The following is a 57,671-nucleotide window of genomic DNA, read 5'->3' on the forward strand; positions in this document are numbered from 1 at the left end:
AGCTATTTCGGAGAGAACCAGCTATCTCCAAGTTCGTTTGGAATTTCTCCGCTACCCACACCTCATCCCCGCACTTTTCAACGTACGTGGGTTCGGTCCTCCAGTGCGTTTTACCGCACCTTCAACCTGGACATGGGTAGATCACATGGTTTCGGGTCTACGACAACATACTCATTCGCCCTATTCAGACTCGCTTTCGCTGCGGCTCCGTCTCTTCAACTTAACCTCGCATGCTATCGTAACTCGCCGGTTCATTCTACAAAAGGCACGCTATCACCCATTAACGGGCTCTAACTTGTTGTAGGCACACGGTTTCAGGATCTATTTCACTCCCCTTCCGGGGTGCTTTTCACCTTTCCCTCACGGTACTGGTTCACTATCGGTCACTAGGGAGTATTTAGCCTTGGGAGATGGTCCTCCCGGATTCCGACGGAATTCCTCGTGTTCCGCCGTACTCAGGATCCTCCTAGGTGTTATCCAAATTTCGCCTACGGGGTTTTTACCCTCTTTGACATACTTTTCCAAGTATTTCGACTATCTGAATAGACTACCATATCGGAGTCCTACAACCCCAACAAGCAAGCTTGTTGGTTTGGGCTTTTCCCGTTTCGCTCGCCGCTACTCAGGGAATCGAATTTTCTTTCTCTTCCTGCAGGTACTTAGATGTTTCAGTTCTCTGCGTCTACCTCGACTGCGCTATGTATTCACGCAGACGTAACATCCTATAAAAGATGCTGGGTTCCCCCATTCGGAAATCTCTGGATCATAGCTTACTTACAGCTCCCCAAAGCATATCGGTGTTAGTCCCGTCCTTCATCGGCTCCTAGTGCCAAGGCATCCACCGTGCGCCCTTATTCACTTAACCTTTGACCTTACGGTCGGTTTTGAGTACTTCTTCTAGCGATAGAAGGTTGCTCAAGAAAATAAGCGTTGAACTTATTAAAAAACTCTTTTAACATTTCAACTCGGTGTGTGTTACTTGTTTTGATTATTTCTTCGATATCCAGTTTTCAATGAACAAATTTTGTTTGAGAGTAAACCTCTCAAAACTGAACAAAGGCAAACGATGTGTAGTCTTCCGAAATATTCCTTAGAAAGGAGGTGATCCAGCCGCACCTTCCGATACGGCTACCTTGTTACGACTTCACCCCAATCATCTATCCCACCTTAGGCGGCTGGCTCCAAAAGGTTACCTCACCGACTTCGGGTGTTACAAACTCTCGTGGTGTGACGGGCGGTGTGTACAAGGCCCGGGAACGTATTCACCGCGGCGTGCTGATCCGCGATTACTAGCGATTCCGGCTTCATGTAGGCGAGTTGCAGCCTACAATCCGAACTGAGAGAAGCTTTAAGAGATTAGCTTAGCCTCGCGACTTCGCAACTCGTTGTACTTCCCATTGTAGCACGTGTGTAGCCCAGGTCATAAGGGGCATGATGATTTGACGTCATCCCCACCTTCCTCCGGTTTGTCACCGGCAGTCTCGCTAGAGTGCCCAACTAAATGATGGCAACTAACAATAAGGGTTGCGCTCGTTGCGGGACTTAACCCAACATCTCACGACACGAGCTGACGACAACCATGCACCACCTGTCACTTTGCCCCCGAAGGGGAAGCTCTATCTCTAGAGTGGTCAAAGGATGTCAAGACCTGGTAAGGTTCTTCGCGTTGCTTCGAATTAAACCACATGCTCCACCGCTTGTGCGGGCCCCCGTCAATTCCTTTGAGTTTCAACCTTGCGGTCGTACTCCCCAGGCGGAGTGCTTAATGCGTTTGCTGCAGCACTGAAGGGCGGAAACCCTCCAACACTTAGCACTCATCGTTTACGGCGTGGACTACCAGGGTATCTAATCCTGTTCGCTCCCCACGCTTTCGAGCCTCAGCGTCAGTTACAGACCAGAGAGCCGCCTTCGCCACTGGTGTTCCTCCATATATCTACGCATTTCACCGCTACACATGGAATTCCACTCTCCTCTTCTGCACTCAAGTCTCCCAGTTTCCAATGACCCTCCCCGGTTGAGCCGGGGGCTTTCACATCAGACTTAAGAAACCGCCTGCGCTCGCTTTACGCCCAATAAATCCGGACAACGCTTGCCACCTACGTATTACCGCGGCTGCTGGCACGTAGTTAGCCGTGGCTTTCTGGTTAGATACCGTCAAGGGATGAACATTTTACTCTCATCCTTGTTCTTCTCTAACAACAGAGTTTTACGATCCGAAAACCTTCTTCACTCACGCGGCGTTGCTCGGTCAGACTTTCGTCCATTGCCGAAGATTCCCTACTGCTGCCTCCCGTAGGAGTCTGGGCCGTGTCTCAGTCCCAGTGTGGCCGATCACCCTCTCAGGTCGGCTATGCATCGTTGCCTTGGTGAGCCGTTACCTCACCAACTAGCTAATGCACCGCGGGTCCATCCATCAGTGACGCAAAAGCGCCTTTCAACTTTCTTCCATGCGGAAAATAGTGTTATACGGTATTAGCACCTGTTTCCAAGTGTTATCCCCTTCTGATGGGCAGGTTACCCACGTGTTACTCACCCGTTCGCCACTCTTTTTCTTTCGGTGGAGCAAGCTCCGGTGAAAGAAAAAGCGTTCGACTTGCATGTATTAGGCACGCCGCCAGCGTTCGTCCTGAGCCAGGATCAAACTCTCATAATGATTTGTTTGAATGACCATACGGTCATTAAGCTCATAAAAATTAACTTTGCTAGCTATTGCTTGCATGTATTTGTTTCAATAAATTGAAACGTCCTACACATTGGTTCGTTTGCTTGCTTTGTTCAGTTTTCAAAGGTCTATCGTGCTGCGTTAGCAACTTTTATATCGTATCAGAGCGACATTTGATTGTCAACTCTTTTTTTAAAAGTTTTTTTCGCTCGTTGTTTTTCAACTTCGTAGCGGCTGCCTCAGCGACTTAATTAGAATAACAAATAATTTGTTATTTGTCAACAACTTTTTCCAATTAATTTTGTTGATGTATCAACATTGATTAACTGTTTTATTATTGCTACTTCGTTATAATATCATCTGTTTTATTTTTGGTCAAGTCTTTTTTGAAGATTTTTCAACTGTTGTTTTGACCCGCTGGCTCAATTGCCAACGTTGAATACTTTATCATTCTATGAATGAAAGAGCAAGCTTTTTTTCTGAAATTTTTCCAATTAACAAAAACAAAGAAAAAAACTACCCAAAAGGTAGTTTAATCAATATCGATCGTACGGAAACGGATTTGATTTTGATCGTCTCGTTTTAAGGTTGTTTCTTCTTTCAAATAAGAGAACTTCTTCTCATCGATCGCTGGATTTTCAAGCATTTCTTCATAACCTGCAAAAATATCATGGATGTATTTTTTATAAGCTTTTTTCTTTTTGATTCTTTTCTTCATTTGGCACCGTCCTTTACGTGCTTATCTTAGCAAGCCGAAAGGATTCTGACAACCATTATCCACATTTTCATACCAAAAATTCACTTTGACACACCTTTTCCATTCTTTCAGCCAAGTGACAAGAATGGAAAAAGAATGTTTAGTTTGTGATCAAACGTTTTTGAAAAGCCAATCGCTCTCCATTCGGAAAAGGAAATGTTACCTCTCCTTTATATTGATAGCCAGCTGCTTGAATATTCTTTTGCATCCCAATATTGGCTTTATACGTATCGATACGCAAATCAACGATTCCTTGCTCTAATGCAACCACTTCAAGAGCTTGCAGCAATTTGGCACTTAACTTTTGCCCTTTAAAATGAGAACTGACAACGACGCGATGAATGGACAGATACGGACCGTTTCCATCCCACCCTGCGCCGGTAATTGCGTTGTAGACAGGATCATCACCAGAAACCAGTGCCGCAGACGCTGCGATTTTCCCATCTTTCACTAACACATAGCTTTCACCTTTTGCAATATCTTCTTTGATTTGAGTTTCTTTTGGGCCATAGCCATTTTGCCATTGTGGTGATCCTTGAGCTTTTAAAAAAGCAATTCCTTCCTCAATCAGCGCCATTAACTCCGTTAAATCGCCCTCAGTTGTTTTACGAAATTTCTCCATTTAACCCCACCTTTCTTCTATGACTTTCTTCTATAAAAAGAAACAGACGATGATAGAAAGTCGTTTTAATCAATCGTTTTTAGTTTGCCTTGAAATTCACTGATTGATTGATATCCTTTTTCTTTCATGATCGTTTCTAATTCTTTCGTCAATCGTTCAAAGATCGCCGGCCCTTCTTTTTGCAACTCTGTGCCGATCTGCAACATAGAGGCACCACACAACAAATGCTCATACGCATCTTGACCATTACGAATCCCACCTGTACCAATAATTTTGATTTCTGGCTTGAGACGTGTATAGAAAGCCCGCACATTGGCTAATGCCGTTGGTTTCACATATTCGCCTCCGAGACCACCAAAACCACCTTTTGGTTTGATGACTACCGAGTCAGTAGCAGGATCGATGAATAAAGCATTCCCAATACTATTGATTGAATTGATGTAGGTTAACGGATACTTGTTTAATATCTTAGCCATCTCATCAAAGTGAGCCAAATCAAAGTATGGCGGCAATTTGACACCTAAAGGTTTTGTGAAAAAACCAAAGACTGTTTCAAGAATTTGATCGGTCAAAGGAAAATCATAGGCAACTTGTGGTTTTCCTGGCACGTTTGGACAAGAAAGATTCAACTCAGTGATTCCTTCAAAATCACTTTCTTGGATCTTCTTCAATAACTCAATGTTTTCAGCCACACTCATACCAGCGACAGAGAAAAAGAAAGGCGCTTGCTGAGTCATTTCCTGCTGTTTTTTGATGGCATAATCTAAGTAGTAGTCCACCCCTAGATTTGGTAATCCCATCGAATTGATGCTTCCTAAGGGTAAATCGGTATAACGTGGTTCTGGATTTCCGGCACGTGCTTCTAGCGTTGCACTCTTTGTGACAAATGATCCAGCTGCTGATACCGCTAATTCATCTAATTCCTCGATCGTCATACAATGTACTCCTGAGGCGTTCATAAACGGATTTTCGTATGTAAATTTCCCAAAATTCGTAGCTATCATTGATTCATTCCTCCAATCTTTTCAACTAGTTTACCGTTTCATTTCTGAAAATGCAACGGTGTCTTTGATTGGGACAGGTTTTAGAAGGAGCAACCTATTTAATCACTGTAGCAAATCAAAAAACCATATCCATAGCAGCTTGTTAAAGCTTGCTGAATAAAAATGGTTTTTGAAAACAATCTGTTTGTGCTGTAATCAAATGTTTAGTTTTTAGAGCATGATCATGATTTTATTAAAGCTTTCACTTCTATTTACCGCTAAATCAAATGCTCTTTGAAGATATTCTAACGGAAAGCGATGGGAAATCATATGACTGGCACTTAAGCGTCCGCTTTCTAAAAAGGTGAGTGAATCAAACCATTCTTTGCCTGGGAAAGGCGCACAATAGCTATTCCAAAAACCCTTAATGGTTAATTCACTGCGAAAGTTTTTTCAAATGCCCGTTGCTTAATCAAAACATCAGAATAAGTGATCCCTTGAAATCCAATTTTCCCGTCTTTTTTGTCACTAAGAGACATTGTTCTTCGGTTATTTTAGTACCTGCACATTCCATTGCAATATCTACGCCTAAACCATCCGTTATCCGAGAAATCTCTTTTTCAAGGTCTTGAACACTAGGATCGATCGTATCGGTGACACCTAAATCTAATGCTTGTTCCAGTTTCTCTGATTGAATATCAATGCCAATGATCGTTTTCACACCCGCAATTTTTAACCATTGGATCGTCAGCAACCCAATCGTTCCTAACCCAAAAACGGCAACGACATCGCCCACTCTAGGTTCGATTCCATAAACACCATGCGCTGAGACAGCAAGAGGCTCAATCATGGACGCTTCTTCAAACGTCAACTTAGTTCCTATTTTCACGATATTCCTCGCTGGCACGGAGACGTATTCAGCAAATCCTCCAAACCGTTGCGAACCCATCATGATATAGTCCGTGCATAATTGATACTTCCCGATAGCACAATATGCACAGTTATGACAAGGAATAAATGGGACAACAGCAACTCGATCGTCTTTTTTTAAATGATGAACAGAACGACCAACTTTTACAATAGTCCCAGCCATCTCGTGCCCCATGATCATAGGTAACTGGTATTTCCAACCTTTACTCATTTTGTGGATATCTGACCCACAGATTCCTGAAGCTTCAACTTTTACAATCACTTCATTCTGATGGCATTGTGGAACATCCATTTCTCGAATCTCAAATTCATTCAGTCCAATTAAGAAACCAGCCCTCATCTACTCTCCTCCAATCTTCATTCATGGGATTCATAGGTAACGTTTGTTTTATCAGTATAATATTCATAGCCCTGCTGGAGAAGCGCTTGCGAATGTAAATGCACATAAGCATTTGTTTCTAGTCTTTCCAGATAATCATTTGCAAAAGCCAAATTAGTGGCTCCAACAATTACCCCATGTTCTCGCAGTAACATTCCATATGGTAGTCTTTCTTTATTTGTCGCTATGTTTTTAGAGTAGTCACCAACAAAGTGTGCTAACTTTTCAGTTGTTGCAGGTGCATAATCCAAACAACGGATCGCATCCGGTCCGAAACGAAGGTTTTCACAGACGATGGGCATATCAGTCCCTATACAACTGTAAACCATCAAATTTAATGGATGAGCATGAATCACTGCTTTTATCCGTGGATCTGAGTGATAAAAACTCATATGCATATTGATTTCCCTGGTCAAGCGACCAGTACCTTCGATGAGGGATAGTTTCTTATCTACCAAAAGAATTTGCGCTGCCTCTAATTCCCAAAGATACTGAACAGATGCCAAAGTAGGCGTCATCAAGAAATGATCTTCTGAAACTTTTATAGAGATATTGCCACCAGCAGCATCCGTTAGCTTCCTGTCAAATAAAGATTTGGCGATCTTACATATGAATTTCCGTTCTTCTAAATAATCCATCGGCTTCCTCCTGTCTAAAACGTAAATATTTTTCAATTAATCCATATTTCCCAAGAAACATTATATCTTCAACAATTTCTAAGTATTCTTCACTTCTTACAAGAGCGACGAAGAAAACATAAGTCACTTGAAAATAATCCTCAGATCCGTAAGAGATTTTTTGTTTATTCGTCAAAAGGCTAATCGTGCTACGGTGGACATTTCCCCGATTGTTCGCATGAGCTAAAGCAACACCTTCACTTATTACGATATAAGGTCCATTTTGTTTCACGTTTTCAACGACTTCTTCTACATAGCTCTGCTCGATACACTCATTTTGTGTCAATACTTCCCCTGCTAAGCGTAAAGAACGCTCCCAAGAACATTTTTGGTCGATTCTGATAACATGCGAATTTAACAAGTAATCATGCAATCTCCTTTGTGGTTGTTGGACAAATTGAACAAATTTTTCTTCAGTCTCTTCTTCATTAATCGTAAACAAACGGTCAACCATCTTTACTATTTTTTGGATATCTTCTTGGGTCACAAAAGGTGTTATTCTTAAAACATCCTCTTCCAAAAAAGGCAAAGAATCAGCAGTTAAGATTAAACGATTGGCTTTTTGACGGAAGCACATCTTACGATAAGTACCAAATGTTAGCACATTCATAATTTTGAACTGCTTGTATCGACTAATTTTCATAGCAATCATTTTCGCTATCGATAAATTTTCACACACGATCCAGATATCGATTTTGCTCATCTTATATTCTTGTCGGGTTAAGGCAGTTGCGATATAAATAGCGATTGTAGTAATAAATGATTCATTGAAGGATCGGGACAGGTAGTTTTCAATGACACCACTATTAGCCCTTACAGCTACGATAATATCCATAAACTGATGCCGCAAAAGACCGATATTTTCAATATCCAAAATAATGTTCTCTTCTTCAATAATTTGTAAGTGATTGTATAGATCAGAAATTAAGTCAAATTCGTACTTTAGAGTCGTCCCTAAATCTTCATCAATTTTATTCAGAAAATAGATGACCAAATTATACAATTCAGCATCCTTCGCATTTTTTCGCTTTTTCAAATGACAAAATTCTGCTATTGCCTGTTTGTCTTCGAAAGAGATCGTTCGATCAAATCTTTTTTCAATTTGATCGATGAGTATGCTCAGGTTTTCCGACATAACGACAAATTTGGGAGATTCACCTTGTTCTTTGCGAGGCATATTGATAACGATAAAAATATAGACGAAAAGATCAAACTGCTGATACTTTTCTGCATACTTTAACTCGTTAAAAATGAATCCCAAAAAGTCTAAATACTCCATTGACCCGTCAAATGCCCGAAGGATTTGCATTCCGACATAATTGATGTATCCTTTTGCGTCTATATTTTCTAAAAACAATGTAAACAAATACTCTCTTTTCTCCGATTGATTCATCTTAAGGATAACCCCTTCACCCCTAAGCGTTTCGATATATTTACTCATGATCACTTCTTGTTTTTTGAACGTATTGATATCGCGGATGATTGTTAATCGACTGACGTAAAACAAATCAGCAAAATGATCCATCGTAAGAACATCTTCTGTTATCAATAAATTGATCAGAAGTAATGTGCGTCTTTCATCAGGATTCAAGGAATAGTCGTAAGGGGACAATTCTAAAACAAGCCGATAAGCTTCTGACAAATCTAGTTCATCAGGAACCCGTAAGTATCCGCTTTCAATTTTCACTTGCGGCATATCGTGAGTATTTAGAAACGAGTTCATGACTTTGATTTCACTCGTGAATTTCTTTGGCGAGAGATTCAAGTTTTTATAAAGTTGCTCCAATCTAATTTTCGTTATTTTGTTATATAGTAGGAGATAGATGATTTCAGCAGTAATTTTCCTCACAGCACTCCTCCTTAATGAATAGACAAATTCTCTCTTAGAAAATCAACAAGGTTTTCAGGTTCACACTTGCTTAATTGAACAATAAAATTTTGAGACTGGATGCTTAAAATCAATTTTTGAAGAAAATCAATATAGGTATGCTCATCTTTTAGTGCCATGCAAAATACATGTTCGACTGCTAATTCGTCTACTTGAGTATCCATCTGTTTAAAAGTCACAGGCTTTTTTAGTCTTGCATAACAAACAGAAGATTCTTTCACAGAGGGATCAAAGGTATGTGGAATCGCAACTGGCGGGTCAACTGGCAAACCAGTAGGAAAATGATGTTCGCGTTCGATACAAGACTCAATAAAACTATTCCCGACGATCCCTTCGTTAAGCAGCTCAAGTCCGCATTGTTTAATCACTTCTATATTTGAGCGCTCATTCAATTCGATTGCTTTAAATTTCATACACTATTTCTCTCCCACTAAGCCATTTATTTTGTCAATAATTCGTTTATTCATTCGGTCAATTACCCAACGATTCGATGAAATAAGCTGATTATAATATTTGCTAAATTGTAGCCCCAGAAACTATCTGTCACAACACCTTCCACAGGCACACCGGTCGCATTCATCATTTCGGTTGCTTCAGGTGCAAAGGTGTTTGTTCCAATTAGAACGATGACTAAGAAGAAAAAGCCAGTGACGAGTGTTCGAAAAAGATTGCCATTTGATGCTAATGCTAGCAGTGGAATCATATATACGATTACTGTTAAAACACCTACTGGAAAATAATGCATACCAGGGATAATAAATGCTAAGAATATTGCTATCGGAATCAGAATCACTGTCGTTGTGATCGCTGTCGGATCTCCAAGACCAAGAGCAATGTCCATTCCAATATATAATTTTTTCCCTTCGCCAATATGTTTCTTCATAAATTCTTTGGCAGCTTCTCCGATCGCAGTCAAGCCTTCCATCATAACAGAGACCATTTTGGGTATCAGTACTAGCACCGCCGAAACTCCAACCCCCATAGAAATCGCTACCGTAAATTCTTGGCGTGTCAATACGCCTAGAAAAGTTCCCACCAACAAACCGATAACTGCTGGATCTCCAAAAAAACCAATTTTACTTTCCACTTTTTCCAAACTGATATCGATTTTGTTAAGAACAGGAATCAGATCGATCAGTTTATTTACTAATAGTCCAAAAGGATAAGCGAATGTAATAAATGAAAATGTCGTACAAGTCGTGCCTTCCAGTCCGTAATACGCCTCCCATCTAGGAGCAAACCACTGAGCCACGAATAAAGTGACAATTGATAAGCCAACCGTAACAGTCAAACCTAGCCAAAAACTATCAAACAAGGCATACGCTAATGCTCCAGGAATCAAAAAATGAATATAGTTCCAAATGTCGACATTCATGACCGTTGTCCATTTCAAAAGAATAAACAATACATTCAACCCCACGATCATCAAAATAGCAATCGCTGCAAAAGGTACTGACCACGAAGCCGCTCCAACAGCAGCCCAGCCAACATCCATCGTGGTATATCCTGATCCCATTTCCTGATAATAATCGATGGCTGGTTGCAAGGAAGTACCAAGGAGTCCTACAACAAGTCCCAACCCTTGAAAGCCGATGCCGACTAAAAGCCCTGTTTTTAGCGCTTTGCCAATTTTCATCCTAAAGACACAGCTCAAAATAAAAATGACAACGGGTAGCATAACCGATGCCCCCATATCCATGATGTTCTGAATAACTGATAATACAGCTTCCATTTTTATCCCCCTTTAATAATTCGATGGCACTCTTCAACGATTTTCTGCGCGGTCTGCTCTTCGTTGATTCCAGAGATCAAACTGAAAACAGGAAGAATCGGTACTTTTACTGGCTTGACATATCGAGTAGTCACCAAGATTAAATCCACCGTTTCTGCTTTTGAGGGAATTTGACTAATATTCCCTTTGGTGATGGAAGCCTGAATGTTGCTCTGAGCCAAGATTTGTTTGACTTTCTCTTGAACAACTGTGGAAGTGGCAATCCCACTACCACAGGCAATATAGATCTCAATTTTTTTATTCATTTTCTTTCTCCTCCTTTCCTTACTCTATTTTTGAGATTTCAATATAGAATGAATTTTATACTCTTCTTCTGGTAGTAAAACGACTTTTAACGCCTTCCCTTCTCTTGTCAATTCGATGGCCTGATTGATGTCAGTTAAAGGCAACACATGAGAAATAATTTTTTCAGCAGGAAACTGATCTGATAAGGATAAATGGAAAGCTTTTTCGACTTGAATACTATTTGCACCATAATGACCATAAATCCAGAGATTGTTATAATGAACTGCATTCGTATCTATAGGCGTTAGTTGATTCTTTGCTACACCACCAAAAAAGACGACAGTCCCACATTTTCTAGCCATAAAAATACTTTGTTGCTGTGCTTCTATTGATGGATTGGCTGAAATCACTTTATGTGCGCCATGTCCATTCGTATACTCTTTCACCTTTTCAACAGGATCTTCTTTTGAAGAATCGATCCTATGATCTACACCAAACGCTTCCATAAGAGCTAGTCTGTCAGCATTTTTATCAATCACGATCACCTTACTTGCTCCACGAATCCTTGCTAGAATCGCTAAAAAGACCCCAATTGGACCTGCACCAATAATGACGACCGAATCACCTAACGAAACCTGAATATTCTCCATGCATGCATAAGTGGAGGATAAGGGTTCAGCTAATGTTGCAGCGATAGGCTCTCGTCCTTCTGGCACTTCAAAAATTGCTCCTCGTTCTACTCTTGTAGCACTATATGCTATATACTCTGCAAAACCGCCTTGAAGATCGGTGTAACTTTCAGCTTCCGTACAACATTCGTGCTTCCCATTACGACAATTTTCGCAACGTAGGCAATGAGCCATAGGGTATACATAAACCATCTGCCCTCTTTGATACTTCGTCACATTTTCATCAATTTCGACGATTTCACCAACGATTTCGTGTCCATAAATATGAGGGTAGCGCCCCGCTTTTGAATCAGTCAGCAAATTGCGAATATCAGATCCGCACAGACCAACTGCCTTAACCTTCAATAGAAAACCTCCTTCTGGACAGCAGGGTCGCTCTACTTGTTCATAGCGAATATCTCCTGGTCCATACATCAACGCAGCCTTCATTTTTTTCACAAACGTTCAACTCCATTCATTCTTTCTTATTTTACATGTTCATTGTAAGGTGCGTCGGATGTACCTCACAAGTAACACTTTTAGCATTTCAAGTTCCATATTTGTTACTTGAAGGAGAAAATGTTTGTGAAAAACCAAGAACGATTTTTCCTTTTTGCAATTATTTCTGAAGTCACGTAAAAAACAAAAAACCTCGTAACAATGAGTCACGAGATTTTGGTGAAGCAATCTATTCTATTTATGAGTATTTAAAAACGATCCGTAGCTCATCACTTCCACCAATAAATCGAATGGGTGAACTAAATTAAGCCATTCCTCGCAGGAAATTTCCTTCGGTTTTGGTTTTATTTATGCGACCTCATAAGTAGAAATTCTCAAGTGTTACTCGATGATACTGGCGTTTTCCATCGAAAGCGTACAATTCAAATCATTTCAATTGATAAGACACTTGAATAGGAGTTTTTTAATTGACTGTTCAACTTTTTTTGAAATTGAAAACGAATAAACAAATACTATATACATACAAATTTTTTACCTATCAAGTGAATTAAACCTTTTTCTTTGATACCTCAACACTCCAGTATCTCCGATGACGTATAATTTGTATTTTCCATACCCTACTTTAAATTCTAATCTTTCGCCACTTGCGATTTCAAATAAAAGATAATAGGTAATGGATTGATTCGTAAAGCCGTTTGCAGCAATATTCGTGCTACTAGTCATTCGTTTGTCTACTAGCGTGGCAAGTACTGCCACTTCTGGCGTAGATTGATCCTTTAAGAATTCGACAATATGATATAAGATAACTGCGACGAAAATAAAAGCAAATAAAGTAAATAGAAAATCCACAAAACACACTCCTTTTTTGTTTTTATGATCAAGGGAATCAACCAAATCATTTTTACAACTTAACTATAATTATACATTAATTCAATTAATTAATCTCGAATCTCTAATAAAAATATGTAACTCGCTAAATGATTGACCGAAACTGTAGTTTGGCTATCGTTTTCCTATATGTATGGTTGCATAGAACACATTTGTATATTTGTTAACCAAGAGTCAGTTGATAGGATGAAATCACATGACCTTTGAAAAAACATTCCTAGAATCATCCTTCTTCATTCTACATTGACTCCTTAAGGAAAATTCATCGTATCCCAAAGTCTCTGACTAAATTCAGTAACTTTTCTTTAGACATGTTTTCTGGGATGCACCTTAAGGTTATCAATGTGGATGAATAAGAATTTATTCTGTGCTCTTTTTTTGTCAAAATGATCGAAGGTTTATAGAAAGTATTACTATTTCGGCAAAGTTAAATACTAACTCACTTTGAGTTGTCATATGAATGGAAAATACGTTGAGCTTTCAGGTTTAAAAATATATGATTTTCTTTAATGCTTTTAGTAAAAAAGCATAACTTTTTCACCAAGTAACTGTTTATTTAAGAAAGTATTCTATAAAAAAACTCTTCTACCAACTTTTTCAAAGTTAATAAAAGAGTTCTGTGTTTATATCCTCATTTTGCCAACTGTCCGACACCTAAGAAAACAGCTTGTTCCATCTAGTTAACAAATATGAAACAACTTTCTATGATTGAAAATCCTTAACGAATCCCCAAAGCAATCCGTGCGTAACGACTCATTTTATCGGTCGTCCAAGCGGGATACCAGACTAATTTTACCTCTGGATTTTTGACTTCTGGAATATCGCTTAGTGCTTCGTGTATCGATTCAGTCAATACGTCGGCTAAGGGACAGCCCATTGTTGTTAAGGTCATTTTGATTACGGTATTGCCTGTTTCTGCATCAAATTCGACTTCATAAACTAAGCCTAGATTCACTATATCAATCCCCAACTCAGGGTCAATCACGGTTTCCAAGGCAGCCAAGACACGCTCTTTGATTGCTTCTGCTTCTACTTCAGTATATGCCACGGTTGAAGACCTCCTTTAATTCTTGTTTCAAATAATACCTTCTTTTGCAAGATTTGTAAATGGACGATCCTTGATTATGGCCGGCTTTTCTTGTGTATTTTCAGTTCTGGGAAGACCCCTGTCGTTTTAAAGGTCCGTTGTTCATCATCTGTCGCAAAACGGCCTGTAATCGATTGGGTCGGCACAAAATTAATAAACGCATTGCCGTCAGCTTCTAAAACGGCTTGTTCTAAATCGTAGATCTCGTAGCGCGTCACGACCATCATGATCATATTGCCAGGTACGCCTGAATACCCTCCGACTGAGGGGAACAAAGTCATGCCGCGAAACACATGCTTAGAAATATTTTTCCCAACAGCTTCCGCATTGGTCGTAATAATCATTGCCGTTACCTTTTGATGACTTGTGTGCAGCATGTCCACAACGTAGCTCATCGCGAAAATCGAAATGATCGTGTACAAGGCACTTTCCCAAGAAAAGACGAAACCTGAGACCATGACAATGATGCCGTTTAAAATAAACATATATTTACCGACTGTTTTTCCAGTCGTTTTTGATAATATCAACGAAAGGATATCCATTCCGCCGGTGGTAAAACCCATTTTCAGTGAAAACGCAACGCCGACGCCCAACAGTACGCCACCTAGCAAAGCGTTAACCAAAATATTGTCAGTGATCGCTCCTTGCGGAAGGATCATCGTTAAGACGGAAACGACAACGACATTGATAAAGCTCAATAGTGTCGATGATTTCCCGAGTTTGATGAACCCGAGAACAAAGATAGGCAAGTTTAAGAGGAAAATAAACAGCCCTGTACTAAGGTGAACGCCAAAATGTTCCAAGGCAAGTGCCACGATCAATTGGGCGACCCCGTTCATCCCAGCAGAAAGAACGTTTGCGGGAATCAAAAAGAAATTTAAAGCAATGGCTGCAGTAATACCTGACAGCAAAATAACCCCTATTTTTTTCAATCGTTCTGATTGTTCGTGCTTCGTTAATAACTTACTCACAATGATCTAGCTCCTTCACTAAAAATCTCCTTCCAAAGAATAGCAGTTTGTGTGAAAAAATGAAACAATTATTTGCAAAAATTTACTTTTCATTCCCGCATCGTTCGCCTCCATGTTAAAATCATAGGTAAGAGATGAGAGGAGTGATTGATTTTGGCAAAAGAAGCAAGTTTTGATGTCGTATCTGAGATCAACACAGAAGAAGTGAAAAACGCCATTCAACAGGCGGAAAAAGAATTGAAAAACCGATTTGATTTTAAAGGCTCCACAGTAGAAATCAAGATGACTGAGGGCAAACTGACGATCGTTGGAGATGACGAATTTAAGTTGGAGCAAATCAAAGATGTGCTCTTTGCGAAGCTGATCAAACGGAATGTACCAACGAAAAATATTCAATTTGGCGAAACGGAGCATGCCTTGGGGGCAAAAGCTCGTCAAACGGCAGAATTGATCAATGGCATCGATAAAGAAAACGCCAAAAAAATAACGACAGCGATCAAAAACGCCAAGCTAAAAGTTAAAACCCAAATTCAAGACAATCAAATTCGGGTAACAGGCAAAAGTCGTGACGATCTGCAAGAGGTGATCCAATTGTTGCGTAAACTGCCCCTGACGATCGATTTACAATTTACAAATTATCGCTAATCAAAAAAACTAGAACAGAGTCTAACGTGATGGTTAGGCAAAATCAGCTTTATCTACTGATTTTGCGCAACCGCTCTTGAAAGCTCTGCTTCTAGTTTTTTTCTTGCCAAAAATGAGTCAATGCCTTTGATAACTCTTGCGGCCGACGAATCTGCAAGGCATGCTGCCAATGCAGTGGGAAAAGTTCTTGGTAACGCGGTGTCCGAAAGCGCTGATCCAGCAATAACACCACGCCACGATCGCTGACATCCCGAATCACTCGACCGGCTGCTTGCAGGACTTTATTCATCCCTGGCAGCTGATAGGCATACGCAAAGCCAGCTGCCTTTTTCTCATCGTAATATTCCCGAATCAATTCTTGCTCGTGATTGATTTGCGGCAGTCCGACTCCTACCACTGCTGCACCGATCAAGCGATCGCCTTTTAGGTCGATCCCTTCAGAAAAAATTCCTCCAAGGACACAAAATGCCACCAATATTTTTGGTTGACTCTTTGGTTCGTCTTGACTTTTATCCAGCAAGGATGATTGTTGCGAGTCAAAAGATTGAAACTGCGCAAGAAACGCCTCGCGCTCTGCTTCGTTCATAGCAGTCCCCTGAATCAAGACCTCCACCTCTGGCGCCTGTTGAGAAAATGCTGCCGCCACCTCATCCAAGTAACGATAAGATGGGAAAAAGACCATATAGTTTCCCGCTTTCGCTGCCGTCATTTGCTGGATCGCATCAACGATCGCAGGAATGCTGGCTTCACGTTGGCGATACGTCGTTTGAATATAGTCCGCAATAAAAATCCCCTGATTTTTCGGATCAAAAGGACTTGGCAAGCGATAGCGCAAAGCTTCATCGCCGCCACCTAATACTTCTTGATAATACGACAAAGGGGTAAAGCTCGCAGAAAACAACAGGCTGGCCTTGCCCTTATCTAACACGGATTCCAAAAACGGCGCTGGTTCGATGCAAAATTGCCGTAGTTTGATATCATAGCGGTCGATCTCCACCGTCGTTTCGTAGTGATCATCATAAAATTCACTAATCTTCAAATAATGGTTGGCTTCAAAATACACTTGCAGCACTTCTTCTTGCAATTCATGCTCAGGATTTGCCGGCAACCATTCCTTCATCAATTCAGCTAATTTGTATAGCTGATTGACCATTGTTTCATGGGGAGCTGCTTGATGGTGGTATGACCATCCTTCCTCTTTTGCTAATTGGGCTAAAGCCGCAAATTCTTTATCAACTCTGTTTAGTGCGCGTTTTAATTTCTGTTGATCCTTCGGCAGCTTCTTCTTTAATTCCTTAAATGGCTGTCGGGAGATCGTTGCAGAATACATTTCTTTCGAACGATTAACTAAGTTATGGGCTTCATCCACTAAAAAGAAATACTCTTCGTCTGGCTCTTCAAAAAATCTCCGTAAATAAACGGTTGGATCAAACAAATAATTATAATCACCAATAATGACATCGCAAAAGACACTGACATCCAGTGAAAGCTCAAAGGGACAAACCGTATGCTTCATTCCATAAGTCTCGATTACTTCTCGGGTTATTTGGTTTTCGTGATGCAACAGATCCCACAAAGCTTCGTTGATTCGATTGTAATAACCTTGTGCATAAGGACAATGCTCTGGCGTACAATTTCGTTCATCCAGAAAGCAAATTTTATCTTTGGCAGTGATCGTGACACTCTTGGTTTCACTACCGTTGTCTGCTAACTTGCTCAACGCATCTTCAGCCACTTGTCTGGTGATCGTCTTCGCCGTCAGATAAAAGACCCGATCTGCCCCTTCTTCCCCGAGAACTTTTAATGCGGGAAACAGCGTTGACATGGTTTTTCCAGTTCCCGTTGGCGCTTCCGCAAAAAGTCGCTTGCCATTTTTTAGTGTTTTATACGCCGCTGCTGCTAACTCTCGCTGCCCTTTGCGAAAGGTTTCAAAGGGAAAAGACAGCAGCTGCAAAGACGTATTGCGGACACGGCGCCAATTCTCTTGAAAAACTAACCATTTATGATATTCCTGAAGTAATTCTTCATAAAAAACAGCTAATTCTGAGAACTGAAATGTTCTTCTCGTACGGGTGGTCAGCTTTTCAGTGGTTTGATAATAAGTCAATTGTACGGCGATCCGATCGATGGGTCTCCTCGGATCATTTTCTCCATCAGCAGTAGCTTCTGCTTCTGCTTCTGGTTTCTCTTGTTTTTCACTGTCATTAAGCGCTGCTTGTTCATTTTCTTGTAGTAAAAACAAATAAGCATAAACCATTCCCTGGGCAAAAAACAAATCGATTTGATCTTCAGGGATATCTTCGAAAGCTGGTTCTGAAGTTTTGATCTCATCGATCACCCAAGAATTAACAGCTGCATCAAAAAAGAGACCATCGGCACGTCCTTCGACAGTGATCGAATCTTTCTCAATTTGGCTTTCTCGTTTGAAAAAGACTTCTTTTTGATACGCATCCCCAGCCTCTTTTTGTAGTTGGCGATGGATACGGGCGCCTTCTTGTGCGGTATGATTACTGACTTTGCGGCTATCAATATCGCCTCTGCGCAAAATAAATTCTACGATTTTTCTAACCGCAACTTTTCCTTTATACACGTGTTCACCTTCTCGTTTGCCATTATAGCGGATAGATCACTTTTGGAAAAGCGAACAGAAACAGCTTTTCATCCTCTGCGGAGAGTATCCTATCCAAACAGGTTTGATCTCTAAAAAAATCACTTGCGGCAAAATGCCTTCTCATCAGGTAATCAACACCATTTCCACTTCCAGAAAATGGGTTTGACGAAAGGTCACCAAAAAAACCTACTCTACTCACCTAAGCAAGTAAAGCAGGAATATTTTTTTAAGAAAATTTATTGATCGACCTGAATGTCATAGCTAACGCCATTTTGATCATAGGCCTTCTGATTATTGGGATCTAAGGTGAACTCAAAGGTTCGCCCATCTGCCATGATCGTCAAACGTTTTCCTTCGACGATGTATGAGGCATCTTGATAGGTGATCTCATAAATTTGATAAGGATCGTTGGACAACTGTACCTCTGAATGGGAAAAATGGCGCTGAAAATCACTTTCGATTTGTCCTTTATACAAGGCAACATCACTAGAGCTGGCTGAACTATCTTCTAAGTCTGCCATCGGCAAATACTGCTTAACGATCGTCAACTCATTCTCATGGAAATCATAAACCCCTTGGCTTTGCGGAAAGATGACACTCTCATCTTGGATCAACATCAAATCAAGGTCGCCATTTTCAACCGCTTTTGAGGCGGAAGTAACGGTTTCAGAAACTTCTTTCGAATCATCGATGGATAGCTCTTCCTCACCACAGCTCGCTAAAAGAAGCACAGCAAAGCATACAGTGAAAAAGAATTGGAGCGATTTTTTCATAAAAAACACCTTCTTACAAAAAGTTGATGTATACCAATCAAAACGAACACAAGGTCCTGAACACTTACTTTCCCCGAACTTAGTCACGACGAAGGTTTCTGCTGCAGGAAAAAATTAGACCAGTTTCAAACGAAACACGCGCTTTCTTATTTTAATTAGTATAACAGCAGTTTTTTGCTAATGCGGTTTCTTAGAAAAATTTTCGAATTCCCACAATAATTCTGAGCTTTTCTCTCATCAAACTATTGGTTAGCCTTATCACCTGCCTGCCATAGGGTGGTCACAGCATCTTCACGAAATAAAGCCTATCCGTGCCAAGTACAGGCGTGTCAGAAAGCACAGCAAATTGTTCGAAGCCGACTGCTTGATAGAACTGTGGCGCTTGGTAGTCTTGGGTGGTAACTGTCACGGAACGACACCCCGCTTTTTTACCGTGATCGAAAAGTGCTGCCATCAATTGTTTCCCCACCCCTTGATTCTGATGGTTTGGATCAACTGCAAACAATCGAATATGAATCGTATTACCTGTCCGTTTCCCAATCAACCCACCAAGTTGATCGTGATTGTCAAAAAATGCAAATGAAAGCTGCTCTTGATCGGAAAAGGCACTCACTGCCTCTGTTTTTTTCGTTGAATGATTGAGCCATTGACAGATCGCCTGACGATTGTCTTCTGTGTTCATCGTTTCTATCATTAATTTTTCACTCCTAAAAACCTTTCTTTGTTTCCTCTTATACTTTAAGCTATACTTATAGTCAGACACAAGTATTTGTGATCCTAGGAGGTTTTAGCATGAAAATCATTGGTTTAGTGACAGGACCCGTTCAAGAAAATTGTTACCTTATTTGGAAAGAAGATTATTTGTTGATTATTGATCCTGGAGCAGAAGCAGCGAGATTGATCGCTGAGATCGAAAAAACAGGCGCAAAACCAGCAGCGATTTTATTGACCCACACTCATTATGACCATATCGGCGCAGTTGACCATTTGCGGGATTATTATCAGATCCCCGTTTACGTTAGTCCACTTGAGCAAGAATGGCTAAGTGATCCTATGAAAAACCTTTCTGGTCGTCATCCTGAATTAGGAACCATCACCGCACGTCCAGCAGAATTCGAGCTTGAATTGAAAGAGTACGAGATAGCTGGCATGTCCTTTAAGGTTGTTGCAACCCCAGGTCATTCCATCGGCAGCGTCAGTTTTATTTTTGACAAGTTTGTCGTTTCTGGAGACGCCTTATTTAAAGGCAGCATCGGTCGGACCGATCTACCAACTGGCAACCTTGAGCAACTGCTGACCAGCATCCAAACGCAACTTTTTGTTTTACCGAATCAGATGGCCGTTTATCCTGGCCACGGGGAACCAACAACGATCGAGATTGAGAAACGGACCAATCCGTTTTTTAACGCATAAACGAATGACGAACCAAAGGAGGAATTACTACTTATGGCAAAAACGGAATTGTATGTCGTGCGTCACGGGAAAACCATGTTCAACACATTGCAGCGTGTGCAAGGCTGGTGCGACACCCCATTGACTCGTACTGGTGAACAAGGCATCCATTATTTAGGACTCGGGTTACGAGATGTGGATTTTGTGGAAGCAGTATCCAGTGACAGCGGCCGCGCGATCGAAACGATGCGTCTGATACTGGGTGAACATGTCAGAGGACCAGAGATCCCTTATCATATCGACAAACGGATTCGTGAATGGTGCTTTGGCTCACTTGAAGGTGCCTATGATGCAGAAATGTGGGGCGTTCTGCCACGGATTCTTGACTTTCCTGATTACGATGATATGATTGCCAATCATGTCTCGTTTGAGGCGATCGCCAATGCGATCTATCACGCAGATACAGCCAATTGGGCGGAAACCTTTGATGTGTTGACCGAACGTGTCAAAACAGGGTTTGAAGATATCGCCTACCGCGTTGAGAAAAAAGGCGGCGGCAATGCGCTAGTTGTGTCTCACGGCTTAACGATCGCTTTTCTTTTGCATCTGATCAATGATGAGAACAATGTTCGCATGGATATTGAAAATGGCTCGGTCACTCGACTGATCTACGAAGATGGCAGCTTTACGATTGCTGAAGTGGGCAATACCGATTACATCAAAAAAGGCTTAGCACTCTCTCAAGAACTTTTATCCTAAGAGAAACCTTTGGCAGTTGATCAATTTCTTTAAGAAAGGAGCAGTTTTTGTTTTAAAAACTGCCCCCTTTTTTTAGGAAAAAGATTGGTATTCGAATCAGGAAACGGTATACTAAGAGTTGTATTTTGTCATAGAAAGGACTGAACCAATGTTTTTTACAAATTTCATAAAAGCGATTTTATTTGGGATCATTGAAGGGATCACGGAATGGCTGCCAATCAGCAGCACGGGTCACTTGATTCTAGCCAACGAATTTATCGGATTGAATGTAACTCCCGAGTTTATGACGATGTTCAATGTTGTCATACAACTGGGTGCGATTTTAGCAGTCGTCTACTTATATTTCCATAAACTAAACCCTTTTTCACCGCAGAAAAATGAGTTAGAGAAAAAAGATACATGGACGTTATGGTTTAAAGTCGTCGTGGCGGTCTTGCCATCGGTTATTATCGGATTACCGTTAGATGATTGGTTAGATGCGCACTTCTACAACTTTTTCTCCGTTTCGATCGTCTTGATCGTTTATGGGATCGGCTTTATCGTGGTAGAAAAACGCAACAAAAATAAAGCACCAAAATGTACCGATTTGAACAAGTTCACCTACAAAGCGGCATTGATCGTAGGAATGTTCCAAGTATTGGCATTGATCCCAGGAACTTCTCGTTCTGGTGCTACTATCTTAGGTGCTATCATGATCGGCGCTTCTCGTTATGTTGCTGCTGAATTTTCATTTTTCTTAGGTATTCCCACCATGTTTGGTGCCAGTGCCTTGAAAATCTTCAAGTTTTTGAAAGATGGCAATGCCTTTGATTTCCAAGGAACCGTCATCTTATTGACAGGAACCATCGTGTCATTCATCGTTTCGATCATCGCGATCCGTTTCTTGATGAACTACATCAAACGGAATGATTTTACCGTATTTGGATGGTATCGCATCGTTTTAGGAATCATTTTGATCGGCTATTGGCTGATCCAATTATAAGCAAAAAGAGCAACTCTTGGGCAGGTAACTGCCGCAATAGTTGCTCTTTTTTTCGTTTGAATGCTCTCTAGTTCCTCACGTGTTTTTGATCACCATACCATCGATGATATCAACCGCACTTTCGGTGTCGTTGATAATCGATTCAAAGCGATCATAAATATCTTTCCATTTAATGATTTCCAGCACTTCTTTTTCATCCGTAAACAACGCTTTTTTCATTTTTGAATACAAAAGATCTGCTTCTGATTCAATCGTATTTACATCGTTGATCATTTGACGCAATGTTTTTGAATTTTTGAACTTCGGAAACTCTTTTAATGCTGTTTCGACCCCCTGTGTCGCTTGAACGATCATTTCAGCAAATAAGTTCGTCTCAGGGCGAATCTTCGTAATGACCAAATTCTCAAATAAATAAGTCAGTCCCATAATGCCATCCAAAATATCATCTAAACGCTCAGAGATGACCAGGATGTCTTCGCGATCGATCGGTGTGATAAATGAGTCGTACAACTCATTCGTTAACTCAGCGATCACCTGATCGCCTTCCTTTTCTAATCCATGAATCTCAGCTGCCGCTTCACTTAACGCTGTTTCAGAGTAATCATTGATCAACAGCGAAAAACGTTTCGCAGCTAGATGGCCATTTGTTGCCAACTGCTCCATTGCCGCAAAATAATCAAATCCTTTTTTTCGTGCCATTACTTTCTCTCCTCACAAAATTAGCAATAAAATTTTCACCATTAGAAACGCAATCAACCCGCAACCAGGGAACGTTAAAATCCAAGCATAGATCATTTCTTTAACGATGCGCCAATCAACGCTAGAAAAACGTCGAGAAGCCCCTACCCCCATGATGGCAGTCGTTTTTGTATGGGTCGTTGAAACTGGGATACCAAATACGGAAGACAAGAACAAACAGATCGCAGCGGTAACATCTGCAGAAAAGCCCTGGTATTTTTCCAGTTTTACCATATCCATCCCTACTGATTTGATGATTTTCATCCCACCGACAGAAGTACCGATCCCCATGGTCAAGGAACAAAGAACCATCACCCAGAGTGGGATCGAAAAGCCATTGCCGGTCTTTTCAGCAAGATTGTTATAAAAAAGCCCTAACATGAAGACACCCATAAATTTTTGGCCATCTTGTGCACCATGTAAGAACGCATTGGCACCAGCCGCAATGGCTTGACCAACTGTAAAAATTTTGTTGGCTTTTCGCCGTTGGGTATCGCGAAAGAGCCATACGATCAGTTTCGTGATCAGAAAGCCGCCAATGAAGCCCATCAACGTAGAAACAACAAGACCGATCAAAACTTTCAGCCACTCCTCGCCATTGACTGCATGTAACCCACCAAGGGCCATGGCTGCACCAGTCAGTCCTGCGATCAACGCGTGAGATTCACTAGTTGGGATCCCAAAATACCAAGCTGCGACCGTCCAAACAACAATTGAAAACAAGGCAGCGGCTAATGCGATCTGTGAGACCCGAAAACTCCCGCCTGAATCAAAAGTCACAATGTTGCTGATGGTTTCTGCAACTTGCGCATTAAAATACGTCATCACTAGCACACCTAAGAAATTCATGACGACTGCCATGCCAATGGCGATATTCGGGCGTAAGACTCTCGTGGAGACAGCGGTTGCAATAGCATTCGGCGCATCCGTCCAGCCGTTGACGAAAATCACCCCTAATGACAACACAATCGTTAGAAACAAAGCGATATTCACATAGATTCCCCCATTTAAAAATTCCGAAGTAATCATAGCATAGAAAGCTGTTTCTGTGTAAACTTTTTATAACTATTCAGTAAAAAATGTGCAAAGAAGCATTTTTAAAATCCATAAAGCAAAAAATAGCACGGCCAAAAAACAAATTTTTGTGTTAAGTAAAATTTCTTTACAACTTTTATTGCAATCACTCTTGGCATTAGGTATAATGACTAGTGTTGATTTATACGTTTTCTAAACGTAATTGAACTTTTTTTTCGGAGGTGAAATACATGCCAAACATTGAATCTGCAATCAAACGTGTTCGCACAAGCGAAGCGGCTAATGCTAAGAATTCATCTCAAGTAAGCACAATGCGTACAGCAATCAAAAAATTTGATCAAGCTGTTGAAGCTGGTGCTGATAACGTAGATGCGTTATATAAAGATGCTGTTAAAGCAATCGATATGGCTGAGACTAAAGGATTGATCCACAAGAACAAAGCTAGTCGCGACAAATCTCGTTTAAGTAAAAAAATTGCAAAATAAGCAAATTAAGAAAGGCGCAGCAATCGATGATTGCTGCGCCTTTCTTTTTGACTTACTGTTTGCCATGTTTTAAAACAAATAGCTGGAACAAATATTCTTTGTCCATCTGACCACTTTTTACTAAGTAATCATTTTCGATCAATTCACTATATAGTGCCGCTAATTGCTTTTCTCCAAACCCCCGAGCTTGCTGCATCGCTAACTTCACTCGGTACGGATGAATCCCCAACGTTTCTGCGATATTGGCTTGCTGGTAGCCAATTTTCATCAAAATCGCCGCCTGTAACAGCAGACGGACTTGGCTGATCAAGATAGCATTGATCTTGATCGTCTCTTCCCCTTGCAATAATAGATCGTCATACAAGCGCAACGCATCCGATACGTTCCCCTTTAAGACATCGCTGGTTAATTCAAAGACATTGTGTTCCAACGTCTTAGGGATCAACTGTAAGACGATCTCTTTCGTAATTTTATTGCCATTTCCTGCATACAGCCGTAGTTTCTGTAACTCCTGCATCGCTTTTGATAGGTGCAGATCCGTTAACCGTAAAAACAAATCAAACGCCTCTCGGCTCATTTCGATGCCATCATTGGCCAACGACTGTTGGAGATACTGACGCACGTCGGCTTCTTTCATAGGTGCGACATCAATCACAACTGCGGCTTTCTTCAACTGCTTAGTAATTTTTTTCCGTTCATCTAATTTATCGACATCTGCAAAAATCACCATTACCGATGATTCCAATGGGTCTTTGATATAATTCAAAAAATCATCTAGGTCATGCTCAGGTGCATTGCTCTTTTTTTCAGCCGTTAAGAAAAATGGCCGCTCAACGAACAGTAATCGCTGATCGCCAAAAAAAGGCAACGATTGGGCTTCTTGGATCACCATATCAAGGGGATCTTTCTCCATGTCAAAGGAAGCAAAATTCAGATCATCTTTCCCAACGGAAAAACGCTCCAAAAAGGCCGTGCGAACTTGCTCTTGTAAAAACATTTCACTGCCGATGACCAGATAAATCGATTGCAACTCCTTGGTTCGAATTGCTTGCAACGCTTTTTGTAATTCCATCGTTCCCCCCGCTTTCATTCTTATCCTACCATTAGTCAATCGGATAGTCTAGCAGCGTTTTTATCAAAAATGATTGTTGTTTTTCAGACCAAATAAATTGGATCATGCCCTGCTGATCGGTTCGCAAAACGGTCTGATTTGCCAACGTTTCAAGCACCTCTTCATGAGGATGCCCGTACCGATTGTTCCGTCCACTTGAAACGATCCCGAATTGGGGATCGATTGCCGCAACAAACTCAGGTGCCGACGAGGTTCGACTGCCATGATGCCCTAGTTTCAAAACATCAACTTTTAAATTCGGATAATCATGAATCAACTTTTTTTCCCCTGCTTGTTCGAGATCGCCAGTAAACAAAAATGTTTTATCCCCTACCTTGGTTTTAATCACCATCGAATCTTCGTTTTGTCCTGCACCTGATTCTGGTGCCAATACTTGCAACTGAAGGAAATCACCCACCACTTGGCCAACCGTCGTCCAAACAACGCTTGTCTGCTTAGGCAGTTCGTTTAAAAGCTTGGCGATGCGGTGATCTTGTTCACTTCCTGGTACAAGATATAACGTTTCAACAGGGATCGCCTTCATCAATGCTAGCGCATCTCCCATATGGTCCGTGTCCCCGTGAGTTAGAAACAAACCAGTAATCTTCCTGACTCCCTCCCCTTTCAAAAAAGGAATCAATGTAGATTCAGCGGCAGCTTGTCGTTTGCGCTCTTGCCAGTTTTCATTCGGAAAAGACAGAGAACCTCCAGTATCGATCACATAAACTTCGCGATTTTTTTCTGCCTGTAAAACGATACTATCGCCTTGACCAACGTCGACATAACTAATGGTGGGTAAAACGCGATTCTGTTGAAAGACGCTTGGTACAACAAGCGAAAAACAGATCACCAGCAGCCACCGTTTCTTTTGGTAACAGAGCAGGCCAAGCAAACAACAACTAGCTGCCAATCCTGCAGGAAGGGCACCCACCGTTATCGATACGTCTCCTACAGCGCCCACGACAACTTCCATAAGTGATAAAAGCCCTTCAAAAAGGGCAATCGGCCCACTGATGGTTGGGAAAAGCGTCCCAGCAATGAACATTAAGAAACAGGCTGGCAGCAAAACCAATTGAAAAAACGGTAAAAAGACAAACGTCAAAAAGCCCCCAAATAATGGAAATTCATAAAAGAGCGAGACAATGACAGGGGCAGCCAGCACCGTGAGGAACTGACTGCGCCAAAACCACCTCAATTTGATCGGTCGCTGCATCACTATCAGGAAGGCCATCAAAAGACTTAGTTGCCCCGATGTTTGAAGCAATACTTTGGGATCAACGAATAAAAGAGCCGTTAAGACGATCCCATAATGATCACTTGCCGATAGCCGTTGTTGATAAAGAGTGGTCACTTGAGTAACCGACAATGCCAAGACAGCACGCCAGACACTAATGCCGCCGCCACAAATCCCAATTACGACCAAGAAAAAGACCCCCATTGGCAACAGCATTTCTTTTTGCGTAAACCCCAATCGGCAGAAGCATCCGCGAAACCACTTGAAAAATAAGACGACATGCATTCCTGAGATCGTAAAGAAATGCAATAAGCCACTAGCACGATACATTTGACGTACTTCTTGAAAGTCATGGTCTTTAAAACCAAAGAGCAACGCATTGATATAGGCTGCTGAGCGTTCAGGAAAGATTCGTTGCACAGAAGAAATAACCTCTGCTCGAACTTTTGCAAGCGAAAAGCCTGAGTCTGCTGCTTCCATTCCTACCATTTGCTCGATATGGACTGTGCCAGTAATTGATCGACTGGCTAGATAGGCAGAATAGTCAAACCCGTGGCGGTTTCGTGGTTTTTCAGGAAGAGAAAAAAATCCTTTCACCAGCAGCTTTCTTCCCCAATCGGATCGATCCTGCCATTGCTGTTTTTCAGTCTCTGAAGAAATCGTGTAACGGCCAATCACTTTACCTGCGGAAGATTTTGCTTCAAACGTAAGCAGATCGCCATTGATTTTGATCGTGTCTGGCAACACATTGACTACCCCTTGATACTCACCTTCTTGTATGTTTCCAGTCCGAGAAAGACAGACGCGGACACTTAACAGCAACAGTCCGACAAAACAAATCATGCACAAAAATGCTTGTCGTTTTAAGACAAGCATCCCGAAATAATAAAGTACAATGAGTCCCAGTAAGATGGACTGCACATAGTAAGCAGTCACCGAACAAGCGAAGATAATACTAAGAAATAAAAATGAATCAGTTCTCTTTTGTTGGTTGTGCATCATTCAGCACACCAAATGAAAGTTTTTCAAAATACACCGGATCAAGTTCAACTTGGTGGACGGAAGCACCTACTTGTTGAATCAATTCCATTGCATACTGATTGTTACGATAGTCATTCAAATAATGGATCGTTTTGACCCCTGCTTGCAAAATTGCTTTCGTACAGGGAAGGCAAGGAAAATGCGTTACATAGATTTCCGCATTGTCTGTTGACACCCCTAATTTTGCACATTGCAATAAGGCATTCATTTCTGCATGAATCGTCCGAATACAATGGTCATCGACAACATAACAGCCATCGTCGATGCAGTGTACATCGCCACTGACTGACCCATTGTAGCCTCCAGCGATGATTCGGCGATCTTTGACTAATGTAGCGCCGACTTCAAGTCGGGAACACGTACTGCGTAAAGAAAGTAAAACAGCTTGCGCCATAAAATACTGGTCCCAAGGGATTCTCGTATTGCTCATTCATTTGCTCCTTTGCGATTGATTAGTTCTATTCTAATCGAATTTCTTGAATTTTCAACCGTCATTTCTTAGTATTTCTTACTTTTATTTGGTTCAGTCCGTCACTGTAATCATCTCTTTCAAGGACTCAAAGGTCTTCTCTCCGATGCCTGTGATCTTTTTTAGGTCATCAATCTGTTTAAAAAAGCCATATTCTTCGCGGTAAGCGATGATTGCTTCTGCTTTTTTGGCACCCACACCTGGCAGTTCTTGCAGTTGCTGCGCATTGGCTTGATTCAGATTGATTTGTGTCACTGCTGTCTGGCTGCCACCTACTCCTGAAGCATTCATCTCCGTAAACGCTTGATCCTCTTTATGCGGGACGATCACCATCTGTTGATCTTGCAGCACCTGTGCTAAGTTTATGGCTGTTTCTAACGCCTCTTCTGTCAGACCACCTGCTTGTTCGATCAATTCATACATCCGCGCACCTGATTTTAAACGATAAATGCCCGGTTGGTGCACTTCTCCTTTGACATCGATAACGATCTCATACTCTTCATCGTGAAGACCATCTTCTTGAAGGGTTCCACCTTCCCCCATTTCAGACGATTGACCTGCTGCATCTGCCATTGATTGCCAGTTTGTTTCTTTGTTTTGCGAGAACGGTACAAACCAGATGATCAGCAAAACCATCAAAACAGCACCACCAACTGCAAATCGCCAATAGTCTTTGAGCAGCTTCCATTGATCCATTTTCACCACCTCATAGATGAAATACGCAAAAAGTAATCAAGGACAGAAAAAAAGTCAACACTTTCCACGTGTCGACTTTTTCACCAGCTAAGAAGTAATCGTATAGTGACAGGTAACTTTCTTTTGACTCCCCTCATCCTCTATTTTCTCGCTGACTATTCTAAAACCTTTCATCTGACTGATTTCATAGCCACATGTTCGTGGCAACTCCACCGTTAAGCGAACGGTACGATCAGTCTTTTCCCAGCTTAAAGTTACTAATCCAAACGTACTTTGTAAGGAGCCTTTGACATGGGCTACAGGTACATCGAAGGCTGGTTGTATCAGTATCCCAGCGCTTGTCATCTGAATGCCTAATAAATGACGGACAAACCAATACCCATAAGAAGCAAACATGGCATGATTCAACGAACTTTCGTAAGTGGCTGAATGTTGCGGCGTTGGAAAATGTTCCATCAAAGTGCCGTTTCCACTTGCCAGCATTGCTGCATAACTAGGCGCAGATTTCCTCGTTAACCAATCAAAAATAATATCATTATAGCCAGCTTCAGCCAGCAACTGATAACTCCATGCCATCCCGAAGATGCCGAAAGAGAAAATCCCCTCTTGCTGCTTGATCCGTTGTACTAATTTTGGCAAGATTTGTTTTTTTTCACTGAGTCCTGTTTTCATTGCAAAGATCATGCTAGACAAGGTGCCCTCACCGTATTGCTCATTTCCTTTAGAAAACTGCTCTTTGATTTGCTGTGTCGTGTACTGGATCGCTGCTGTCACTCGCTGACAATAGTCCTCGTTACCAATGATCCTCAAGTCGATCAATTCTTGGTAACGCTGTAGTAAAAGCAGATACATGCAGGCAGAGCAAAAGGACTGATCTGGCGAAGTAATGACCCCGTTTTGCTGAGTTTCATCAATTGCTCCCCAATCACCGAGGCAGCACTGGGCAATATAATCAAAATCAAAAGCGAGTAAATAGTTGAGATGCCGTTCCAACTGTGGACGCAGCTTGGCAACCGCTGCTTGTTTCCCATAGGTCTTCACCAATGCCAAAGCAAGCTCTGGAACTACCAATTGCCACCCTAACGCACCACCACCATTTGATGGACCATTTGTCATGATTCCTACAAATGGCGCAGTTGCAGTCATTGCACCATCCGGTCGTTGGTCGTTGGCAAAATCCCACAACACTTTTTCCAACAACGGCGCAATCGCCAGATCTGCCATCTGTGTTGGCAATAAAGCGACGATGTCTCCGCCATATCCGAACCGCTCACGGGTGCAGTCCTCAAAATACGAGTGGATGTTGTTCAACCGCGTGGCTTGGCCAACCGCCCATAACTGATTCAAGAAGGGATCGGAGGTTTCAAGGGTTACCAACGATTTCACATCCGTATGCAGGCGATAGGCTTTGATTGCGCCCACAATCGCTTGAAGGTTGTTAGCAGGTTTCGTCTCGATCAACGCATAGCGAAAGGAATGATACGTGTAGCGATTTTCAAAAACGAACGTCCTCGCTGCCGTTTTCTCAATGATGTCTCGTTGAACGATGGGATCATCTGGCTGCTTCCCTTCATAGGGATCGTATATGCCATAAGTTCCACTGATCGTAGACGTATAATCTGGGTTGCCTTGCTCATCTAATGTTTCTGCATAGCTGATTCTGATCTGACCAATGAAATCTTTCTCAAGTGTACAAGCAAATTGACCGCTGATGATTTGACCGAAGTCAATGAGCAGTCCCGCTGCAGTTTCGGTCATTTTTTGGGGAACGATCGATTGTGTGCGCTTGATTTTAGGAATAAAGCTTGGCTTAAAACGTCCGGCGGGACCAGCAATTTGTACCGTTTTTCCTTCTGGTCGAGGATCAGGTACATCGGTAACGATTTCTCCTATATAAAGATTGTTTTGCAAATAAGGCCCAAAACTACTTTGCCACTGATTGTCTGAGTAAATGTAGCGATTTTCTCCTCCGTCATTTAACTGAAGCTCCCCCCAGAAACAAGGTTTACCAATCGCTAGTTGTTTGCGGATGTTATACCGACCTAAAATCTCAATCGGAGCAGGGTTGTACCAGCCATTCGCAAGTTCAACTTCGATCCGATTGTCTCCCTCCTGTAAAAAATCAGTTAACTCATAAGTATCATAGTAGACGACTCGATCATAGTTCGTTACATCACTGTTTAAATAAACATCTGATACCGTTTTTCCATTAACAGACAAGCGATAAAAACCAAGCCCGCAGCAATCGATCACTGCATAGGAAGGACACTTTTCCAGTGTGAAGGAGCGGGACAAGCAGCTATTTTTCTCTTCTGAAAAATAAAACCGTTCTTTTTTAATTGGATCATCTAAGCGAGTGATCCACTTGCCCATGGTTTCTTTAGGTTGCTCACGCTTTTCTATCGTGAAAAACACACTGCTGTAAATGGTGACATCGTTGCCTGCTCCTGCTGTCAATTTGACTTGATATTTTTTTCGCTGTGGATGCTGTGGTAAGTGGACCGCCATTTTATTCTCAGAAGCGGCTATGTTGGAAACGTCATACACTGCTTGCTGCTGTTCATTGAAAAGTTGCAATCGATAGCCTTGGTGATTGGTCATTGACCATTCAATAAGGATCGGATCATTTAAATCCACTGTTAATGGCTTTGTCTTCCCGTTGATGGTTATCGTTTCTTTCATACGCTGCTCCTTTCGTGGGTTATTGTGCTTCTTCAATACAGATCTGCTTATCAGCAACTTTGATAAATGGCAACCAAATCATCGTTGCGATCACGATCAAGACGATTTGTAACAATGCGCCCATGACACTACCTGTGACAAAATAACCGCTAATGATCGGCGGAGTGGTCCACGGAATTTGCGCAAGTCCTGTTGGGATCGGGACTAGCCCGAAATAAAAGGCAAAGTAAGCGACGATCGTTGTGACGGCATTCGCAAAAACAAAGGGAATGAGAAAACTGAAATTCAACATTAACGGTATCCCGAACAACGCTGGTTCACCAATATTGAAAATATAAGGAACACTAGCAATTTTTCCAACCTCTTTGTACTGTTTGCTTTTTGCTACGATCAAAATAGCAATGATCGCACCGACGACCCCAATCGAGGCAAAATGATTCCGAAAGCTCATACTGATAATATTCGTTGGAATCTCTCCCGCCACTGATGCCACACGATTTTGATCTTCAAGGACTTGATGGATTGGGTCCATCACTGCTTGAATGATCGAAGTTCCATGAAGGCCAAAAAACCACAAGAATTGCTCGAAAATTTTCACAACGACCATTCCAACTAGGGAGCCACCTAACATAGTTAATGGAATCCCAAGGGTCCCATTGATCAGCGTCATGGCATCACTATTAAATAAGGCTTCGATGATGAGTCGGATGACCCAAATCGTCGTGATGACAAGAAAAGATGGAATCACCGATTCGAATGGTCCAGAAACAGCTGGTGGTACCGCTGCTGGCATTTTGATTTTGATTCCTTTGCCCTCAATTTTTTTATAAAGAACTGTACTAAAAATACCGACAATAATCGCTAAAAACATCGATTGCGCGCTAACGCGGGTGATATCTAAAAAAGTTCCTGCTTCCATTGCATCCAACGGTGTTAATAGTAAAAAGGAAACAAAAGCAGTTAAGACACATTGCAAAACATTTGTTTCAAGTTTTTCTGCCAGTGATTTTGCGAGGGAAATGACAACTAGCAAACCACCGATTGCGAGTGTGGCATTGTTGACATAGAGCAATTTCTCTTGCCAGACACTAGCATCTTCTGTTCGCAACACCATAGTAATAAAATCGGTCACTTGTTGGATCGGAAAAAAAGCAATAATTAAAAAGATCGACGCAATAAAGGTGAATGGCATGTAAGCTAACATTGCATCCCTAACTGAAGTAATATAAATATTCCCATTGACTTTACTTGCAAATGGACCAAGGGTACTTTGGATCTTATCCCTTAATGATGGTTTGTCGTGGTTCATGGTGATTCCCCATTTCTTTCGAATTTGCTGGTACTATTGACTATTATTATCATCCGGATTATGATAATTGATAACGCTACCATACAAGTATTATATACTATCTCTACCTGTCTTCAATGACGATACTCTACTATTTCATTGACTATTTTTTACCTAAGGAGAAAGCGATGGATAAACAAAACATTCTGCAGCAGTTACAACAATTGACGACTACTGAAGAAATAGCCCTTAAAAAGACGCAAACCCTTCCATACAATTATGAGGATTTCAAGAAAGTCTACACTGAGAAAAATGAGCCAATTTACCAATATACCTTCGAAAAACACCTTTCTCGTCTCATACGAAAACGACCGCAGGATAGCGGATTTCTTAAGACAAGCCAGCTATTGATTTTAAAACATGCACGCTTTTCATCTACGCCACTCCATCAGCATGATTTTATCGAAATGAATTATGTTTTTTCTGGAACAGTCACGATCATGATCAATGAGAAAAAAGTGGTCCTAAAGGCAGGTGACTTTTGCTTACTAGATACTGGGGTGATCCACCAAATTATCGAAACAAATCAAGACGACATTGTTATTAACTTTTTGATCAGTAAAGAGTACTTTTCCACGCAGATGCTCAGTCGGTTAGCATCCAATAGCATGATCGCCGATTTTGCCATCAATGCGTTATCTGAAAGTCAAAAGCACAATCAATACTTAGTGTTTGAAACGAGTAACAACGACTATTTGATTGATGCGATTTTCGGGGTCTTGGCCCAGTTCTTCAATCCCTCCTTCGGTTCTCATGAGGTCATCCATTCCTATATGATCATTATTTTTTCCGAACTCGTTCGTAACTTCCAGGAAAAACAACGGATCGAGTCGCAAAAAAGTGACCAACTGTACCTCGGAGAAGTGTTGGACTATCTGGAGAAACATTTCGCTACTTGCACACTAGCTTCGGTTGCGGAGGCATTTGGATACAACCCGAGCTATTTGAGTCGCCGTATCAGTCAGCAGCTTGGTCGATCCTTTGTGACGATCCTTCAAGAATTAAAACTCAATCAAGCCAGTTTATTGTTGAGAAATTCTTCCCTACCTGTAGAACAAATCGCACACCAAGTCGGCTATAAAAATGTCTCATTCTTCTATAAGCTATTTCAAAAGAAGTATCAGTGCTCTCCTCATGCCTACCGTCAAAACTAAATAATACTGCTGCACACCATTTTATCGACAAAAAAACACTGCTCACTTGATGCTGCTAACGCAGCAATCTCAAATGAGCAGTGTTTTTTAACTAATCAGTTTCACGCAATTCAGGAATTTACGACGCCGATCCTCGGTGATACAACGTTGTATAATATGGCTGTTCGCTGGTATCGATCGCAATACCGATCCCGAGAAATTGATACTCATCATTTAGAATCGTTGCCCGATGTCCCTCTGAATTCATTAAACCTTGATGGGCGTAAATACTGCTGGCTTGGCCAAATGCCAAATTTTCCCCTGCAGCAGTGAAGCTGATCCCGTCTTCTTGCATCCGATCAAATGGAGTCGATCCATCTAACCCGATATGGTCAAAGTATCGATGTTCTGCCATATCTTGGCTATGCTTCACGGCAGTCTCACTGGTTGCTTCGCTGAAATCAAGAGGTGACAAACCAAATTTCACTCGGGTGGCATTCGTTAATTCAAATAACTGTGTTCGTAAACCGCTTAAAATGGCGGCTTGATTTTGGCGAAAATCATTCGCATGGCGTGTTTCTAGGGAGCGATTGATGATTTGGATCGCAGTCACTGTATCTTCGGCATGAACATCATAGAAAAAAGTAATCAATTGATCGTCTTGCAAGAATAGATCATAGTCGGCATCCGAATCGATGCGATACCGTCGTGATCCTCGTTGTAGACTTTCTTGACGCGTCCCCATCTGATTACGAACGCTTGCTTTTGAAGATCCGATACCTAGCGTGTCATCGATAAGAATCGTATCTTGATTCGTATAGATCCCTTGCGCAATATCATGTTCATCGTACATCACCATCATGAAGTTACGAAAATCATCGTGATAGGAAGTCCAGTTCAGTCCATACCGATTCGCTGATTCATTGATCGCTTCCCCAAAGGTTTCTTCGATCACTTGTCGTGATTCATTATATAAATATGTCTGGGCAGGCGTTTCTGCCGCTGGCCTTGCTGAAGTGTCTTGTGAAAGAGAAAATTGGGACGAGAGAGATTGAGTGATCTCGTTGAGTCGGGCATCACGAAATGCCAAGCGCCCGTCTTGCCATGTGATCATCTGGCTTGCAAAATAAAGAAGCCCGATGAGAAAAATGCTTTTGATCAAGAATTTTATTTTTTTCATATGACACCTCCCTCAATGAATCTTTATGTGTTAGCTTTAGCGCGATCGTTTATCCATTCATTCATCCCTAGATTGGATCGCTGATGCACCCTTCCTGTCTTTTCTAAAGACTATCATTCCTGTGGGAAGTTGACCAGCTGCAGCATGAAATTTCTTAGATGATCTAGGTCTTTTTAAGCTCCTTTTAAGAAACTTTTTTTACTCACGAAAACTTTGCAGCGCCATCGAACGCTCCATCAAGGGATTGGCGATTTTAGCTAATGTATGTCGATCGTATTCTTCTGGTCGCTTGATAGTGAGGTAAAGAATAAACTGTGGATCATCCGTTGGGTAGATGGAGACCGCCGAATAAATATAATCAAACTCTCCCGTCATGTAGCCTTGACCATTCTCATTGGCGATCTGAGCAGTCCCAGTTTTGACAGAAATCTCATGGTTCGTCAGTTGGTATACATCATAAGCGGTGCCATAACGTTCATCCGTCACTACATCGGTCATGTATTCTAAAACAGCATCAGCTGCTGCTTGTGAAATAGGCTGGGAAACGACTTCTGGAAAAACTTGGGTCTCTTCCCCTACTCGCCGAATCAATTGCGGACGTATCATCTCGCCACCATTGGCAAATGCACTAAATAGCTGCATCATCTGCATCTGATTGACGCCGATCGCATGGCCATAGGAACTCATGGAATAATCCACCCGATTTCTTGAAGGTAAGATCCCAGGCACTTCCCCAGGAAGCTCACTTCCTGTAACTTTCCCTAGTCCAAAATCAGTTAAATACTGTGCCCAATTATCAAAACCGATCCGTTGCTGAAGTCGAACCATCCCAGTGTTGCTTGACCAAGCTAACGCTTGCCGCATCGTCAACTCACCATTTGCTCCTGAGTCGTGGTCATTGATGACTCGATCTTCAATCTGCATACTCACAGGATTGTAGCGTTCCGTCGGATCAAAAACACCTTCATCAATAGCTGCCGCAACGGTTGCCAGCTTCAAGGTCGAACCAGGCTCATACATCTCTTCCGTAAAAAGATTACGCCAAATAAAGTGCTCATCCGCAATTCCTTCTTGGGTCTCTGGATGAAAACTAGGTCTTTGAGCCATCGTTAAAATCTCCCCAGTTTTCGCATCCATCAATAAAGCCGTTAGATTTTCTGGTCGTGTTTGTTCCATAACTTCATCCATCACTGATTCAGTGAATAACTGCAGATGAGCATCTAATGTCGTCCAAACATCATTCCCATCTACTCCTTCTTCTACGGTTTGATTGGTTGCGGGAACAGGATTCCCTGAAGCATTGACTTGAAAGGACTCTCGCCCATTTTGATTCTTCAAAAAGTCGTTCAGTACATATTCTAATCCAGAAACTCCGACTCGGATCTCTTCATCATCTGACGTTGTCCCTATCAAATGTGAAGAAAAGATACCATTCGGATAGCTGCGACTTGAACGAGCATCGAAATAGATACCATTGATTCCAGCTGCATCAAACGCCGCTTCGATTTGATTTCGAGTAGTCACACTTAGACCACTGCCAACATTGCCAAATTCCACTTGAAAGACAGGCGGATCTGTTTGATTCGCACCATCTGACAAGATTGACAAAACTTGCTCGTTAGAAATAGGTAAATACTCCGAAAGAATCGTTGCGGTCTCTTCAAAGCGCGCTCTGTCTAGATACATGGGTCGGCCATTATCAATGTAATCTTCAGAAAGAACCGCTCGAACAGTATAGGAAAGAATATCTTGTGCGATCACTGTCCCCTGCCGATCAAAAATCGCCCCTCGACTTGTTTCGATCGATCTTGAACTATAATACAAATTTTCTATTCTTTCAGACAAAGAGACGCCTGCAATCACGCCGACTTGAACAATGTAAATCAAACGTGCAGAAAACCCCATAAAAAGCGCAAGACTGATTATGTATAACCAATGACCGACTAGCTTACGATTTTTCTTTGCTTTTTTCTTTCTGACCATATGATAGTCATACATCGCCAAAGCGCTCCTTTCGATTGAATATACCTCTATAGTATTGGGTATTTGTGATGATCTTGTGAGGGAAAGAACAATTATTTTTCAAAGAGTCATTTTCCTATTAAATCAGCGATTATGCTGTGATATACTTTAAAAAATATAAATTATTTTTAAGGATGTGAATAAATTTGCAAAAAATATTGATCGTTGATGATGATACTCATATGCGTGCCTTAGTGAAAACTTATGCGGAGATCGAAGGGTATCTATGTTTTGAGGCAGCGGATGGAAAAGGAACTTTGGAAAAATTAACCAATCATTCATTCGATTTGATCCTCCTAGATGTCATGATGCCGGGAAAAGATGGCTTTCAGACGCTTTCGGAAATCAGAGGCAGCTGTAACACGCCAGTCATCATGATTACCGCTCGAAAGGAAGAATATGACAAACTCTTTGGCTTCAATCTTGGTGCCGATGATTATATTGCCAAACCATTTAGCCCTAAAGAGCTGATGGCTCGCATCAAAGCTGTGTTGAAACGAAGCAGTCAGTTTCAGTTCGAAAAGATCGTTTTTGGTGATCTCGAAGTCAATGTTTTTTCTCATACTGTAACGATCAATGGGAATCCTCTGCCGCTTACGCCAAAAGAATTCGATCTGCTGGTCTATTTGACGAAAAATAATCATATCGCTTTGAGCCGAGAATCAATTTTAGAAGGTGTCTGGGGCTTTGATTATTTCGGAGATACCAGAACAGTGGATACACACATCAAGTCCTTACGAGAGCGTCTAGGGGATTACCGAGAGTTGATCCAAACGGTTTGGGGAGTTGGGTATAAATTTGATTATGAAGACTAGTCGGTTAGGTTTTACTTACATCAAAAGTAAATTACTCGTGCGGCTTTGGTACGCCAATATGCTGCTGGTCATCATTGGCATCGCTTTTTTGTGGACTGTTCAAATTTTGCTCTTTGAACCAAATTATATCAATGTAACGAAAGAATCACTTTTAGAAACAGTTCAGGAAACAGCTGCCGCTATTGAAGAAATGGCAGTAGATCCAGATGATTTACCAGAAGAGCCATTACTTTTCCTCAGTAAAACGATCGTTGGGACTCTTTTCTTAGTCGACGAGGATGGCGAAATTCTGGCGGCATTTAACAATGGACAACAATTAAACATAGATGGGTTGAGCAACGAATACAACTGGTTGTTATCTCACGCACCAACTGTCCTTGATGGTGAGAGCCTGAGTGCTGTAGAAGACTTTGAAAAGTCTTCTGCCATTCTTATTGGCGTTCCTACCACTCTTTTCCAACGCCCAGCTGCCCTTTTGCTCTCCAATACGATCACTCAAATCGAAGCGCTTCAAAGCTTGAATCGACAGCAACTCTTTCTATTCACCATCATATTAACTATTTTTGCGTCAACGATCTCCTTTTTTTTTAGCACAGCATTTTATTCGCCCGATCAAAACCATCAAAGAAGCCATCATCCGCTTAACCAACGGCGAGCTTTATTCCGTACCCAATCTTAAGCGTAGTGATGAATTAGGTACACTTTCTGAATCGGTTGCGGACTTAAGCACAGAACTTCAGCGAGTAGACGTCTTGCGAAAAGAAGTCATTGCCAATGTTTCTCATGAACTACGCTCCCCCCTCGCGTTGATCACTGGCTATGGGGAGATGGTACGTGATGTATCTGGAAGCGACGAACGCCTTCGAAAAGAACACATGGACCTAATTATCAGCGAAGCCCACCGCATGAGTGCTATGGTCGATGACATCATGGATTTCTCTATCATGCAAGCTGGCTACACACAACTTAAAAATGAAATCTGGAATACATACGAGGTGGTTTCCTCCGTCGTTGCTTACGCAAGAGGGATCGCCAATCAATATGACATCACTGTCGATTTTGAAGCAGATCGTACGGATGGAAATGCTCTTTTTGATCGCATCAAAATGGAACAGGTTTTGCGTAATTTAATAAACAACGGCATCAACCATACACCTAAAAATGAACGACTCTTAATCAAATTAACGAATACATCTGCAGGAACAAAAGTTGCTGTCATCAATCCTGGAAAAGATATCCCTCCAGAACAACTCGAACTTATTTGGGAAAGATACCAACGCGTCCAACATCAAGCAGGACATAAAGAAGGAACCGGCATCGGCTTAGCGATCGTAAAAACCATTTTGACTTCTCATGCCTTCGAATATGGCGCTGAGTCGAAAAATGGTGTGACTTGTTTTTGGTTTGTTGTGCCGAGACTAGAAGATCAATGAGAACTACGTTTATACCGTTCATCATGAGTACTGAATGACTTACTTTCTATGCACAAAAAAAGCCTTGATTTCTCAAGACTTAATGATTTCTTGTATTTCAGCCATTGATTGGACGGTATGGTCGGCAGATACATCTTTTAAGAGACCTTCTATATCATAAAATATCGTCTTGACACCTGCTCCTTGTCCTGCAAAAACATCCATCGTGCGATCGCCGATCATGACAGTCTGATCTTTGTCTAGTTGATACTTTTCAACAAGATAAATCAGGGAAGTTGGATCCGGTTTGCGGGGGAAGTTGTTTTCTGGGCCAACGATCTCAACGATCAGGTCTGCCATCTGTTCTTTTTCTAACAACTCTTTCGTTGAGACGACATCGCGGTGGGTCAAAATGTAGTTCTTGCCCCCAGCAGCAACCACGGCTTCTAATGTTTCTTTGGTTCCTGCAAAGGAAAGCGGCAAACGATCATCCAGCGCTTCATTTGCTTTGAATGCTTTAGTGAACTCTTGAAAATCTAAGTTGTATTTTTCAGCAACTTTTTTGGAAGATGAATCTTTCAGTATATAATAAATCTCCGCTGGATCTGGATCAAAGCCATACTCCTTCAATGTCTTGATAAAAGCTTTTAACATGATTGGGTAGCTGTCGTAAAGTGTTCCGTCAAAATCCCATATGTAAGATTGGTACATGATATCCCTCGTTTTCTCCCTTTTTCAAATGAATGAAAGTTCCATTCATTTTCAGTAACTCTAAAAAGTTTACCACACTTTGTTTGGTTTGTCTTATTTATCAAGGGATTTCCTCTACAAGAAAAAACGCCATTGACCATACAATCCTTCCGCTTGCACAAACCTACATGCAAGCGAATGTATTGCAGAACAATGAACGTTCCTCACTACGAAAAATTACCAGCTACCAGAAACACCGCCACCGCTGCTGCTTCCTCCGCTAAAACCGCCAAAATCATTCGAAGAACTTTGCGTATCGGCAATGACTTGTTCTTGATGGGTCACATGATTATTCATCATCACAAAGAACAACGCCATATTCATACCATGGGGGTCATACTCTTGGCGAGCATTATTCAAAACGGCTGCTCGATCAGAAGCATCAAATGAGGATAATTTGTTCGCTAGTTCTGGGTGATTTTGATAAACCTGTTTCAAGTCAACTTGGAACAAGGCATCTGTTTTCACTTCCGCTAGAACATCAGAAACTTCTTTTGGAATGGCTTGTACCATCTCAGGATAGGTCGCTTTTTCCGTCACAAGTTGAGCTAAGTATCGCCCTTGCTCATTGCGTCTTCTGATCTCTTCTTTGGCTTGCTTGGCTATTTCTGCTCGATAAGCATCTGCTAAAGGCAGATTTTCGGGTAACACCGCATCAGTCAAATCGTAGTCTGCCATCCGTTCAGTCACTTCCCTGCCTAATTGGGCTTCATAGGTTTTTAAGGTGTCATGTTGTGTAAGGATCACCTGACCGAAATGTTTGACCGTGGTTTGTTTCTTCATCAGCAAGTTTGAAAAATAGGCGCCAATTGCTGGATTCGTCAAGCCGTGTTGGATGACTCGTTTATCCGCTGTCGACAATCCAGTGACCGAAGTCAATTTCGCTGGCACATAAGTCCTCGACACATACTGCGTAAATGCTTGTTGACAATCTTTTGCTGTCTGATACTGATGGTAACGCTGATAGTTCTTTCTATTGCTAGCCCATTTCAAGAAATCTTTCTGTTGGAAGTGACTATCTTCTAACAGATGTTTCGGCAATGGCAGGTGCTCTTCAAAACGCCGTTTGGTTTTAAGATGGCGAAAACTGATGAACCCGACAAGGCCTGCAGCTGCTGCCGCTACGACACCACTGACGATTTTACCAATAGTGAACCACATCTGCTTAGTGGCTTCTGCTTCTTGTGCCTGTTTTTCTGCTAACATTTGCTTGCCATCTTGATAGATCGTCCCTAAACCAATCGTTTCATCCGCTTCTTTCATTCGCTGATAGACTTCATTAGAAGCTGCCAATATCGCTGTATCATAATCTTCATCTCGTAATGCGTCTTTGGCATCTTCATCCACTAAATCATCTTCCGATAGCTCACTGAAGACATAGGATAGTCCATCGCCATAACCCAGACGAAATTCACGATCGTCAATGGCAAAGAGAAACAATAGTCCATTATTGTCCTCTGGATTTCCTAAACCATACTCATTGAACAGTTCCAAATTACGCTCTTCAATCGTTTGCCCATCTAAAGAAGGGATCGTGATCACAGCATATTCTGGCGCTCCAGTCAATGATTGGAAGCCCTCTTTATTCAAAGCATCGATCTGTTTGATCGTCTCTTGTGAAAGGACCCCGGCATCATCACGAACAAATGTCTGTCCAAAGACAATTGATGGTTGAAGGACAAAAAATCCCATCAAACCAACAAAAATCAACATCCCAAGTTGGAAGATTTTCTTCATTTTACCACCCCTTTTCATCGTGTTATCCTTCATTGTATTCGATTTCAAATGATAAAACATCCGCCTTAAGCATGAAAAAAATAGTTAGATGACTAAAAAACCTTTAAAAGACAGCATTTTGGTCGGTCTTTTAAAGGTCATTTTAACATATTTTCCTAGTAAAGGAGTACAAATTAATTTTTGAATGAATGGATCGGAGCGGGAATACGTCCCCCACGTAAAATGAAATCAGTTGACTGCGCAGGATTGGTTTTCATCACTGGTGCCGTCCCTAATAATCCACCAAATTCAATGCGGTCGCCGATTTTTTTGTCTTTCGCTGGAATGATTCGGACAGCTGTCGTCTTATGGTTGATGACGCCGATCGCTGCTTCATCCGCAATCATCGCGGCGATCGTCTCAGCAGAAGTATCTCCTGGAATCGCAATCATATCCAAACCGACAGAACAGATCGCCGTCATGGCTTCAAGTTTTTCTAAATTCAATAAACCAGATTCTACAGCCTTGATCATCCCTGCGTCTTCAGAAACGGGGATAAAGGCACCCGACAGACCCCCAACATGGTTACATGCCATTACGCCGCCTTTTTTTACTGCATCATTTAACAAGGCCAAAGCCGCTGTCGTTCCGTGGGTACCGACAGATTCTAGACCCATTTCTTCTAAAATCAATGCCACACTATCGCCGACTGCAGGAGTTGGCGCCAGCGAAAGATCGACGATCCCGAATGGAACGCCCAAGCGCTCGGAAGCCACGCGCCCGACCAATTGCCCCATCCGCGTGATCTTGAAAGCTGTTTTTTTGACTGTTTCCGCCACGACATCAAAGGACTCGCCTTTGACTTTTTCCAAGGCACGTTTGACGACACCAGGTCCGCTGACACCGACATTGATTTCCACATCAGCTTCACCGACCCCATGAAAAGCCCCCGCCATAAAGGGATTGTCTTCCACTGCATTCGCAAAGACGACGAGCTTCGCACAGCCCATATCTGATGCTTCAGCCGTCTTCTTGACTGTTTCTCCCATCAGACGTACTGCATCCATGTTGATCCCAGCTTTCGTTGATCCAATATTGACCGACGAACAGACAAAATTGGTTTGAGCCAAGGCTTCTGGAATCGATTCGATCAATGCAAGGTCGCCGCCTTGATAGCCTTTTTCTACTAGTGCGCTATAGCCGCCGATGAAATTGACTCCGACTTCTTGCGCCGCTCGATCCAAGGTCTTCGCAACTTTGATACAGTCTGCGGGTGTCGGCTGGCAAGCTGCCACTACGATCGCTACAGGGGTAACCGAAATCCGCTTGTTAATGATCGGAATGCCATATTCACTTTCGATCTCTTCGCCGACTTTGACAAGATCTTTCGCTTTTGTTGTAATTTTTTGAAAAATTTTCTCACAGGTACGATCAATGTCGGCGTCAATACAATCCAATAATGAGATCCCCATTGTGATGGTACGAATATCTAAGTTTTCTTCTTCCACCATGCGAATGGTTTCAAGTATTTGATTTGTCTCCATAGTGCCTCCTATAATTTGTGCATGGTATCAAAAATCTCTTGATTTTGAATGCTGATTTTTACACCTAATGTACGACCAATTTGGTGAAGCTCCTCACGAACACCATCAAAATCCTGATTGGCATCCATGTTTAAAAGCATCATCATCGTGAAGTAATCTTCCATGATCGTTTGGGACACATCTAAAATATTGATTTCTAATTCTGCTAATTTCTGGCTAACACCAGCAATGATCCCAACCTTGTCTTTTCCAATAACGGTTAATACGGCTTTCATATCCTCCCGCCTTTCATAAAATTTTTCTTATTATAGCACAACAAAACCACATTTTCGATGTAACATCAAACGAAAATGTGGTTTATTCTTTAAATGTTCGTTATTACGCCCGTTCAATCAAGTTTGCTTGGCTATCAAACTCATAAATGATCGGCTGTGCGTTAGGAATATCGATCGTATCCATGGCATCTTTTGGCACGTCTTCCAAGTATTTGACTAACGCCCGCAAGCTGTTCCCATGACCAGTAATGAGAATATTCTTATGATCTTTAAGTAACGGAACCACCTGGTCTTGCCAAAATGGGACTACTCGCGCCACCACCATCCCCAGATTTTCTCCCTTAGGTATCAAGCGAGGGTCTAAAGAATTATAGCGTCGGTCTAAATCATTTTCCTTCACATATAAAGGCGGTTCATCATATCCACGTCGCCATTTTTGGACCTGTTCTTTTCCATACTTTGCCACCATCTCATCTTTATTGACCCCTACTAATTGGCCATAATGACGTTCATTTAGGCGCCATGTTTTTTTCACAGGAACCCAAAGCTGATTGCTGGCTTCCAGAACGGCATCGCAAGTGATGATCGTTCGCTGCAGCACAGATGCAAAGGCAAAATCAAAGGAAATCCCTAATTCTTTGATCTGTTCCCCCGCAGCCCAAGCTTGTTGCCGGCCTTTTTCGGTCAGAGAAACATCCAGCCACCCTGTCCAGTAATTTTCAAAATTTGCTTCGCTTTCACCATGTCGAATCAATACGACCTTCATTCTATCGCCTCCTCTTCTCTTTTATTATCGCAAGAAATCCAAAAAATGTCTTATGTTTCGTTTTTGCCGCTTTGTTTCAAACAACTTTTTATTTTGTCATTGCAGATTCTGTTTCTCGTTTAAGCGAAGCTGCTTTCTTTCTTCATTATCCGTTATTTTCTAAGCATCCTTTCAAATAGATGTGTTTAGAAAATGGCTGCTGCTCCTTTTCCACTTTCTTCTTCCTTGGATTGCAAATAATTTGAATAAATGGTTTTACGCTCTACAACAATTTTTGACTTTTTTTCTCTGACTTATTGACTTCAACTGATGTTATGCTATGATAGTTTCTATCACTTATATGTATTTTTATACATTTATTAGTTATTATTTGCATTTTTAATAGATGCGCAGAAAAAGTTAAAGGGGCGTTTACATGAAAAGGTTTAGTAAGGGTACTGTTTTATTAGGGATCATCACAGCGTTGCTGCCGTTTTTCTTTGTCGGACAAGCACATGCAGAAGAAACCGATCCAATCTATGAAAAAGTCAAAGAAAATGGTGTATTGGTCGTGGGTTTATCTGCCGATTATGCACCATATGAATTCCGTGCCAATGTTGATGGAAAAAATGAAATCGTAGGGATCGATATCTCGATTGCCCAAAAAATTGCAGATGACTTAGGGGTCGATCTGAAATTTGAGGAGCTTGGATTCGACGCGCTGTTAGGGGCTCTAAAAACGGGTAAAATCGATGTCGTCATCTCTGGGATGGCTGCTACGGATGAGCGCCGTAAAGAAGTCAATTTCACTGACACCTATATGGAAGTCCAACAGACCGTCCTGGTTCGAGCAGAAGATGCGGATCGTTTCCAATCGACGGCTGATTTTGATGGTGTAGCTGTCGGTGCACAACGACAAACCACACAAGAAGAGCTGGCAAATACAGAATTGACTGGCTCGACCGTCACCTCTTTGCAAAGGGTGCCTGATTTGATCACCAATCTAAAATCACGCAAGATCGATGCGATCGTGATGGAAGGTCCCGTCGCTGAAGCTTATGTGACGGCGAATGATACCTTGGCATTAGCCGAAAATGTCACGTTTGAAAACGGCGTGAAGGAGACCGCGATCGCCATCTCGAAAGAAGCGCCAGTTTTACTGGAAAAACTCAATTCCTCCATTGAAACTATCATTAGTAATGATCTTTTAAGCCAATACAAAGAAGATGCCTATCGATTGATGTTTACCGAAGAAGGCACGATCGATGAAGAGCAAAGCTTTTGGGAAAAATATCTGCCTTTTTACATCACTGGAACTGGCTATACGATCTTCCTAGCCTTGGTTGGGGTATTATTCGGCTCTATCGGTGGCAGTTTGTTAGCCTTTATGAAGCTTTCTAAGTCAAAAGCATTGAAAGTCATTGCCGCTGTCTATATTGAATATGTTCGGGGAACACCTTTGTTAGTACAAATATTTATTGTATACTTTGGAACAGGCGTGTTAGGCTTAGAGCTTTCGAAGTTAGCTGCTGGCTGTATTGCCTTAGCACTAAACAGTGCCGCCTATGTGGCAGAAATCATTCGTGCTGGGATCAATGCCGTCAATAAAGGACAGCTGGAAGCCGCTCGTTCATTAGGCATGAATCAGATCCAAGCGATGCGCTTCATCATTTTCCCGCAAGCCATCAAAAACATCTTGCCTGCTTTAGGAAATGAATTTGTCACGGTCATCAAAGAGTCTTCGGTCGTATCGGTAATCGGTGTGTCTGAACTGATTTTCCAAACAGGCGTCGTTCAAGGGGCCAGCTTCAAACCATTTTTACCATACGTTATCGTATCATTGATCTACTTTGTATTGACCTTCGCCCTCTCACGTCTATTGGGTGTTGCTGAAAGGAGAATGAAAACTAGTGATTAAAGTTGAAAAATTAGTGAAAACATTTGGCGAGAATACCGTCTTAAAAGAAATCGATCTTGAAGTGACACCTGGTGAAGTCGTTGTGATCATCGGACCCTCAGGAAGTGGGAAAAGTACTTTCTTACGCTGCTTGAATCTTCTTGAACAGCCGACTGGCGGGAAAATCACCTTCGAAGGCAATGATTTATTGGCAAAAGGGGTGAAAATCGATCAGATTCGTCAAAAAATGGGAATGGTCTTTCAAAGCTTCAATTTATTCCCTCATAAAACGGTGTTAGAAAATCTGACTATCAGCCCGATCAAAGTCAAACAGCAAGAGCAAACTGCTGCCGAAGAGACAGCGAAAGGATTGCTGGAGCAAGTTGGCTTAGCTGAAAAAGCGGATAGTTACCCCTCTAGCCTTTCTGGCGGGCAGCAGCAACGGGTGGCTATTGCTAGAGCGTTGGCAATGGATCCTGATGTAATGCTCTTTGACGAACCAACCTCAGCATTGGACCCAGAAATGGTTGGAGAAGTGTTGACGGTCATGCAAGCTTTGGCAGAAAAAGGCATGACGATGGTCGTCGTTACCCACGAAATGGGCTTCGCTAAAGAAGTTGCCGATCGTGTCATCTTTATGGCTGACGGTATCATTCAAGAACAAGGAACACCAGAACAGATCTTTGAGCATCCGCAAAATGCGCGGACACAGGATTTTTTAAGCAAAGTTTTATAGAAATTGGAGATGACAAAATGAACCGTCCGTTGATTGCAGAACGTTTTTTACAACCAGAAGAAAATCTTTTAATGGAGATCGCCACTCTTGCGAAGAAAACCCCAAATTTGATTGATTTGTCGATTGGTGATCCTGATTTGATTACAGATGCGACAATCATTGAAGCAGCTTTTGCTGACGTCAAAGCAGGTCATACAAAATACACCGCTTCAGACGGCAGTGCTGATTTTATCCAAACCGTCGTTGATTTTTACCAAAAGCAATACCAGCTTACTTTTTCTCCTAGTCAAGTACGAGGAACTGTCGGTGCATTGCATGGCATGTACTTAGCTTTGGCTGCCATCATTGATCCCGGTGATGAAGTGATTATTCACGAACCGTACTTTTCGCCTTACAAACAACAAGTCGAACTAGTCGGTGGTGTGCCAGTCTTTATTCCGACCTTTGAAAAAGATGGCTTTCAAATCGACGTCGAGGTTTTAAAGGCCGCTATCACTGAGAAAACCCGTGCAATCATTATCAATTCACCCAACAATCCTACTGGTGCTGTTTTTTCTCCAGAAACTTTTGAAAAAATCGCAGCAGTTGCCATTGACCATGACTTACTAATCCTCTCAGATGAAGTCTATGAAGCCTTTTGCTTTGATGACACCTTTGTACCGATGGCAGCCTTCGCACCTGAGAACACCATCACATTCAGCAGTTTCTCAAAAGCCTTTGCCATGACAGGCTGGCGGATCGGTTACATGATCGCACCTGAATCGATCAATCTTACGGCAAAACTGATCAATGAGGCGATCGCCTATTCGGCACCAACTCCTTCACAACGGGCAGGTATTTACGCATTGAATCACTATGATACCCTCGTGCCGCAAGTGGTTGCTGTCTTTAAGGAACGACTGACTTACATTGAACAACGGGTTGCTGAGATCCCGTTCCTTTCCTTATCCCCAGTCAAAGGAAGCATGTATGCCTTCATCAACATTGAACAAACGGGGTTGGACTCTGTCAGCTTTGTCGAGAAATTATTAAAGGAAACCAGTGTGCTGATGATCCCTGGGAAAGCCTTTGGAGAAACGACCGGCGATGGCTATGTTCGCTTAGCTGCCACCCAATCGTTGGACTTGTTAAAAGAAGCTTTCGACCGGATTGCCGCGTGCTCATTTGATTAAAGAAAATCCCACTCACTTCTAGTGTGTGGGATTTTTTTTGGTGGCAGCCGTTTTTCAAAAGTATCACGTTCCATATAAAAAAGGGACAGAAGAATCCGATTTGATTCTTCCCTCCCCTGACTATCTGCTCGTTTTTACTTTTTTGCTTCTTCCAGCAGTTTTGCCATCGCTTCTTTTTGATAAGCTTCTGTCAATTCAGCGATTTTTGCTTTTTGGGCTGCCTCATCCATAGTTGGATCAGCCATTAATGCAGCTTGCATTTTTTCTTGGACATACGCTTGTCCTTGTGTTTTCATGGTGTCCGCTTGTTCTTTCGCTAAAGAAGCCAGTTTTTTTGCTTGATCCACACTCAAGACTTCCCATGAATCTGGCAATGAGAACGTATTGGTACGGCTGACATATTGACCATCGTTATCAGCGATCCCGAACAAGAAGCGTGATAGGTCACTTTTATAAACCCAGCGCGTCGTTTTTGTTTCTAATTGAGCTGAATCAGCCCCTGTTTCCACGACATTGGTCACTTTATCAGTACCGGTTTGTTTGGGTTCCTCTTGATCAGCATCCGTTTTAAACAGGTAGATTTTTTCCGTACCATCTCCTAATGGCTGATACAATAGCAAATCAAAATTCTCGTTATCGGCACTAGAAATCAGTGGGGTTGTTTTAGCAGTCGTTTCTTTTTCCATTCCAAAATGATAGGTCAAATTGGCCATCAATGCGACGACACTTGCCACGAAGACTAGACCTAAGACCAATGATAAACCTGTTTGCAGCTTGTTTTTGGCAAAGACATTCAGTACCGCAAACCCTAACACGCTAAGAACGATCAAAAGCAAGATCATTTGTCCGCACCTCCTTCAAGAACCGTCAATCGTGGTTCTTTTTTCTTTAAGGAGAAGGCGATTAAGAATCCTAAGAAGCTAAAGACCGCTGCCACATAAAAGGCGGCATGGTAGCCAGATAAAGTCGCTTCAATTGCTTTTTCTTTGTATGCCAAAGGCGTTGCATCCAGCAAAGAATCACTTGGCAAGTTGCCCTTGGTGACGTTTGTTAAGACACTGATCAAGATAGCCGTACCAATTGAGCTGGCTACTTGACGGAACGTATTGTTTACCGCGGTACCGTGACTGATCAAATGACCAGGTAAGGCATTCATTCCTGAAGTCGTTACTGGCATCATCACCATTGAGATCCCGAACATCCGAATCCCATAAAGAATGATGATATGCAAAATCGGTGTATCTTTTGTTAAGAAAGCAAATGGTAAGGTTGCGGCAGTCAAGATAAACATCCCGGTGATAGCTAAACGTTTTGCACCATACTTATCAAAGATCGCACCAGTGATCGGCATCATGATCCCCATGGTCAACGCACCTGGCAATAACATCAATCCTGAATGAAACGCTGACTCACCACGAATGTTTTGGATATACAACGGGAGAACCATTTCAGCACCGATCATCGCCATATTCGTAACCCCTGAAAGGATCGACGCCAAAGTAAAGGTCGTTGATTTGAACACGCGCAACTCTAAGAACGGATGCTCAATGTGCAATTGACGCCATGCAAAGAAAGCAATGAAAAAGACACCGGCTGCTAGAAAACCGATTACTTCCATACTGCCCCACCCTTTGTCACCGACGCTTGAAAAGCCATAGAGCAATGTACCAAAACCAAGGGTTGATAAAATCGCTGAGAACAGATCGATTTTCGGATGCGACAATTCAATCACACTCTTCATTAGAAAGAGCGCTAAGACTAAGACTAAAACGACGATCGGAATGACCATTCCGAACAAATAGCGCCAGTCATAATGATCAATGATCCAACCAGATAACGTTGGGCCTAAGGCTGGTGCTAACCCAATAACGATTCCTGACATGCCCATGGCTGAACCGCGTTTTTCTGGTGGGAAGATCGACAACATGATATTTTGCAAAAGCGGCATCGAGATCCCTACACCGGCAGCTTGCACTAAGCGGCCAATCAATAATGTAGAAAAGTTCGGTGCAGCAAAACAAGCGATCGTTCCTGCAAGGAAGATGCTCATTGCCGTTAAGTAAAGACTTCTCGAGCTGAACTTGTTGATCAGCCATGCGGTGATCGGGATCATGATCCCATTGACCAGCAAGAAACCAGTGGTCAGCCATTGAACATCAGATGCTGAGATGTCAAAGGCATCCATCAAAGTTGGAAAAGCCGTTGTTAACAATGTTTGGTTCAAAACAGTACAAAACGTACCGATCAGCAAAACCATGACCAGTAAAGAACGGTTGTAAGGTTTGCCGTAGATATCTAAAGGACGACTCGTTGACATATTTCACACTCTTTTCAGTATATTTTTCATAAAACCTTCTTTACTTTAAATCTTTCCCTAACATTTGTCAACCTACTTGACATAAAAGTAAAACAAGTTACAATATTAACAAATACCTTTACAAGAATGGAGTCCGTATGTCTCATCTTTTTCGAAAACTCGTTGATAATGAAAACTTGTTGGTCGGCATCAGCGAACTTAGCCAAATGTGTGATATCTCCCCTCGCCAATTGCGTTATTGGGAACAAAAAGGATTTATTCAATCGGTCCCACAAGAAGAAAATGCCCCACGAAAATACCGACTGCCCACGGTCGTCAAAGTGGAAATGATCAAAACGTTTTTAGATGAAGGCTTTACGTTGGCCAAGGCTGTTGAAAAAGCGGACAAAAAAATCAAGACCGCCCATCATATTCGCAAAGTGTTTTCTGGGGTTCTACAAAATTTAGAAGTCATCAATGAACGCTTTACGATCATCAGTCTGGGACCAGTAGATGACGAAGGAAAAATCCTCCATATCATTCACGATGAAGAAACAGAACGATTGCAATACGAAGTGCTGCCTGCTAATCAAACGATCGATTTTGAAAAGTTCAAGCAATGCACGTCAAAACAAGCAGAATAAAAAATCTGCCTAGCCTATTCGTTACGTGCAGCAAGTATCCATGACAGTGATGCTTGCTGCATTTTTTTGAATGTCTTGTCTTTGATTCAAAGAGGTGTTGATTCATTTACAAGCAAAAAACCTCATGATATAGTCGAAGGGAGAAACGAACCTTTAGTAGAATGGGAAGTGTCATATAAATGGAAAAAGAAGTCTTTACCCAACAAATCAAGGGCGGGTTGATTGTTTCTTGTCAAGCATTGCCTGGAGAACCCTTATATACCGAAAACGGCGGTGTCATGCCCCTATTGGCAAAAGCAGCTCAAGAAGCTGGAGCTGTTGGCATCCGTGCCAATTCCGTTCGCGATATTCGCGAAATCCAAGCCGCTGTTGATCTGCCGATCATCGGAATCATCAAAAAAGACTATCCACCTGAAGAACCATTTATCACAGCGACCATCAAAGAGGTGCACGAATTAGCAGCTTTACAGATTGCGGTGATCGCTTTGGACTGCACCTTGCGCAAACGTCACGATGGCTTGACGGTCAATGCCTTTATCAAACAAATCAAAACTCTTTATCCCCATCAACTACTCATGGCAGATATCGCCACCTATGAGGAAGGCATCAATGCCTTTGAAGCGGGCGTCGATTTTGTTGGTACAACTTTGTCCGGCTATACGGCGAATAGTCCCACCAATGACGAACCAGATTATCAATTGATCCAGCAATTGGTTGCGGCAAAGGTTCCAGTGATAGCCGAAGGCAAGATCCACACCCCGAAACAAGCAAAGAAAATCCAAGATATGGGTGTGACAGGTATCGTGGTTGGTGGTGCCATCACCCGACCCAAAGAGATCGCCAGCCGATTCGTGCAAGAGCTGCGCAACTGAGTCGTTCATTTCCTAAAATAAGTCTTTCACTGCGCCTTGTGACAGAAGGCGCATTCTTTGTTGTCTTTTTGAGAAACGTTTATACTTAAAAGAGAACGAATGACAACAGAGAAAGCGAGTGAAGAAAATGACAAAAATCAATGCTGGTACAGCAATGATCAAGGTTTTTGAAGCTTGGGGCATCGACCATATCTATGGAATCCCCGGTGGCTCTTTCAACTCAACGATGGATGCTTTGTACCATGAACGGCAATCGGTCAAGTATATTCAAGTACGTCATGAAGAAGCAGGTGCGCTGGCAGCAGCGGCTGATGCCAAGCTAACGGGAAAAGTCGGTGCGGTTTTTGGTTCTGCTGGTCCGGGTGCCACCCATTTGATCAATGGCTTATATGATGCTCAAATGGATAACGTGCCCGTCGTTGCCTTGTTAGGACAAGTAGCTTCGAGCTCGATGAACTACAATGATTTTCAAGAAATGAATGAAAATCCGATGTTCGCTGATGTCAGTATCTACAATCGCACGGTCATGTCCCCTGAAAGTTTGCCCCACGTGGTGGACGAAGCCATTAAAGCAGCCTACAAATTTAAAGGAGTCGCTGTGGTAACGATCCCGGTCGATTACGGGTCTGCAGAAATCGACGAACAGGAGATTGCAACCGCAAAAAATCATAAGACAGGTGTTCTCCAGCCTGATGAAGAGGATTTACAGGCTGCCCTTCCTTATTTTGAACAAGCAAAAAAACCCGTCCTTTATATCGGACAAGGTCTCTTTGGTCATTTTGATGCCATCGATGCTTTTTCTAAGCATTTCTCGATGCCTATCGCAGCTTCTGTCTTAGCCAAAGGCATCGTGCCTGATCTTTATGAAAACTTTCTTGGATTTGCTGGACGGGTTGCGACAAAACCTGCCAATGAAGCTTTGGCAGAAGCCGATCTCATCGTTTTTGTCGGCAGTGACTTCCCTTTTGGCCGTCGCTTTTTCAATCCTGGTGCCAACTTTGTCCAAGTTGATATCGACGCCTCGAAATTTGGTCGTCGTCATCAGACGGATGTCTCCGTTTTAGGAGATGGTGCGACCGCTCTTAGAAAATGGACAGAGATGGCAGCCCCTCGTCCTGCAGATGCTTGGTTAAAAGCCAATCAAGAAAACTGTCGCAATTGGCATGAATGGCGCCATCGTTTTTACCATGATTCGCAAGTTCCTTTGCGTCCTGAACCTGTCTATCGAGAAATCAACCGGATTGCTGCTCCTGATGCCCTGTTTGTCACGGATGTCGGTAATGTGACGATCCATAGTATCCGTCATTTAGAAATGACGGGTGAACAGCGTTTCACAACGTCTGGCTGGTTTGCGACAATGGGCAATGGTGTACCTGGTGGGATCGCAGCTCAATTGAGCTATCCGAATCGCCAAGTATTTACCTTTAGTGGGGATGGCGGTTTTGCGATGCAAATGCAAGACATCATCACCCAAGTGAAATATGATTTGCCAATCATCAACGTGGTCTTTTCCAATGACTCATTCGGCTTCATCGAAGCGGAGCAAGAAGATACCGAGCAAACCAAGTTCGGTGTCCAATTAGCCGGTGCTGATTTTGGTAAAGTTGGGGAAGCATTGGGTGCGAAAGGCTTCACGGTAACGAAGGAAGAAGAATTAGCATCCGTCTTTACACAAGCTAAAGAAATCAACGGACCTGTGGTGATCGATGTCAAGATCGCTAACGAACGACCTCTTCCTGTCGAAGAACTGAAACTTGATCCGAACCGCTTCAGCGCTGAAGAAATCGCAGCTTTTAAAGCAAAATACCAAGTTCATGATCTGCCAGCTTTGAGTGAGTTGTACGTGGATTCTCAAGAGTAAATAAAAAAGAGAGAAAGACAGAAATCCTGTCCTTCTCTCTTTTTTTCATCAACCATTTCATGTTTCTAATGCATCGCCTTACTTATTATAAATTTTCGGGCCTTTACGCATGTTTTTTCGATCGTTTTTTGGGGATTCCATTTTTTTTGAACGGCCGCCGCCTTGTTTTTTCTTGATTAGTTCTAACATTTTTTCTTTTTGATCCATCGATTCCACCTCTATTTCTTAGCAATACTGTCGGTTGAAAAGAAGTGTTCCTGACTTCTTTTATGTTTGCGAACAACTACCTTCGATCTATGGTAATAGAAAATAAAAGCTGCCTCTTACGATTCAAATCATCTGCAGCTAATTTTGCCTTTTTCTAGTACCCTGATTTAATCTACTTGGATTTTCCTGGTTTGTCAATGGCTGATGAAAAAAAGCTGATTTTTGATCGGCTCTTTCAAAAAAATAAACCTCCCTTTGTTGTACTATTTGTTCAATTTTACTATTTTATTTAAGTTTTTTTATTATTTATTGGTATAATTATAACAGAACACCTATTCCGTTCTTTTCCTTCCCTCGTTCTTCTTTCGATTGTTTCTTAGCTTTCATTGTTCTTACAAATCACTCTATTTGAAAGGAGGTGGATACGTGCTGCACACTTATGCACCTGATCAGATTTATTTGTATGTATTGATTGGCTGTGCCATTTTAGCCTTTTTGCTGTTTCTGTTTGGCGATATATTCGATTTTGATGGTCCAATTGATCCGATGTTGATCATCCCCTGGTTTGCCTTTACGAGTCTTTTCGGTTACTTAGGGGAAACTATTTTCCCAGGCTATTCGATGATGCTTTTCATTGGTAGCGCTTGTCTTTCTACAGGGCTCGTTTTTCTCTTGAATTTTTACGTGCTGATTCCCATGAGGAATGCTGAAGCGACGCTTTCGAGTTCCGAGAAAGACTTTGAAGGTCGAATCGCAACGGTGCTGACGCCGATTCCTTGTGAAGGAATGGGTGAAATTCAACTCACAAGTGTCACTGGTTCAAGTAATCGTCCAGCCTCGGCTTTTCAACCTATCGATGAACCATTAGCAGCAGGATCAAAAGTGTTGATTATTGAAGTCAAAGAGCGTATTTGCTACGTCGTTCCCTATACAGAAAAATTTTTGGACAACTAAAATAAATCACTAAAGAGGTGCATCTATGGATATTTTCTTATCACCAATTGTCTTTCCGATCGCAATCGTGGCGTTCATTTTACTGATGCTTTTGATCATCTTTGTCACGAAATATCAAACAGCCAAGCCCGATGAAGCGTTGATTATCAGCGGAAGTTACCTTGGCAACAAAAATGTTCATGCGGATGAGAGCAATAACAAAATCAAAATCGTGCGTGGTGGCGGAGCCTTTGTTTTGCCAGTGTTCCAACGATCAAACCGAATCAGCTTACTTTCCAGCAAGCTGGATGTTTCAACACCAGAAGTGTATACGGAACAAGGAGTTCCCGTTATGTGTGATGGAACTTCCATTATCAAGATCGGCTCATCCGTAGAAGAAATCGCAACGGCAGCGGAACAGTTTCTAGGAAAAACCCGTGAAGAATTAGAAAATGAGGCACGAGAAGTCTTGGAAGGTCACCTGCGTTCGATCCTTGGTTCGATGACCGTCGAAGAAATCTATCAAAATCGCGACAAATTCAGCCAAAGCGTGCAAGAAGTGGCCTCTGTCGATCTAGCGAAAATGGGCTTGATCATTGTCTCCTTTACGATCAAAGAAGTACGAGACAAAAATGGCTATTTAGATTCTCTTGGAAAACCTAGAATCGCTCAAGTCAAACGGGATGCTGAAATTGCAGAAGCCGAAGCGCTGAAAGAAACCCGCATCAAAAAAGCCCAATCGGAACAAGAATCACAAACAGCGGAATCAAAACGCATGACCGAAATCGCTGAAGCATTAAAGGAAAAAGAATTGAAGTTGGCGCTTTATAAGAAAGAACAAGACATCGCCAAAGCCGATGCCGATCAAGCCTATCATCTGCAAAGTGCCATCATGAAACAAAAAGTTCGAGAACAAGAGATTGAAGTCGAAGTCGTTGAACGACAAAAACAAATCGAATTGGAAGAAAAAGAAATCTTGCGTCGTGAACGCCAATTTGATTCTGAGATCAAGAAAAAAGCCGATGCCGATCGTTATGCGCTTGAACAAGAAGCATTAGCGAAAAAAGCGTCTGCGTTAGCAACCACTGAAGCTGAGCAGTTTCGAACAGAGTCGTTGGCAAAAGCTGAAGCCGATAAGATTCGTCTGATTGGTTTGGCAGAAGCCGAGACGACCTTGGCGAAAGGAACGGCGGAAACTGAAACGAAGGAAAAAATCGCTGAAGCCTTCAAGAAATATGATGAAGCAGCGATCCTTAGCATGATCGTTGAGATCATGCCGCAATTAGTCAAAGAGGCTGCCGCCCCATTAGGCAATATCGATAAAATTTCGGTCGTTGATACAGGATCAGGTGAAGGCGGCGGTGCCAATCGTGTCACCAATTACGCCACCAATCTCTTATCGACCACACAAGAAACTTTGAAAGAAACCCTTGGTCTTGATGTGAAATCGTTGATCGAAAACTTCGCCGGTTCCAATACGAGCGAGCCGCCTCAAGAATAAGAAAACTGCTGTTCGTCTTCATCGCTTCAAAAGCGACAAGGCGAACAGCAGTTTTTTTCTTACTCATTGCTATTGTGCTTACTCAGTGACCTCTTTGACATAGTTTGCAGGTACACCAGCCACGATCGTGCGCTCAGCGACATCTTTGGTCACCACTGCCCCAGCAGCAATGATCGCATGGTCACCGATGTTCACACCAGCAACGATCGTTGCATTTGAGCCAATCCAGACATTCTTCCCAATCGTAATGGGTGCTGGATAAAGCGTGCTACGATCTTCAGGGTGAAGGCCATGATTCAAGGTAGCTAGAACAACGTTATGCCCTATTAGGGTATCATCACCGATCGTGATCCCTCCTTGGTCTTGAAAATGACAACCGGCGTTAAGAAACACCCCTTTGCCAATGCGGATGTTTTTGCCGTAATCTGTATAAAAAGGCGGAAAAAGCGAAAATGTCGGTTCAACTGCTTTCCCAGTCAATTGGGCAAAAAGTTCTTGTAATTCATGAGGTTCATGATAAGCCGTATTGATTTTCATGGTCAATTTTCTCGCCTCAGCACTCAAAGCCACCATTTGTTTTGAAGCTTGCGAACCGGCAAGTAAGGGTTCACCACTTGCCATAAGTTTGTTTAATTGATCGATCGTCATTTGTTTTTCTCCTAATCATTCGTTACTCACGAGTATTTTTTAGCGAAAAGACAACCTCCACGTCTTCTCCCCCCAACGCTTCCCTTAATCCTGCTGGATCTTCAATAACGCCGATACGACTATAGCCACTATAAGAATTGGTAAAGGTCTGATAAAACAGCACCAACGTATGACTATTCCAGCTCATGATTTCTCCTGCGTGAATGATCTCCGGCCGTTCTGTAGTCATTTCTGGCAAATTCTCAGAAAAACGATAATATTTCTCGTTATTGTTCAAGTCACTCATTGGCAACGTGAAGGGCATTTGATTCATTAGGTATTCA

General features: G+C 42.1%; 50 protein-coding genes, 2 rRNA genes and 2 pseudogenes (2 of these 54 running past the window's edge). 16 read left to right on the plus strand and 38 right to left on the minus strand.

What is annotated here, in order from left to right; all coding sequences use genetic code 11:
• From IGI73_RS08440 to IGI73_RS08510, 15 genes and pseudogenes are all read right to left on the minus strand, one after another.
• A 23S ribosomal RNA gene (locus IGI73_RS08440) occupies nucleotides 1-865 on the minus strand (it extends 2,050 nt beyond the left edge of the window).
• A 229-nt stretch (nucleotides 866-1,094) separates the two neighbouring features.
• A 16S ribosomal RNA gene (locus IGI73_RS08445) occupies nucleotides 1,095-2,653 on the minus strand.
• The 16S and 23S rRNA genes sit together here, the layout of an rRNA operon.
• 541 nt (nucleotides 2,654-3,194) lie before the next feature.
• On the minus strand, nucleotides 3,195-3,380 hold the full coding sequence (locus IGI73_RS08450) for a hypothetical protein (protein WP_005230211.1): 186 nt from the start codon (nucleotides 3,378-3,380) through the stop codon (nucleotides 3,195-3,197).
• 139 nt (nucleotides 3,381-3,519) lie between these two features.
• Entirely contained in the window at nucleotides 3,520-4,041 is a 522-nt protein-coding gene (locus IGI73_RS08455; RefSeq protein WP_005230207.1) for a GNAT family N-acetyltransferase, read from the minus strand.
• Between the two features lie 65 nt (nucleotides 4,042-4,106).
• Nucleotides 4,107-5,045 carry a dihydroorotate oxidase gene (locus IGI73_RS08460; protein ID WP_005230205.1) on the minus strand — a complete coding sequence of 313 codons (939 nt, stop codon included), beginning with the start codon at nucleotides 5,043-5,045 and terminating at the stop codon, nucleotides 4,107-4,109.
• Nucleotides 5,046-5,255: 210 nt separating this feature from the next.
• A pseudogene (locus IGI73_RS08465) lies at nucleotides 5,256-6,294 on the minus strand (galactitol-1-phosphate 5-dehydrogenase).
• Nucleotides 6,295-6,311: 17 nt separating this feature from the next.
• The gene (locus IGI73_RS08470; protein WP_428207252.1) at nucleotides 6,312-6,971 is read right to left on the minus strand and encodes a class II aldolase/adducin family protein; all 660 of its coding nucleotides are present in this window, start codon (nucleotides 6,969-6,971) and stop codon (nucleotides 6,312-6,314) included.
• Nucleotides 6,937-8,859 carry a PTS sugar transporter subunit IIA gene (locus IGI73_RS08475; protein WP_438759182.1) on the minus strand — a complete coding sequence of 641 codons (1,923 nt, stop codon included), beginning with the start codon at nucleotides 8,857-8,859 and terminating at the stop codon, nucleotides 6,937-6,939. Before IGI73_RS08475 ends, IGI73_RS08470 begins: the two co-directional genes overlap by 35 nt.
• An 11-nt stretch (nucleotides 8,860-8,870) precedes the next feature.
• Complete coding sequence (locus IGI73_RS08480) at nucleotides 8,871-9,311, minus strand: PTS sugar transporter subunit IIA (protein WP_428207251.1); 441 nt, start codon at nucleotides 9,309-9,311, stop codon at nucleotides 8,871-8,873.
• 62 nt (nucleotides 9,312-9,373) lie between these two features.
• On the minus strand, nucleotides 9,374-10,630 hold the full coding sequence (locus IGI73_RS08485) for a PTS transporter subunit IIC (RefSeq protein WP_428207250.1): 1,257 nt from the start codon (nucleotides 10,628-10,630) through the stop codon (nucleotides 9,374-9,376).
• Nucleotides 10,631-10,632: 2 nt separating this feature from the next.
• On the minus strand, nucleotides 10,633-10,935 hold the full coding sequence (locus IGI73_RS08490; RefSeq protein ID WP_015509814.1) for a PTS sugar transporter subunit IIB: 303 nt from the start codon (nucleotides 10,933-10,935) through the stop codon (nucleotides 10,633-10,635).
• 24 nt (nucleotides 10,936-10,959) lie between these two features.
• The gene (locus tag IGI73_RS08495; protein WP_395997912.1) at nucleotides 10,960-12,033 is read right to left on the minus strand and encodes an alcohol dehydrogenase catalytic domain-containing protein; all 1,074 of its coding nucleotides are present in this window, start codon (nucleotides 12,031-12,033) and stop codon (nucleotides 10,960-10,962) included.
• 540 nt (nucleotides 12,034-12,573) lie between these two features.
• Nucleotides 12,574-12,891: a DUF2500 domain-containing protein gene (locus IGI73_RS08500; protein ID WP_015509816.1), complete on the minus strand. Its 318-nt coding sequence runs from the start codon at nucleotides 12,889-12,891 to the stop codon at nucleotides 12,574-12,576.
• A gap of 757 nt (nucleotides 12,892-13,648) precedes the next feature.
• Nucleotides 13,649-13,978: a metal-sulfur cluster assembly factor gene (locus tag IGI73_RS08505; RefSeq protein WP_005231940.1), complete on the minus strand. Its 330-nt coding sequence runs from the start codon at nucleotides 13,976-13,978 to the stop codon at nucleotides 13,649-13,651.
• 74 nt (nucleotides 13,979-14,052) lie between these two features.
• On the minus strand, nucleotides 14,053-14,988 hold the full coding sequence (locus IGI73_RS08510) for a YitT family protein (RefSeq protein WP_005230189.1): 936 nt from the start codon (nucleotides 14,986-14,988) through the stop codon (nucleotides 14,053-14,055).
• A 153-nt stretch (nucleotides 14,989-15,141) separates the two neighbouring features.
• Here IGI73_RS08510 and IGI73_RS08515 point away from each other — a divergent pair, with 153 nt between their 5' ends.
• Nucleotides 15,142-15,633 carry a YajQ family cyclic di-GMP-binding protein gene (locus IGI73_RS08515; protein ID WP_005230187.1) on the plus strand — a complete coding sequence of 164 codons (492 nt, stop codon included), beginning with the start codon at nucleotides 15,142-15,144 and terminating at the stop codon, nucleotides 15,631-15,633.
• Nucleotides 15,634-15,724: 91 nt separating this feature from the next.
• Here IGI73_RS08515 and IGI73_RS08520 read toward each other — a convergent pair whose 3' ends face one another.
• The 3 genes from IGI73_RS08520 to IGI73_RS08530 form a co-directional block, all read right to left on the minus strand.
• Nucleotides 15,725-18,223, minus strand: a complete 2,499-nt coding sequence (locus IGI73_RS08520) for an ATP-dependent DNA helicase (protein ID WP_428207249.1) — start codon at nucleotides 18,221-18,223, stop codon at nucleotides 15,725-15,727.
• A gap of 257 nt (nucleotides 18,224-18,480) precedes the next feature.
• Nucleotides 18,481-19,017, minus strand: a complete 537-nt coding sequence (locus IGI73_RS08525) for a hypothetical protein (protein WP_016611127.1) — start codon at nucleotides 19,015-19,017, stop codon at nucleotides 18,481-18,483.
• A gap of 280 nt (nucleotides 19,018-19,297) precedes the next feature.
• Entirely contained in the window at nucleotides 19,298-19,711 is a 414-nt protein-coding gene (locus IGI73_RS08530) for a GNAT family N-acetyltransferase (RefSeq protein WP_428207248.1), read from the minus strand.
• 98 nt (nucleotides 19,712-19,809) lie between these two features.
• Between IGI73_RS08530 and IGI73_RS08535 the strand changes: the two genes are divergently transcribed.
• The 3 genes from IGI73_RS08535 to IGI73_RS08545 all read left to right on the plus strand — a co-directional run bounded on the left by IGI73_RS08535 (nucleotide 19,810) and on the right by IGI73_RS08545 (nucleotide 22,150).
• Nucleotides 19,810-20,430, plus strand: coding sequence for an MBL fold metallo-hydrolase (locus IGI73_RS08535; protein ID WP_010749650.1), 621 nt, complete (start codon nucleotides 19,810-19,812; stop codon nucleotides 20,428-20,430).
• A 33-nt stretch (nucleotides 20,431-20,463) separates the two neighbouring features.
• Nucleotides 20,464-21,168 carry a histidine phosphatase family protein gene (locus IGI73_RS08540; RefSeq protein WP_005230175.1) on the plus strand — a complete coding sequence of 235 codons (705 nt, stop codon included), beginning with the start codon at nucleotides 20,464-20,466 and terminating at the stop codon, nucleotides 21,166-21,168.
• A gap of 148 nt (nucleotides 21,169-21,316) precedes the next feature.
• On the plus strand, nucleotides 21,317-22,150 hold the full coding sequence (locus tag IGI73_RS08545) for an undecaprenyl-diphosphate phosphatase (RefSeq protein WP_015509843.1): 834 nt from the start codon (nucleotides 21,317-21,319) through the stop codon (nucleotides 22,148-22,150).
• Nucleotides 22,151-22,225: 75 nt separating this feature from the next.
• Here the strand turns inward: IGI73_RS08545 and IGI73_RS08550 are convergent, their stop codons facing one another.
• Together IGI73_RS08550 and IGI73_RS08555 are read right to left on the minus strand one after the other, a co-directional pair.
• On the minus strand, nucleotides 22,226-22,849 hold the full coding sequence (locus IGI73_RS08550) for a DUF47 domain-containing protein (RefSeq protein ID WP_005230171.1): 624 nt from the start codon (nucleotides 22,847-22,849) through the stop codon (nucleotides 22,226-22,228).
• 12 nt (nucleotides 22,850-22,861) lie between these two features.
• Nucleotides 22,862-23,917, minus strand: a complete 1,056-nt coding sequence (locus IGI73_RS08555) for an inorganic phosphate transporter (protein ID WP_005230169.1) — start codon at nucleotides 23,915-23,917, stop codon at nucleotides 22,862-22,864.
• A 236-nt stretch (nucleotides 23,918-24,153) separates the two neighbouring features.
• Here IGI73_RS08555 and rpsT point away from each other — a divergent pair, with 236 nt between their 5' ends.
• Nucleotides 24,154-24,408, plus strand: coding sequence for a 30S ribosomal protein S20 (rpsT, locus tag IGI73_RS08560; RefSeq protein WP_005230162.1), 255 nt, complete (start codon nucleotides 24,154-24,156; stop codon nucleotides 24,406-24,408).
• Between the two features lie 52 nt (nucleotides 24,409-24,460).
• On the opposite strand, the gene holA is transcribed toward rpsT, so the two are convergent.
• From holA to IGI73_RS08590, 6 genes are all read right to left on the minus strand, one after another.
• Complete coding sequence (gene holA / locus IGI73_RS08565) at nucleotides 24,461-25,480, minus strand: DNA polymerase III subunit delta (protein WP_034869424.1); 1,020 nt, start codon at nucleotides 25,478-25,480, stop codon at nucleotides 24,461-24,463.
• A gap of 31 nt (nucleotides 25,481-25,511) precedes the next feature.
• Nucleotides 25,512-27,755, minus strand: a complete 2,244-nt coding sequence (locus tag IGI73_RS08570; RefSeq protein ID WP_438759183.1) for a DNA internalization-related competence protein ComEC/Rec2 — start codon at nucleotides 27,753-27,755, stop codon at nucleotides 25,512-25,514.
• Nucleotides 27,727-28,224: a ComE operon protein 2 gene (locus IGI73_RS08575; protein ID WP_005230159.1), complete on the minus strand. Its 498-nt coding sequence runs from the start codon at nucleotides 28,222-28,224 to the stop codon at nucleotides 27,727-27,729. Before IGI73_RS08575 ends, IGI73_RS08570 begins: the two co-directional genes overlap by 29 nt.
• Nucleotides 28,225-28,317: 93 nt before the next feature.
• A complete protein-coding gene (locus tag IGI73_RS08580; protein ID WP_015509847.1) occupies nucleotides 28,318-28,959 on the minus strand; it encodes a helix-hairpin-helix domain-containing protein in 642 nt (213 codons plus the stop codon).
• A gap of 87 nt (nucleotides 28,960-29,046) precedes the next feature.
• Nucleotides 29,047-31,641: a family 78 glycoside hydrolase catalytic domain gene (locus IGI73_RS08585; RefSeq protein WP_438759184.1), complete on the minus strand. Its 2,595-nt coding sequence runs from the start codon at nucleotides 31,639-31,641 to the stop codon at nucleotides 29,047-29,049.
• Between the two features lie 19 nt (nucleotides 31,642-31,660).
• Nucleotides 31,661-32,950, minus strand: coding sequence for a PTS sugar transporter subunit IIC (locus IGI73_RS08590; protein WP_428207245.1), 1,290 nt, complete (start codon nucleotides 32,948-32,950; stop codon nucleotides 31,661-31,663).
• A 167-nt stretch (nucleotides 32,951-33,117) separates the two neighbouring features.
• On the opposite strand from IGI73_RS08590, the gene IGI73_RS08595 reads away from it, so the two are divergent.
• Entirely contained in the window at nucleotides 33,118-34,143 is a 1,026-nt protein-coding gene (locus IGI73_RS08595) for an AraC family transcriptional regulator (RefSeq protein ID WP_395997892.1), read from the plus strand.
• 118 nt (nucleotides 34,144-34,261) lie between these two features.
• Here the strand turns inward: IGI73_RS08595 and IGI73_RS08600 are convergent, their stop codons facing one another.
• Both IGI73_RS08600 and IGI73_RS08605 read right to left on the minus strand, forming a co-directional pair.
• Nucleotides 34,262-35,302, minus strand: coding sequence for a CAP domain-containing protein (locus tag IGI73_RS08600; RefSeq protein WP_074932587.1), 1,041 nt, complete (start codon nucleotides 35,300-35,302; stop codon nucleotides 34,262-34,264).
• A 198-nt stretch (nucleotides 35,303-35,500) separates the two neighbouring features.
• Nucleotides 35,501-37,300 (minus strand): penicillin-binding transpeptidase domain-containing protein, encoded by a 1,800-nt coding sequence (locus IGI73_RS08605; protein ID WP_428207244.1) that lies wholly within the window; start codon nucleotides 37,298-37,300, stop codon nucleotides 35,501-35,503.
• Between the two features lie 170 nt (nucleotides 37,301-37,470).
• Here IGI73_RS08605 and IGI73_RS08610 point away from each other — a divergent pair, with 170 nt between their 5' ends.
• Together IGI73_RS08610 and IGI73_RS08615 are read left to right on the plus strand one after the other, a co-directional pair.
• Nucleotides 37,471-38,139 (plus strand): response regulator transcription factor, encoded by a 669-nt coding sequence (locus tag IGI73_RS08610; protein WP_428207243.1) that lies wholly within the window; start codon nucleotides 37,471-37,473, stop codon nucleotides 38,137-38,139.
• Nucleotides 38,129-39,572, plus strand: a pseudogene (locus IGI73_RS08615) (sensor histidine kinase). Before IGI73_RS08610 ends, IGI73_RS08615 begins: the two are co-directional and overlap by 11 nt.
• 72 nt (nucleotides 39,573-39,644) lie before the next feature.
• On the opposite strand, the gene IGI73_RS08620 reads toward IGI73_RS08615, so the two are convergent.
• From IGI73_RS08620 to IGI73_RS08640, 5 genes are all read right to left on the minus strand, one after another.
• Nucleotides 39,645-40,262: an HAD-IA family hydrolase gene (locus tag IGI73_RS08620; protein ID WP_005230151.1), complete on the minus strand. Its 618-nt coding sequence runs from the start codon at nucleotides 40,260-40,262 to the stop codon at nucleotides 39,645-39,647.
• Nucleotides 40,263-40,478: 216 nt separating this feature from the next.
• Nucleotides 40,479-42,071 (minus strand): TPM domain-containing protein, encoded by a 1,593-nt coding sequence (locus tag IGI73_RS08625; protein WP_428207255.1) that lies wholly within the window; start codon nucleotides 42,069-42,071, stop codon nucleotides 40,479-40,481.
• Between the two features lie 140 nt (nucleotides 42,072-42,211).
• Nucleotides 42,212-43,561 (minus strand): PFL family protein, encoded by a 1,350-nt coding sequence (locus IGI73_RS08630; protein ID WP_074932598.1) that lies wholly within the window; start codon nucleotides 43,559-43,561, stop codon nucleotides 42,212-42,214.
• Between the two features lie 8 nt (nucleotides 43,562-43,569).
• Nucleotides 43,570-43,836 carry an ACT domain-containing protein gene (locus IGI73_RS08635; protein WP_005230142.1) on the minus strand — a complete coding sequence of 89 codons (267 nt, stop codon included), beginning with the start codon at nucleotides 43,834-43,836 and terminating at the stop codon, nucleotides 43,570-43,572.
• A gap of 103 nt (nucleotides 43,837-43,939) precedes the next feature.
• Nucleotides 43,940-44,602 (minus strand): 2,3-bisphosphoglycerate-dependent phosphoglycerate mutase, encoded by a 663-nt coding sequence (locus tag IGI73_RS08640; RefSeq protein WP_428207242.1) that lies wholly within the window; start codon nucleotides 44,600-44,602, stop codon nucleotides 43,940-43,942.
• A gap of 415 nt (nucleotides 44,603-45,017) precedes the next feature.
• On the opposite strand from IGI73_RS08640, the gene IGI73_RS08645 reads away from it, so the two are divergent.
• From IGI73_RS08645 to IGI73_RS08655, 3 genes are read left to right on the plus strand one after another with little or no spacing between them, the layout of a single operon-like run.
• A complete protein-coding gene (locus IGI73_RS08645) occupies nucleotides 45,018-46,499 on the plus strand; it encodes an ABC transporter substrate-binding protein/permease (RefSeq protein ID WP_428207241.1) in 1,482 nt (493 codons plus the stop codon).
• Entirely contained in the window at nucleotides 46,492-47,214 is a 723-nt protein-coding gene (locus IGI73_RS08650) for an amino acid ABC transporter ATP-binding protein (protein WP_142973284.1), read from the plus strand. Before IGI73_RS08645 ends, IGI73_RS08650 begins: the two co-directional genes overlap by 8 nt.
• A 17-nt stretch (nucleotides 47,215-47,231) precedes the next feature.
• Entirely contained in the window at nucleotides 47,232-48,386 is a 1,155-nt protein-coding gene (locus IGI73_RS08655; RefSeq protein ID WP_016611109.1) for a pyridoxal phosphate-dependent aminotransferase, read from the plus strand.
• Between the two features lie 134 nt (nucleotides 48,387-48,520).
• Here IGI73_RS08655 and IGI73_RS08660 read toward each other — a convergent pair whose 3' ends face one another.
• On the minus strand, nucleotides 48,521-49,228 hold the full coding sequence (locus IGI73_RS08660) for a DUF4811 domain-containing protein (protein ID WP_428207240.1): 708 nt from the start codon (nucleotides 49,226-49,228) through the stop codon (nucleotides 48,521-48,523).
• The gene (locus tag IGI73_RS08665) at nucleotides 49,225-50,703 is read right to left on the minus strand and encodes an MDR family MFS transporter (protein WP_428207239.1); all 1,479 of its coding nucleotides are present in this window, start codon (nucleotides 50,701-50,703) and stop codon (nucleotides 49,225-49,227) included. Before IGI73_RS08665 ends, IGI73_RS08660 begins: the two co-directional genes overlap by 4 nt.
• Nucleotides 50,704-50,840: 137 nt before the next feature.
• On the opposite strand from IGI73_RS08665, the gene IGI73_RS08670 reads away from it, so the two are divergent.
• The 3 genes from IGI73_RS08670 to spxB all read left to right on the plus strand — a co-directional run bounded on the left by IGI73_RS08670 (nucleotide 50,841) and on the right by spxB (nucleotide 54,059).
• Entirely contained in the window at nucleotides 50,841-51,326 is a 486-nt protein-coding gene (locus IGI73_RS08670; protein ID WP_005230125.1) for a MerR family transcriptional regulator, read from the plus strand.
• Between the two features lie 179 nt (nucleotides 51,327-51,505).
• A complete protein-coding gene (locus tag IGI73_RS08675) occupies nucleotides 51,506-52,198 on the plus strand; it encodes an N-acetylmannosamine-6-phosphate 2-epimerase (RefSeq protein ID WP_115232428.1) in 693 nt (230 codons plus the stop codon).
• A 127-nt stretch (nucleotides 52,199-52,325) separates the two neighbouring features.
• Complete coding sequence (spxB, locus tag IGI73_RS08680; protein WP_428207238.1) at nucleotides 52,326-54,059, plus strand: pyruvate oxidase; 1,734 nt, start codon at nucleotides 52,326-52,328, stop codon at nucleotides 54,057-54,059.
• 78 nt (nucleotides 54,060-54,137) lie between these two features.
• Here spxB and IGI73_RS08685 read toward each other — a convergent pair whose 3' ends face one another.
• On the minus strand, nucleotides 54,138-54,266 hold the full coding sequence (locus IGI73_RS08685; protein ID WP_005236316.1) for a hypothetical protein: 129 nt from the start codon (nucleotides 54,264-54,266) through the stop codon (nucleotides 54,138-54,140).
• Between the two features lie 408 nt (nucleotides 54,267-54,674).
• On the opposite strand from IGI73_RS08685, the gene IGI73_RS08690 reads away from it, so the two are divergent.
• Nucleotides 54,675-55,220 (plus strand): NfeD family protein, encoded by a 546-nt coding sequence (locus tag IGI73_RS08690; RefSeq protein WP_428207237.1) that lies wholly within the window; start codon nucleotides 54,675-54,677, stop codon nucleotides 55,218-55,220.
• A 25-nt stretch (nucleotides 55,221-55,245) separates the two neighbouring features.
• Nucleotides 55,246-56,700, plus strand: coding sequence for a flotillin family protein (locus IGI73_RS08695; protein WP_428207236.1), 1,455 nt, complete (start codon nucleotides 55,246-55,248; stop codon nucleotides 56,698-56,700).
• Nucleotides 56,701-56,778: 78 nt separating this feature from the next.
• On the opposite strand, the gene IGI73_RS08700 is transcribed toward IGI73_RS08695, so the two are convergent.
• Entirely contained in the window at nucleotides 56,779-57,348 is a 570-nt protein-coding gene (locus IGI73_RS08700) for a sugar O-acetyltransferase (RefSeq protein ID WP_428207235.1), read from the minus strand.
• 22 nt (nucleotides 57,349-57,370) lie between these two features.
• A protein-coding gene (locus IGI73_RS08705) for a cyclophilin-like fold protein (protein ID WP_428207234.1) crosses the window boundary here: on the minus strand, nucleotides 57,371-57,671 show its 3' portion. Its footprint extends 212 nt past the window's final position; 301 of the gene's 513 nt are visible here — the last part of the coding sequence; its start codon lies off the right edge, out of view — the gene reads right to left on this strand; it ends in the stop codon at nucleotides 57,371-57,373.

The organism is Enterococcus sp. DIV0755f (assembly GCF_051713725.1).
In the GTDB taxonomy this organism is placed as follows: Bacteria; Bacillota; Bacilli; order Lactobacillales; family Enterococcaceae; genus Enterococcus_D; species Enterococcus_D casseliflavus.

What these genes read in the sequence shown, in the direction of transcription:
- IGI73_RS08685 (WP_005236316.1), bottom strand. Translation starts at nt 54,266, where the DNA reads ATGGATCAAAAAGAAAAAATGTTAGAACTAATCAAGAAAAAACAAGGC.
- IGI73_RS08490 (WP_015509814.1), bottom strand. Translation starts at nt 10,935, where the DNA reads ATGAATAAAAAAATTGAGATCTATATTGCCTGTGGTAGTGGGATTGCC.
- IGI73_RS08595 (WP_395997892.1), top strand. Translation starts at nt 33,118, where the DNA reads ATGGATAAACAAAACATTCTGCAGCAGTTACAACAATTGACGACTACT.
- IGI73_RS08525 (WP_016611127.1), bottom strand. Translation starts at nt 19,017, where the DNA reads ATGAAAAAATCGCTCCAATTCTTTTTCACTGTATGCTTTGCTGTGCTT.
- IGI73_RS08635 (WP_005230142.1), bottom strand. Translation starts at nt 43,836, where the DNA reads ATGAAAGCCGTATTAACCGTTATTGGAAAAGACAAGGTTGGGATCATT.
- IGI73_RS08585 (WP_438759184.1), bottom strand. Translation starts at nt 31,641, where the DNA reads ATGAAAGAAACGATAACCATCAACGGGAAGACAAAGCCATTAACAGTG.
- IGI73_RS08545 (WP_015509843.1), top strand. Translation starts at nt 21,317, where the DNA reads ATGTTTTTTACAAATTTCATAAAAGCGATTTTATTTGGGATCATTGAA.
- spxB (WP_428207238.1), top strand. Translation starts at nt 52,326, where the DNA reads ATGACAAAAATCAATGCTGGTACAGCAATGATCAAGGTTTTTGAAGCT.
- IGI73_RS08660 (WP_428207240.1), bottom strand. Translation starts at nt 49,228, where the DNA reads ATGATCTTGCTTTTGATCGTTCTTAGCGTGTTAGGGTTTGCGGTACTG.
- IGI73_RS08575 (WP_005230159.1), bottom strand. Translation starts at nt 28,224, where the DNA reads ATGAGCAATACGAGAATCCCTTGGGACCAGTATTTTATGGCGCAAGCT.
- IGI73_RS08590 (WP_428207245.1), bottom strand. Translation starts at nt 32,950, where the DNA reads ATGAACCACGACAAACCATCATTAAGGGATAAGATCCAAAGTACCCTT.
- rpsT (WP_005230162.1), top strand. Translation starts at nt 24,154, where the DNA reads ATGCCAAACATTGAATCTGCAATCAAACGTGTTCGCACAAGCGAAGCG.
- IGI73_RS08460 (WP_005230205.1), bottom strand. Translation starts at nt 5,045, where the DNA reads ATGATAGCTACGAATTTTGGGAAATTTACATACGAAAATCCGTTTATG.
- IGI73_RS08605 (WP_428207244.1), bottom strand. Translation starts at nt 37,300, where the DNA reads ATGTATGACTATCATATGGTCAGAAAGAAAAAAGCAAAGAAAAATCGT.
- IGI73_RS08470 (WP_428207252.1), bottom strand. Translation starts at nt 6,971, where the DNA reads ATGGATTATTTAGAAGAACGGAAATTCATATGTAAGATCGCCAAATCT.
- IGI73_RS08645 (WP_428207241.1), top strand. Translation starts at nt 45,018, where the DNA reads ATGAAAAGGTTTAGTAAGGGTACTGTTTTATTAGGGATCATCACAGCG.
- IGI73_RS08620 (WP_005230151.1), bottom strand. Translation starts at nt 40,262, where the DNA reads ATGTACCAATCTTACATATGGGATTTTGACGGAACACTTTACGACAGC.
- IGI73_RS08540 (WP_005230175.1), top strand. Translation starts at nt 20,464, where the DNA reads ATGGCAAAAACGGAATTGTATGTCGTGCGTCACGGGAAAACCATGTTC.
- IGI73_RS08665 (WP_428207239.1), bottom strand. Translation starts at nt 50,703, where the DNA reads ATGTCAACGAGTCGTCCTTTAGATATCTACGGCAAACCTTACAACCGT.
- IGI73_RS08455 (WP_005230207.1), bottom strand. Translation starts at nt 4,041, where the DNA reads ATGGAGAAATTTCGTAAAACAACTGAGGGCGATTTAACGGAGTTAATG.
- IGI73_RS08695 (WP_428207236.1), top strand. Translation starts at nt 55,246, where the DNA reads ATGGATATTTTCTTATCACCAATTGTCTTTCCGATCGCAATCGTGGCG.
- holA (WP_034869424.1), bottom strand. Translation starts at nt 25,480, where the DNA reads ATGGAATTACAAAAAGCGTTGCAAGCAATTCGAACCAAGGAGTTGCAA.
- IGI73_RS08625 (WP_428207255.1), bottom strand. Translation starts at nt 42,071, where the DNA reads ATGAAGGATAACACGATGAAAAGGGGTGGTAAAATGAAGAAAATCTTC.
- IGI73_RS08450 (WP_005230211.1), bottom strand. Translation starts at nt 3,380, where the DNA reads ATGAAGAAAAGAATCAAAAAGAAAAAAGCTTATAAAAAATACATCCAT.
- IGI73_RS08570 (WP_438759183.1), bottom strand. Translation starts at nt 27,755, where the DNA reads ATGATGCACAACCAACAAAAGAGAACTGATTCATTTTTATTTCTTAGT.
- IGI73_RS08640 (WP_428207242.1), bottom strand. Translation starts at nt 44,602, where the DNA reads ATGAAGGTCGTATTGATTCGACATGGTGAAAGCGAAGCAAATTTTGAA.
- IGI73_RS08485 (WP_428207250.1), bottom strand. Translation starts at nt 10,630, where the DNA reads ATGGAAGCTGTATTATCAGTTATTCAGAACATCATGGATATGGGGGCA.
- IGI73_RS08630 (WP_074932598.1), bottom strand. Translation starts at nt 43,561, where the DNA reads ATGGAGACAAATCAAATACTTGAAACCATTCGCATGGTGGAAGAAGAA.
- IGI73_RS08495 (WP_395997912.1), bottom strand. Translation starts at nt 12,033, where the DNA reads ATGAAGGCTGCGTTGATGTATGGACCAGGAGATATTCGCTATGAACAA.
- IGI73_RS08670 (WP_005230125.1), top strand. Translation starts at nt 50,841, where the DNA reads ATGTCTCATCTTTTTCGAAAACTCGTTGATAATGAAAACTTGTTGGTC.
- IGI73_RS08535 (WP_010749650.1), top strand. Translation starts at nt 19,810, where the DNA reads ATGAAAATCATTGGTTTAGTGACAGGACCCGTTCAAGAAAATTGTTAC.
- IGI73_RS08550 (WP_005230171.1), bottom strand. Translation starts at nt 22,849, where the DNA reads ATGGCACGAAAAAAAGGATTTGATTATTTTGCGGCAATGGAGCAGTTG.
- IGI73_RS08580 (WP_015509847.1), bottom strand. Translation starts at nt 28,959, where the DNA reads ATGGATCAATGGAAGCTGCTCAAAGACTATTGGCGATTTGCAGTTGGT.
- IGI73_RS08555 (WP_005230169.1), bottom strand. Translation starts at nt 23,917, where the DNA reads ATGATTACTTCGGAATTTTTAAATGGGGGAATCTATGTGAATATCGCT.
- IGI73_RS08655 (WP_016611109.1), top strand. Translation starts at nt 47,232, where the DNA reads ATGAACCGTCCGTTGATTGCAGAACGTTTTTTACAACCAGAAGAAAAT.
- IGI73_RS08480 (WP_428207251.1), bottom strand. Translation starts at nt 9,311, where the DNA reads ATGAAATTTAAAGCAATCGAATTGAATGAGCGCTCAAATATAGAAGTG.
- IGI73_RS08600 (WP_074932587.1), bottom strand. Translation starts at nt 35,302, where the DNA reads ATGAAAAAAATAAAATTCTTGATCAAAAGCATTTTTCTCATCGGGCTT.
- IGI73_RS08675 (WP_115232428.1), top strand. Translation starts at nt 51,506, where the DNA reads ATGGAAAAAGAAGTCTTTACCCAACAAATCAAGGGCGGGTTGATTGTT.
- IGI73_RS08530 (WP_428207248.1), bottom strand. Translation starts at nt 19,711, where the DNA reads ATGATAGAAACGATGAACACAGAAGACAATCGTCAGGCGATCTGTCAA.
- IGI73_RS08700 (WP_428207235.1), bottom strand. Translation starts at nt 57,348, where the DNA reads ATGACGATCGATCAATTAAACAAACTTATGGCAAGTGGTGAACCCTTA.